Origin of the sequence: Streptomyces axinellae (assembly GCF_039532135.1) — a bacterium.
GTDB classification, from domain to species: Bacteria; Actinomycetota; Actinomycetes; order Streptomycetales; family Streptomycetaceae; genus Streptomyces; species Streptomyces axinellae.
Window position 1 is genome coordinate 86503 of sequence record NZ_BAAARJ010000022.1, and the last position, 43089, is coordinate 129591.

General features: G+C 70.5%; 58 protein-coding genes and 2 pseudogenes (1 of these 60 only partly in view). 6 read left to right on the forward strand and 54 right to left on the reverse strand.

What is annotated here, in order from left to right; translation table 11 throughout:
* Positions 1-769 carry the beginning of a chaperonin GroEL gene (groL, locus tag ABD339_RS28055; RefSeq protein WP_344569913.1) on the reverse strand. The gene continues 857 nt to the left of window position 1, outside the view, so only the first 769 of its 1626 coding nucleotides appear in the window; it begins with the start codon at positions 767-769; its stop codon lies off the left edge, out of view.
* 128 nt (positions 770-897) lie between these two features.
* Complete coding sequence (groES, locus tag ABD339_RS28060; protein WP_019354894.1) at positions 898-1206, reverse strand: co-chaperone GroES; 309 nt, start codon at positions 1204-1206, stop codon at positions 898-900.
* Positions 1207-1752: 546 nt separating this feature from the next.
* Here groES and ABD339_RS28065 point away from each other — a divergent pair.
* On the forward strand, positions 1753-3000 hold the full coding sequence (locus ABD339_RS28065; protein ID WP_344569915.1) for a class I SAM-dependent methyltransferase: 1248 nt from the start codon (positions 1753-1755) through the stop codon (positions 2998-3000).
* A 48-nt stretch (positions 3001-3048) separates the two neighbouring features.
* Here ABD339_RS28065 and ABD339_RS28070 read toward each other — a convergent pair whose 3' ends face one another.
* The 5 genes from ABD339_RS28070 to ABD339_RS28090 all read right to left on the reverse strand — a co-directional run bounded on the left by ABD339_RS28070 (position 3049) and on the right by ABD339_RS28090 (position 7382).
* Positions 3049-3300, reverse strand: a complete 252-nt coding sequence (locus ABD339_RS28070) for a hypothetical protein (RefSeq protein WP_344569916.1) — start codon at positions 3298-3300, stop codon at positions 3049-3051.
* Positions 3300-4445, reverse strand: a complete 1146-nt coding sequence (gene tsaD, locus ABD339_RS28075; protein ID WP_344569917.1) for a tRNA (adenosine(37)-N6)-threonylcarbamoyltransferase complex transferase subunit TsaD — start codon at positions 4443-4445, stop codon at positions 3300-3302. Before tsaD ends, ABD339_RS28070 begins: the two co-directional genes overlap by 1 nt.
* Complete coding sequence (gene rimI, locus ABD339_RS28080) at positions 4438-4983, reverse strand: ribosomal protein S18-alanine N-acetyltransferase (protein ID WP_344569987.1); 546 nt, start codon at positions 4981-4983, stop codon at positions 4438-4440. The genes tsaD and rimI overlap by 8 nt, the downstream gene beginning before the upstream one ends.
* A gap of 146 nt (positions 4984-5129) precedes the next feature.
* Complete coding sequence (gene tsaB / locus ABD339_RS28085) at positions 5130-5891, reverse strand: tRNA (adenosine(37)-N6)-threonylcarbamoyltransferase complex dimerization subunit type 1 TsaB (RefSeq protein WP_344569918.1); 762 nt, start codon at positions 5889-5891, stop codon at positions 5130-5132.
* 78 nt (positions 5892-5969) lie between these two features.
* Positions 5970-7382, reverse strand: coding sequence for an LmeA family phospholipid-binding protein (locus ABD339_RS28090; RefSeq protein WP_344569920.1), 1413 nt, complete (start codon positions 7380-7382; stop codon positions 5970-5972).
* A 261-nt stretch (positions 7383-7643) separates the two neighbouring features.
* On the opposite strand from ABD339_RS28090, the gene ABD339_RS28095 reads away from it, so the two are divergent.
* Positions 7644-8225, forward strand: a complete 582-nt coding sequence (locus tag ABD339_RS28095; RefSeq protein ID WP_344569922.1) for a hypothetical protein — start codon at positions 7644-7646, stop codon at positions 8223-8225.
* Positions 8226-8288: 63 nt separating this feature from the next.
* Here the strand turns inward: ABD339_RS28095 and ABD339_RS28100 are convergent, their stop codons facing one another.
* The 5 genes from ABD339_RS28100 to ABD339_RS28120 all read right to left on the reverse strand — a co-directional run bounded on the left by ABD339_RS28100 (position 8289) and on the right by ABD339_RS28120 (position 12792).
* The gene (locus ABD339_RS28100) at positions 8289-8519 is read right to left on the reverse strand and encodes a hypothetical protein (RefSeq protein ID WP_344569926.1); all 231 of its coding nucleotides are present in this window, start codon (positions 8517-8519) and stop codon (positions 8289-8291) included.
* Positions 8520-8723: 204 nt separating this feature from the next.
* On the reverse strand, positions 8724-9212 hold the full coding sequence (gene tsaE, locus ABD339_RS28105; protein WP_344569928.1) for a tRNA (adenosine(37)-N6)-threonylcarbamoyltransferase complex ATPase subunit type 1 TsaE: 489 nt from the start codon (positions 9210-9212) through the stop codon (positions 8724-8726).
* A gap of 4 nt (positions 9213-9216) precedes the next feature.
* On the reverse strand, positions 9217-10698 hold the full coding sequence (locus ABD339_RS28110) for an alpha/beta fold hydrolase (protein WP_344569988.1): 1482 nt from the start codon (positions 10696-10698) through the stop codon (positions 9217-9219).
* A 210-nt stretch (positions 10699-10908) separates the two neighbouring features.
* Positions 10909-12060, reverse strand: coding sequence for an alanine racemase (alr, locus tag ABD339_RS28115; protein WP_344569930.1), 1152 nt, complete (start codon positions 12058-12060; stop codon positions 10909-10911).
* 159 nt (positions 12061-12219) lie between these two features.
* Entirely contained in the window at positions 12220-12792 is a 573-nt protein-coding gene (locus ABD339_RS28120) for a DinB family protein (RefSeq protein ID WP_344569932.1), read from the reverse strand.
* 129 nt (positions 12793-12921) lie between these two features.
* Here ABD339_RS28120 and ABD339_RS28125 point away from each other — a divergent pair, with 129 nt between their 5' ends.
* Complete coding sequence (locus ABD339_RS28125) at positions 12922-13455, forward strand: GNAT family N-acetyltransferase (RefSeq protein ID WP_344569934.1); 534 nt, start codon at positions 12922-12924, stop codon at positions 13453-13455.
* On the opposite strand, the gene ABD339_RS28130 is transcribed toward ABD339_RS28125, so the two are convergent.
* The 4 genes and pseudogenes from ABD339_RS28130 to ABD339_RS28145 form a co-directional block, all read right to left on the reverse strand.
* A complete protein-coding gene (locus ABD339_RS28130; RefSeq protein WP_344569935.1) occupies positions 13445-14914 on the reverse strand; it encodes an NAD(P)H-hydrate dehydratase in 1470 nt (489 codons plus the stop codon). The genes ABD339_RS28125 and ABD339_RS28130 overlap by 11 nt on opposite strands.
* Positions 14915-15080: 166 nt before the next feature.
* The gene (locus tag ABD339_RS28135; protein ID WP_344569936.1) at positions 15081-15449 is read right to left on the reverse strand and encodes a holo-ACP synthase; all 369 of its coding nucleotides are present in this window, start codon (positions 15447-15449) and stop codon (positions 15081-15083) included.
* An 82-nt stretch (positions 15450-15531) separates the two neighbouring features.
* A pseudogene (locus tag ABD339_RS28140) lies at positions 15532-16320 on the reverse strand (hypothetical protein); the annotation flags it as partial.
* A 145-nt stretch (positions 16321-16465) separates the two neighbouring features.
* On the reverse strand, positions 16466-16702 hold the full coding sequence (locus ABD339_RS28145; RefSeq protein ID WP_344569938.1) for a hypothetical protein: 237 nt from the start codon (positions 16700-16702) through the stop codon (positions 16466-16468).
* Positions 16703-16820: 118 nt separating this feature from the next.
* Between ABD339_RS28145 and coaA the strand changes: the two genes are divergently transcribed.
* A complete protein-coding gene (gene coaA / locus ABD339_RS28150) occupies positions 16821-17939 on the forward strand; it encodes a type I pantothenate kinase (protein ID WP_425576121.1) in 1119 nt (372 codons plus the stop codon).
* Between the two features lie 134 nt (positions 17940-18073).
* Here the strand turns inward: coaA and glmM are convergent, their stop codons facing one another.
* The 4 genes and pseudogenes from glmM to ABD339_RS28170 all read right to left on the reverse strand — a co-directional run.
* Positions 18074-19435 (reverse strand): phosphoglucosamine mutase, encoded by a 1362-nt coding sequence (gene glmM, locus ABD339_RS28155; protein WP_344569941.1) that lies wholly within the window; start codon positions 19433-19435, stop codon positions 18074-18076.
* Positions 19436-19685: 250 nt separating this feature from the next.
* Entirely contained in the window at positions 19686-20189 is a 504-nt protein-coding gene (gene rpsI, locus ABD339_RS28160; RefSeq protein ID WP_344569943.1) for a 30S ribosomal protein S9, read from the reverse strand.
* A gap of 42 nt (positions 20190-20231) precedes the next feature.
* Positions 20232-20675 carry a 50S ribosomal protein L13 gene (gene rplM / locus ABD339_RS28165; RefSeq protein WP_344569945.1) on the reverse strand — a complete coding sequence of 148 codons (444 nt, stop codon included), beginning with the start codon at positions 20673-20675 and terminating at the stop codon, positions 20232-20234.
* Positions 20676-20889: 214 nt separating this feature from the next.
* A pseudogene (locus ABD339_RS28170) lies at positions 20890-21108 on the reverse strand (ABC transporter ATP-binding protein); the annotation flags it as partial.
* A 243-nt stretch (positions 21109-21351) separates the two neighbouring features.
* Here ABD339_RS28170 and ABD339_RS28175 point away from each other — a divergent pair.
* On the forward strand, positions 21352-22221 hold the full coding sequence (locus ABD339_RS28175; protein WP_344569947.1) for a hypothetical protein: 870 nt from the start codon (positions 21352-21354) through the stop codon (positions 22219-22221).
* Between the two features lie 33 nt (positions 22222-22254).
* On the opposite strand, the gene ABD339_RS28180 is transcribed toward ABD339_RS28175, so the two are convergent.
* The 34 genes from ABD339_RS28180 to rpsJ form a co-directional block, all read right to left on the reverse strand.
* Positions 22255-22923 carry an SDR family NAD(P)-dependent oxidoreductase gene (locus ABD339_RS28180; RefSeq protein WP_344569949.1) on the reverse strand — a complete coding sequence of 223 codons (669 nt, stop codon included), beginning with the start codon at positions 22921-22923 and terminating at the stop codon, positions 22255-22257.
* A gap of 216 nt (positions 22924-23139) precedes the next feature.
* Positions 23140-23652 carry a MarR family winged helix-turn-helix transcriptional regulator gene (locus ABD339_RS28185; RefSeq protein ID WP_344569951.1) on the reverse strand — a complete coding sequence of 171 codons (513 nt, stop codon included), beginning with the start codon at positions 23650-23652 and terminating at the stop codon, positions 23140-23142.
* 71 nt (positions 23653-23723) lie between these two features.
* Positions 23724-24605, reverse strand: coding sequence for a tRNA pseudouridine(38-40) synthase TruA (truA, locus tag ABD339_RS28190; protein ID WP_344569952.1), 882 nt, complete (start codon positions 24603-24605; stop codon positions 23724-23726).
* 151 nt (positions 24606-24756) lie between these two features.
* Positions 24757-25263 (reverse strand): 50S ribosomal protein L17, encoded by a 507-nt coding sequence (gene rplQ, locus ABD339_RS28195; RefSeq protein ID WP_344569954.1) that lies wholly within the window; start codon positions 25261-25263, stop codon positions 24757-24759.
* A 228-nt stretch (positions 25264-25491) separates the two neighbouring features.
* Positions 25492-26514, reverse strand: a complete 1023-nt coding sequence (locus tag ABD339_RS28200) for a DNA-directed RNA polymerase subunit alpha (protein WP_344569956.1) — start codon at positions 26512-26514, stop codon at positions 25492-25494.
* Between the two features lie 396 nt (positions 26515-26910).
* The gene (rpsD, locus tag ABD339_RS28205; RefSeq protein WP_344569958.1) at positions 26911-27537 is read right to left on the reverse strand and encodes a 30S ribosomal protein S4; all 627 of its coding nucleotides are present in this window, start codon (positions 27535-27537) and stop codon (positions 26911-26913) included.
* Between the two features lie 27 nt (positions 27538-27564).
* Positions 27565-27969 carry a 30S ribosomal protein S11 gene (rpsK, locus tag ABD339_RS28210; RefSeq protein ID WP_165296566.1) on the reverse strand — a complete coding sequence of 135 codons (405 nt, stop codon included), beginning with the start codon at positions 27967-27969 and terminating at the stop codon, positions 27565-27567.
* Between the two features lie 66 nt (positions 27970-28035).
* Positions 28036-28416, reverse strand: a complete 381-nt coding sequence (rpsM, locus tag ABD339_RS28215; protein WP_344569962.1) for a 30S ribosomal protein S13 — start codon at positions 28414-28416, stop codon at positions 28036-28038.
* A 176-nt stretch (positions 28417-28592) separates the two neighbouring features.
* The gene (gene rpmJ / locus ABD339_RS28220; protein ID WP_009740505.1) at positions 28593-28706 is read right to left on the reverse strand and encodes a 50S ribosomal protein L36; all 114 of its coding nucleotides are present in this window, start codon (positions 28704-28706) and stop codon (positions 28593-28595) included.
* 63 nt (positions 28707-28769) lie between these two features.
* Positions 28770-28991: a translation initiation factor IF-1 gene (gene infA, locus ABD339_RS28225; RefSeq protein WP_003948620.1), complete on the reverse strand. Its 222-nt coding sequence runs from the start codon at positions 28989-28991 to the stop codon at positions 28770-28772.
* 350 nt (positions 28992-29341) lie between these two features.
* Positions 29342-30178 (reverse strand): type I methionyl aminopeptidase, encoded by an 837-nt coding sequence (map, locus tag ABD339_RS28230; protein ID WP_344569963.1) that lies wholly within the window; start codon positions 30176-30178, stop codon positions 29342-29344.
* A 257-nt stretch (positions 30179-30435) separates the two neighbouring features.
* Entirely contained in the window at positions 30436-31086 is a 651-nt protein-coding gene (locus ABD339_RS28235) for an adenylate kinase (RefSeq protein WP_344569964.1), read from the reverse strand.
* The gene (gene secY, locus ABD339_RS28240) at positions 31086-32399 is read right to left on the reverse strand and encodes a preprotein translocase subunit SecY (RefSeq protein WP_344569965.1); all 1314 of its coding nucleotides are present in this window, start codon (positions 32397-32399) and stop codon (positions 31086-31088) included. Before secY ends, ABD339_RS28235 begins: the two co-directional genes overlap by 1 nt.
* 184 nt (positions 32400-32583) lie before the next feature.
* Complete coding sequence (gene rplO, locus ABD339_RS28245; RefSeq protein WP_344569966.1) at positions 32584-33048, reverse strand: 50S ribosomal protein L15; 465 nt, start codon at positions 33046-33048, stop codon at positions 32584-32586.
* A 1-nt stretch (position 33049) separates the two neighbouring features.
* The gene (gene rpmD / locus ABD339_RS28250; protein WP_344569967.1) at positions 33050-33232 is read right to left on the reverse strand and encodes a 50S ribosomal protein L30; all 183 of its coding nucleotides are present in this window, start codon (positions 33230-33232) and stop codon (positions 33050-33052) included.
* Positions 33232-33834, reverse strand: a complete 603-nt coding sequence (gene rpsE, locus ABD339_RS28255; RefSeq protein WP_344528130.1) for a 30S ribosomal protein S5 — start codon at positions 33832-33834, stop codon at positions 33232-33234. The genes rpmD and rpsE overlap by 1 nt, the downstream gene beginning before the upstream one ends.
* A 44-nt stretch (positions 33835-33878) precedes the next feature.
* Positions 33879-34262, reverse strand: a complete 384-nt coding sequence (gene rplR / locus ABD339_RS28260; RefSeq protein WP_344569968.1) for a 50S ribosomal protein L18 — start codon at positions 34260-34262, stop codon at positions 33879-33881.
* A gap of 3 nt (positions 34263-34265) precedes the next feature.
* Positions 34266-34811: a 50S ribosomal protein L6 gene (gene rplF / locus ABD339_RS28265; RefSeq protein ID WP_344569969.1), complete on the reverse strand. Its 546-nt coding sequence runs from the start codon at positions 34809-34811 to the stop codon at positions 34266-34268.
* Positions 34812-34832: 21 nt separating this feature from the next.
* A complete protein-coding gene (gene rpsH / locus ABD339_RS28270) occupies positions 34833-35231 on the reverse strand; it encodes a 30S ribosomal protein S8 (RefSeq protein ID WP_326688569.1) in 399 nt (132 codons plus the stop codon).
* 170 nt (positions 35232-35401) lie between these two features.
* The gene (locus ABD339_RS28275) at positions 35402-35587 is read right to left on the reverse strand and encodes a type Z 30S ribosomal protein S14 (RefSeq protein ID WP_326688570.1); all 186 of its coding nucleotides are present in this window, start codon (positions 35585-35587) and stop codon (positions 35402-35404) included.
* A gap of 2 nt (positions 35588-35589) precedes the next feature.
* The gene (rplE, locus tag ABD339_RS28280; RefSeq protein WP_344569970.1) at positions 35590-36150 is read right to left on the reverse strand and encodes a 50S ribosomal protein L5; all 561 of its coding nucleotides are present in this window, start codon (positions 36148-36150) and stop codon (positions 35590-35592) included.
* Positions 36150-36473, reverse strand: a complete 324-nt coding sequence (gene rplX / locus ABD339_RS28285; RefSeq protein ID WP_344569971.1) for a 50S ribosomal protein L24 — start codon at positions 36471-36473, stop codon at positions 36150-36152. Before rplX ends, rplE begins: the two co-directional genes overlap by 1 nt.
* Before the next feature lie 2 nt (positions 36474-36475).
* Positions 36476-36844 carry a 50S ribosomal protein L14 gene (gene rplN, locus ABD339_RS28290; protein ID WP_016473418.1) on the reverse strand — a complete coding sequence of 123 codons (369 nt, stop codon included), beginning with the start codon at positions 36842-36844 and terminating at the stop codon, positions 36476-36478.
* A 127-nt stretch (positions 36845-36971) separates the two neighbouring features.
* Positions 36972-37271, reverse strand: coding sequence for a 30S ribosomal protein S17 (gene rpsQ / locus ABD339_RS28295; protein WP_344569972.1), 300 nt, complete (start codon positions 37269-37271; stop codon positions 36972-36974).
* Positions 37271-37495 (reverse strand): 50S ribosomal protein L29, encoded by a 225-nt coding sequence (rpmC, locus tag ABD339_RS28300; RefSeq protein ID WP_344569973.1) that lies wholly within the window; start codon positions 37493-37495, stop codon positions 37271-37273. The genes rpsQ and rpmC overlap by 1 nt, the downstream gene beginning before the upstream one ends.
* On the reverse strand, positions 37495-37914 hold the full coding sequence (gene rplP, locus ABD339_RS28305) for a 50S ribosomal protein L16 (protein ID WP_344569974.1): 420 nt from the start codon (positions 37912-37914) through the stop codon (positions 37495-37497). The genes rpmC and rplP overlap by 1 nt, the downstream gene beginning before the upstream one ends.
* Positions 37915-37917: 3 nt before the next feature.
* Positions 37918-38748, reverse strand: a complete 831-nt coding sequence (rpsC, locus tag ABD339_RS28310) for a 30S ribosomal protein S3 (RefSeq protein ID WP_344569975.1) — start codon at positions 38746-38748, stop codon at positions 37918-37920.
* On the reverse strand, positions 38748-39095 hold the full coding sequence (rplV, locus tag ABD339_RS28315; protein ID WP_344569989.1) for a 50S ribosomal protein L22: 348 nt from the start codon (positions 39093-39095) through the stop codon (positions 38748-38750). Before rplV ends, rpsC begins: the two co-directional genes overlap by 1 nt.
* 42 nt (positions 39096-39137) lie before the next feature.
* Positions 39138-39419, reverse strand: a complete 282-nt coding sequence (gene rpsS / locus ABD339_RS28320; RefSeq protein WP_344569976.1) for a 30S ribosomal protein S19 — start codon at positions 39417-39419, stop codon at positions 39138-39140.
* A 15-nt stretch (positions 39420-39434) separates the two neighbouring features.
* Positions 39435-40271, reverse strand: a complete 837-nt coding sequence (gene rplB, locus ABD339_RS28325) for a 50S ribosomal protein L2 (protein ID WP_344569977.1) — start codon at positions 40269-40271, stop codon at positions 39435-39437.
* A gap of 47 nt (positions 40272-40318) precedes the next feature.
* Positions 40319-40741, reverse strand: coding sequence for a 50S ribosomal protein L23 (gene rplW / locus ABD339_RS28330; protein ID WP_326688578.1), 423 nt, complete (start codon positions 40739-40741; stop codon positions 40319-40321).
* Positions 40741-41388, reverse strand: a complete 648-nt coding sequence (gene rplD, locus ABD339_RS28335; RefSeq protein WP_344569978.1) for a 50S ribosomal protein L4 — start codon at positions 41386-41388, stop codon at positions 40741-40743. Before rplD ends, rplW begins: the two co-directional genes overlap by 1 nt.
* A gap of 7 nt (positions 41389-41395) precedes the next feature.
* Positions 41396-42040 (reverse strand): 50S ribosomal protein L3, encoded by a 645-nt coding sequence (gene rplC, locus ABD339_RS28340; protein WP_344569979.1) that lies wholly within the window; start codon positions 42038-42040, stop codon positions 41396-41398.
* Between the two features lie 15 nt (positions 42041-42055).
* Complete coding sequence (gene rpsJ / locus ABD339_RS28345; RefSeq protein WP_016909683.1) at positions 42056-42364, reverse strand: 30S ribosomal protein S10; 309 nt, start codon at positions 42362-42364, stop codon at positions 42056-42058.
* Positions 42365-42905: 541 nt separating this feature from the next.
* On the opposite strand from rpsJ, the gene ABD339_RS28350 reads away from it, so the two are divergent.
* Positions 42906-43089 (forward strand): putative T7SS-secreted protein (locus ABD339_RS28350; protein WP_344569980.1); only part of this gene is annotated, 184 nt, incomplete at its 3' end.

Below are 43089 nucleotides of genomic sequence, written 5' to 3' on the forward strand. Positions count from 1 at the left end.
CGCCCTCCACGTCCTCGGCGATGATCAGCAGGGGCTTGGAGCCGCCGGCCTGCATGATCTTCTCCAGCAGCGGCAGCAGGTCCTGGATGGAGCTGATCTTGCCCTGGTGGATCAGGATGTACGGGTCGTCGAGGACGGCCTCCATACGCTCCTGGTCGGTGACGAAGTACGGCGAGAGGTAGCCCTTGTCGAAGGCCATGCCCTCGGTGAAGTCCAGCTCCAGGCCGAAGGTCTGCGACTCCTCGACGGTGATGACACCGTCCTTGCCGACCTTGTCCATCGCCTCGGCGATCAGCTCGCCGACCTGCTTGTCCTGCGCGGACAGCGCGGCGACGGAAGCGATGTCCTCCTTGGAGTCGATCGGGCGGGCCGTGGAGACCAGCTCGTCGGAGACGGCGGCGACGGCCGCGTCGATGCCCTTCTTCAGGGCGGCCGGGGAGGCGCCGGCGGCAACGTTGCGCAGGCCCTCGCGGACCAGCGCCTGGGCCAGCACCGTGGCGGTGGTGGTGCCGTCACCCGCGATGTCGTTGGTCTTGGTCGCCACCTCCTTCAGGAGCTGGGCGCCGAGGTTCTCGTAAGGGTCCTCGACCTCGACCTCGCGCGCGATGGTCACGCCGTCGTTGGTGATGGTCGGGGCGCCGAACTTCTTGTCGATGACGACGTTCCGGCCGCGCGGGCCGATGGTCACCTTCACGGTGTCCGCGAGGCTGTTGACGCCCCGCTCAAGGGCGCGACGGGCGTCCTCGTCGAACTTCAGGATCTTCGCCATGGGAGCTGCTGTGTCCTCTCACACGTCTCGCACGAGCCGCGCCCTGGCCCCTGCTACCTCATCGGGAGCGGGCACCAGGGCGCGGTTCACCTGCAAACTGCTGAGTCCGGATTACTGCTGGGTCCGGATTACTTCTCGACGATCGCGAGAACGTCGCGGGCCGAGAGGACGAGGTAGTCCTCGCCGCTGTACTTCACCTCGGTGCCGCCGTACTTGCTGTAGAGCACGATGTCGCCGACGGACACGTCGAGCGGCAGGCGGTTACCGTCCTCGAAGCGGCCCGGGCCCACGGCCAGGACGGTGCCCTCCTGGGGCTTCTCCTTGGCGGTGTCCGGAATGACCAGGCCCGAGGCCGTGGTCTCTTCAGCGTCGAGCGGCTGGACCACAATGCGGTCCTCAAGCGGCTTGATGGCAACCTTGGAACTGGCGGTCGTCACGATCCGACCTCCCCCTTCGGAGATCTCATCACGGGGTCATATGTCTGGGGTGGCGACCTGGTAGATCCGTCGTCGCGGGTGCCGGATCTGCCCGTCGCTACTGTTGGCACTCCCACGGGGAGAGTGCCAAGGTCGAGATTATGCCGGGCTTAGCACTCGGTCAAGCGGAGTGCTAGCCGCACCGGCTTGTGGGGGGTCGAAGGGTGACCCCTCGCGACCCTTTCGTGCCCTTGGCAGGGGGCTGTGTCCTTGGCAAGGGGCCGTCCTTGGCAGGAGGCCGCCCTTGGCAGGAGGCCGATTTCGGCTTCCCCACCGTGGGGGTTATCGCTCGCGCTCGTCCTCAATCGCCGGACGGGCTTGAATTTCGCGGCGTCGATCGCACTCGCCCCCAAGCTCCCCCGGCCTCCGGCCAGGAGGCGGTTGGCCCCTGGCAGGCTCAGATGGCCCCCCGGCCTCGACAACCGGGCCCTCGGGCGGGAGGGGGCCTCGAAGCGGCTGCGGTTGTCCCCGGCCGGGGGCCGGGGTGAGGCGGGGGAGGATGGTGGGGTGGAGACGGATGTGTTCGAGCGGCTGCTCGGTGTGGAGGGGCAGGCGCTCCTGCGTGAGGTGCGGGATGTGGAGCCGGCGCGGGAGCTGGAGGCGGCCACCAAGTTGCGGCGCTCGCACGACGCCTCTCTCGTGTCGGCCGCGCTCGCGCAGGCGCGGTTCCGGCAGCGGGCGGTGGCCAAGTTCGGGGCGGCCGACGCCGCGCGGATGTACTTCACGCCGAACGGGCTGGAACAGGCCACCCGGGCGCCGGTCGCGGAGCACCGGGCCCGCCGGTTCGCGGAACTGGGCGCCCGCCGGGTCCTGGACCTGTGCTGCGGCGCCGGGGGTGATGCGCTCGCGCTGGCGCGGGCCGGGATCCAGGTGCTGGCTGTGGACCGCGATCCGCTGACCTGCGCGGTCGCCCGCGCCAACGCCGAGGCGCTGGGGTTGGCCGACCGGATGGAGGTCCGTTGCGCCGATGTCACCGAGGTCGCCACGGACGGCTGGGACGCGGTGTTCGCCGACCCCGCGCGCCGTACGGGACGGGGCCGGGTGTTCGACCCGGAGGCGTACTCCCCGCCGCTGAGCTGGGCCGTGGAGACGGCGCGTCGCGCGCCGCTGGCGGCGCTGAAGGTGGCGCCGGGCATCCCGCACGAGGCGGTGCCGCCGGAGGCCGGGGCCGAGTGGGTCTCGGACGGCGGGGAGGTGAAGGAGGCCGTGCTCTGGTTCGAACAGGGCCGGGCCCGGACCCGGGCCCAGGGCGGGTCCGGTGGAACCAGTGGGCCCGGTGGGCCCGGTGGGGTTCGGGCGACGCTGCTGCCCGCCGGGCGGACGCTGACCGGGCGCGGGCTGCCCGATCCGGAGACCGGGCCGGTGGGCCGGTATCTGTTCGAGCCGGACGGTGCGGTGATCCGCGCGCACCTGGTCGCCGAGGTGGCGGCCCAGGTGGCGGGGCGGCTGATCGACCCGACGATCGCCTATGTGACGGCGGACGCGCCGCACCGTACGCCGTATGCCGCCGGGTACGAGATCACGGACGTCCTGCCGTTCAACGTCAAGAAGCTGCGCGCGCTGCTGCGCGAGCGCGGGGTCGGCGTGGTCACCGTGAAGAAGCGCGGCTCGGCGGTCGAACCGGAGGAGTTGCGCCGCAAGCTGAAACTGGACGCGAAGGCGCACCGCGGGGCGTGCACGGTGTTCCTCACGCGGGTCGCGGGCGCCCCGAGCATGCTGCTGGGGCACCCGTTGGGCGGGTCCGAGGCGCCCTGAGCCTCGCGGCCTGCCCGCCGCTCCCGGAGCCGTCCGCGCCGCGCCCGCTCACACCTGTACGAAGCGCCAGCGGTGCACCGGCCTGGCGGTCATGTCCGGTGCCGGGTCGGGGAGTTCGGGCACGTCGGCGTCGTAGTCGCCCTCCCACCAGGTGATGACGAGCACGCGTTCGCCGGGTGCGGTGTAGTGCTCGCGGCGTCCGGGTGCGGCGGGCAGTTCCTGGGCTCGGGCCCACTCCAGCAGTTCGGCGGCGCGGCCGGGGGCGGCCTTGGCCTCCCACATGAGGGCTACGGTCGGCATCAGGCGTAGAGGTTCTTCCTGCTCAGCTCGTGCACGTGGTCGTGGTCGTGCGCGTGGCCGTGGGCATGCGCGTGGCCGGGGCCCTCGCTGTCGCCGCTTCCCGCGCCCGGCACATGCGGCTCCGTCACCGGCAAGGAGGAGTCGGCCGGCAGGTCCCAGTCCGAGACCGGGCGGTTGCGGGCGACCATCTCGGCGCCGAGCGCGGCGACCATCGCACCGTTGTCGGTGCACAGCTTCGGGCGCGGCACCCGCAAGGTGATGCCCGCGTCGGCGCACCGCTCCTCGGCCATGGCGCGCAGCCGTGAGTTCGCGGCGACGCCGCCGCCGATCATCAGGTGATCGACGCCCTCGTCCTTGCAGGCCCGGATCGCCTTGCGGGTCAGCACGTCCGTCACGGCCTCCTGGAAGGAGGCGGAGACGTCCGCGACGGGCACCTCCTCGCCCGCGTTCCGCTTCGCCTCGATCCAGCGGGCGACGGCCGTCTTGAGCCCGGAGAAGGAGAAGTCGTACGGCGCGTCGCGGGGCCCGGTCAGCCCGCGCGGGAAGGCGATGGCGGCCGGGTCGCCCTCCTTGGCGTACTTGTCGATCACCGGGCCGCCGGGGAAGCCGAGGTGCAGCACCCGGGCGACCTTGTCGAACGCCTCGCCCGCCGCGTCGTCGATCGTCGAGCCGAGCGGCCGTACGTCCGAGGTGATGTCGGGGGCGAGCAGCAGCGAGGAGTGCCCGCCGCTGACCAGGAGCGCCATCGTCGGCTCGGGCAGCGCGCCGTGTTCGAGCTGATCGACGCAGATGTGCGAGGCGAGGTGGTTGACGCCGTAGAGCGGCTTGCCCAGCGCGTAGGCGTACGCCTTGGCCGCCGATACGCCGACGAGGAGCGCGCCCGCGAGCCCGGGTCCGGCCGTGACGGCGATGCCGTCGAGGTCGGAGGCGGCGACTCCGGCGTCCTTCAGCGCGCGCCGGATCGTCGGGACCATGGCCTCCAGGTGGGCCCGGCTGGCGATCTCGGGCACGACACCGCCGAAGCGCGCGTGCGTGTCCACGCTGGAGGCGACCGCGTCGGCGAGCAGGGTGTGCCCGCGGACGATGCCGACGCCGGTCTCGTCGCAGGAGGTCTCGATGCCGAGAACGAGCGGTTCGTCAGCCATGGCTCTCTGTTCCTTGGGGTGTACGGGGGCTGGTGCTGGAGCTGGTACCGGAGCTGAGGTGTGCGGGGGCGGGGGGCAGGGAGGCGGCAGGCACTCCCGGATCGGTGAGGCGCATGACCAGGGCATCGACGCCGGCCGGCTGGTAGTAGCCGCGGCGGATGCCGATGGGGGCGAAGCCGAAGCGTTCGTAGAGGCGCTGGGCCGGGAGGTTGTCCACACGGACCTCCAGCAGGACCTCCGCGCACTCGAAGTCCGTGGCGGCGCCCAGCAGGGCGCGCAGGAGGCGGGAGCCCAGGCCGGTGCCGCGGTAGGCGGGCAGGACGCCGATGGTCTGTATGTCGCCCGTGCCGCTGACCGCCGCGAGGCCCCCGTACCCGACGAGCCCGCCCTCGGGGTCGGCGGCGACCAGGTAGCGGCGGGTCGCCGCCGGGCCGCGCGCGAGCGCCAGCTCGGACCAGAACATGCCCTCGGACCACGCGTCCTCGGGAAACAGCTCGCCCTCCAGCGCCAGGACGGGGCCGATGTCCCACCAGCGCATCTCCCGCAGCGTGACCTCGGGCGCCCCGTCCTCAAGGGCCGCCGCGCCCGAGCCCTCGCCCAAGCCCTTGCCCGATCCCGCGCCTTCGCTCTCGCCCGGCACCGGAGCTGGTTCCGGTTCCGGGTCCGGGCCGGCATCGCGTCCGCTCACCGTGGCGTGACCACCTTGTAGTTCGCGGGCACCTGGGCGTCGGGGCGGCGCAGATACAGCGGCTGGGGCGGCAGCAGTTCCTCGCCACGGGCCAGCCGCTCGGCCGCGAGCCGGGCCAGCGCGGGGGCGGACAGTTCGGCGGGCAGATCGTGGCGGACCCCGCGGAAGACGTCCTCGTACAGCACGGCTCCGGCGCCCACGGCGGGCAGCCCGGCGACCCCGGCCTCGAAACCGGCCCCGAGCCCGGCCGCCTCGGCCCCGCTCTCATCGGCCTCACCGGCCGCACCGGCCCCGTGCAGCTCTCCCGGGCCGCCGCGCGCCGCGAGGTCCGCCGGCCGGTCCACGGCCGGTTCGCCGACGCGGGTGCGCGCGTCGGCGTAGCGGGCCCAGTAGACCTCCTTGCGGCGGGCGTCGGTGGCCACCAGGAAGGGCTCCTCCAGGCCGGTGGCGTACGCGATGCCATCCAGCGTGCACACACCGTGCACCCGCGGCCCGAGCGCGGCGCCGAACGCCTCGGCCGTCGCCAGGCCGACCCGCAGGCCCGTGTAGGGGCCGGGTCCGACGCCGACGACAACGTCCGTCACGTCGGCCAGTTTCCGCCCGGCCTCGCTCAGCACCCGGTCGATCGAGGGCAGCAGCAGCTCACCGTGGCGGCGGGCATCGACCTGGTGGGCGGCGGCGAGCGTACGGTCGGCGTCGGCGTCGTGGAGGGCGACGGTGACGGCGGGTGTGGCGGTATCCAGCGCGAGCATCAACACCCGTCCAGCCTACGGCGCCCGCGCCGCGGGCTCCCGGCCCTCCGGCGCCCCGGTGCCCGGTCGCGGGCCGCCGCGTGCTCAGCGGTGCGCTGCCGCTGCCTCCTTTTCGGCGGCCTTGCCGAAGGGCACATCGGTGCCCGTCAGGTCGGCGTGGATACCGTCCTTGGCGACGGAAATCCCGCGGAGCCGCACGTCACCGGGCATCTTGGGCAGCTTGAGGTCGAGGGCGAGCTTGTCGGCGAGCTTCGGTTCCTCGATCTGCTTGAGGCCCTCGACGAGCGCCGGGTCGATGCCGAACTTCTTCAGCATTTCGGGGTGTGCCATGGCGGCGTCGAGCATGTTGACGCGCATCACCTTGTCCACGAAGCGCGGCTTCCCGGTCACTTTGTGCAGCTCGCTCTCGCTGTGCCGGATGCGCTGCACGCGCTTGTCGGACAGCCCGAAGCGGTGGGCGATGGAGCGCACCTCGAAGAGCGCCCTGGCCTTGGCCGCGTCGCGTTGGACGCGCTCGGCCAGCGGGCGGGACAGCCGCAGGCCCTCGTTCTTCCCGGTGCCGGGGACGTAGCTGAAGAGCCCGGGGACATCGAGCCGCATGTCCCCCACAGTGGTGCCCACGGCGTGGTCGCCCGTGCGCTGGAGGTGGGCGCGGGCCCGCACCTTGACCTCGGTACCGGCGACGGGCAGCTTGCCGTCGGCCAGCACGGTGCTGGGGCCGCCCTCGGTGAACTTGACCTGCGAGGTGCCCAGTTCACGGTCGAGGTCGTCGAAGGCGATCAGGACATCGCCCTTCATCCGGCCGAGCACCGCGCCCTGGATCGAGGACGGGGCGTCGCCGACGATCTTCACGTCGTTCACGGTGCCGTTGACCTGCGCGACCGAGACGCGGCCCGCCGGCACATCGGGGATCGTCACCTCGACGTGGTCGAGCCGGTCGCTCGCCAGCTGGGTCAGAAAGGGGAACCCCTTGATGTGGACCTCCGGACGCGCGTGCAGGTGCAGCGACTTCTGCACCTTTTCGGCGGCCTTGCCCTCCGCGTAGAGCGCGGCCCAGCGGTCGCCGACGCCGAGGAAGGCCAGCAGCGCGAGGCAGGCGATGCCGAGCTTGACGGTCATCCGGAAGCGGGACCTGCGCCGCCTGCGCACGGCGCGCAGGTAGGGCATGCGGTCCTCGTACTCCGGCTCGTCGTAGTCCGAGCGGAGGCTGAAGCCCAGCGGGCCCTCACCGGCGGGGTCGTGGGGATTGTCATACGGGTTGTCCCCGGGGGCCGGGTCCGCCGAGAGCGCGTCGTACGGGTTCGGCCGGGGGGCGGCGGACTCTCCTGCCGCTCCGGGCGGCGCGAGGGCGGCCAGTTCGTCGTAGGGGTTGGCCGACGAGGATCCCGCTGACCGCCGGTTCTGCTGGCTCTGGTCGTGCTGGGCCGGCTGGTCCTGCGGGGCCGGGACTTCCGGTATGGGGGTTGTGGAGCTTGGCGATGATCCGTGGGGGGACATCGCCATATGCGAACACAAGGCCAGGCGTTACTCCAAGTCTCCACTTGCAGCCACCGGCCGGTCACCCGCAGGCCACCGCGGGCCGCTACCGCCCGCTACCGCCGCCACCGGTTCCGTCCTGGGCCGTACGGCCCTGCTGCTACCGTCAACTCCAGCGCGCAGGGGGGCGCGGGGGCGCGCGTACGGACGGCGTACGGGACCCGCCCACGGGAGCGGGACGATCCCGCCCACAGGAGCGGGCACGAGAGGTGGCGGCGCACGGTGGCACGCAGCAGCGGCAGCGGCGCGGGAGTTGTGGTGACCGGGCTGACGGCGGCGGCTCTCGCGGTGATCGGCTTCTTCGCCTTCCAAGCCTCCGCCGCCCAGGACCGCGCCGAGAAGCACGCGCCCGCCAAGGCCGCCTCCCCCTCCCCCGGCGCCTCCGATGCCGGGAAGAAGAACCAGCAGTCCCGGAAGAAGGCCACGGCGCTGCCCGCCCGCTCCGGCAGCGGTTTCCGCGTCGTCTACGCGCTCGAACGCCGACGCGTGTGGCTGGTCGGCAAGGACGGCAAGGTCACCGACACCTTCACGGTGCACCCCAGCACGGTCAGCCCGGCGCCGGGCACCTACAAGGTCAGCTCGCGCTCGTCGCACGTCACCGGCTCGGACGGGGTGCCGATCGAGAACGTGGTGCGCTTCGCCGACGTCAAGGGCGTCAGCGTCGGCTTCAGCGCCGCACTGGACGGCTCGACACCGAATGCGGACCCCTCGCGCAAGACGGGCGGCGTCCGCGAGAAGCGCGAGGACGGCGAGGCGATGTGGCTGCACGCCACGATCGGCACCCGGGTCGTCGTCATCCCCTGAGCGGCGGGCCGCCGTCATCCCCTGGCCGGCCGATGACCTGGCCGGATATGACCCGGCCGAACCCTACGCCGCGCCCTTGTCCGGGACGTTCACGGGCAGTTGCGGCAGCGCGGTGGGCTCGATCGCGCCCTCGGCCTCACCGGCCGCTTCGTCCGCCGACGGCTCGGACGGCGGCCGGGAGACGGCGGCAGCCGCGGCACAGGACGCGAGCAGTTCGCTCATCGGCGGCGTGGGCCGGACCTGCCGCGCCGCGTGAACCCGCGTCGGCCGCTGCTCGGGCTTTCGTGCCGTCATGGCTCCCTCCGGGGGCTCCAGGCGCCTGGTCACTGCGCCGTCAGGCATACTTAGGCATACCTAACCGCGCTCTGGCTCCCATGGGACCACGCGGCACACCGCCCGCGCAACATCTTGCCGACACCATGTCGGAACGTGCGACCCCGCGTCACGGTCCGAAACGGCCACGTCAGCGGGGCGTCCGGACGCTCAGGCGCCGGACACTCAGGCGCCCGGGTCAGCGCGCAGCGCCGCGAGATCCTCCTCCGCCCAGCGTGCGCCGAGGCCGGTGACGGTCACGGTCCGCACTCCCCCGGCGTCCCCCTCCCCGTCCTCGGAGGCGCCGTCCGCCGAGCCGAGCGAGCGGGAGATGACCACCTGGAGGCGGTCCTCGGTCAGCTCCTCGACCTTGCCCTCGCCCCACTCCACGACGACCACGGACTCGGGCAGCGAGACATCCAGGTCCAGGTCCTCCATCTCCTCCAGACCGCCGCCCAGCCGGTAGGCATCGACGTGGACCAGCGCCGGGCCGCCGGTCAGCGACGGGTGGACGCGGGCGATGACGAACGTGGGCGAGGTCACCGCGCCCCGCACCCCCAGCCGTTCCCCGAGGCCACGCGTCAACGTCGTCTTTCCCGCGCCCAGTTCACCCGTGAGCATGACCAGGTCCCCGGCGCGCAGCAGCTCCGCGAGCCGGCCGCCCAGCTCCCGCATTTCGTCACCGGTCCGAACGGTGACGGTGACGCTGGCGTCCCCGCTCCCGCTCCCCTCCTGACGACGAAGAGCCCGCGGACTCGGGGCCTCCGGATTGTGGGCCGGACGGGGGGCGGGGTGCTGGTCGTGCGGTGTTTCCATGCGTCCGGATGGTACGCGCCAGCAGCGCGGCCACATGCTCGTTCACCCTCTCGGGGCGCTCCAGCATCAGCAGGTGCCCCGTGGCCTCCAGGATCACGAACGCCGCGTCCGGCAGCGCGCCCGCGATCCGCTCGCTGTGCTCGCTCGGAGTCAGCAGATCCCGGTCTCCCGCCAGCACCAGCGCGGGCAGTTCGCCGAAGGCGGCCAGGGCCCCGGTCTTCTCGTGCTCGGCGAACGCCGGGTAGAACTGCGCGACGACATCGACCGGCACCGACTCGATCAGCCGCTCGGCGAACCGCGCCACCCCCGGGTCCACCTCGCCGACGCTGCCGAAGGAGTACCTCTTGACGACCCCGGCGAACAGATCGGCCGTCGCGCGCCGCCCCCGCTCCACCAGTTCGGACTGCGAGCCCAGCGCCCTGAGCACCCCCGGCACCAGCCGCCGCACGGCCCGCACCCCGGCGGCCGGCAGCCCGTAGGTGACCTCGGCGAGCCCGCCCGCGCTGGTGCCGAGGAAGCCCACGCCCGCCACCCGCTCGGCCACGTACTCCGGGTACTGCTCGGCCAGCGCCATCACCGTCATACCGCCCATCGAGTGCCCCACCAGCACCACAGGCCCCTCGGGCACCGCCGCATCGAGGACGGCCTTCAGGTCGCGGCCGAGCAGGTCGATGGAGACCGGCTCCCCGGCGGGTGCGCGGGCGGAGCGGCCGTGACTGCGCTGGTCCCAGTAGACGGCGCGCACCGCACCGCGCAGCGCGGCCCGCTGGAAGTGCCACACATCCTGGTTCAGGCAGTAGCCGTGCGAGAAGACCACGGTCACCGGCTGCTCCCCGGCCCCTGACCCCGACCCGCGCTCGGACCCGGCCCCGGACCCGTCGCCCTCCCCGGTGGACGGCGTACGGCGCAGCAGCCGCAGCAGCCGGTCCCGGTAGCCCCCGGGAACGGCCGCGCCGTCGTACTCCCCGCCGTCGTCCAGATGTACGGGCTCCACCTCGGGGCCGCCCGCGCCGTCGCCGGAGGCCGCCGCCCCGGCGGTGGGGTCGGCGAAGTCGGCAGGCTCATCGACCTCGAAGTGCAGCGCGGTGCCGTCCTCCGCGTACACCGTGCCGGGGGTGCCCCGCAGCGAGCCGTACGGCCCCGAGGCATCCAGCGCGAGGCGCGCCTTGCGGCGCACGGCGCGGTGGACGGTGAGCCGCTCCAGCGCGACCCCGGCGGCCACGACGCCGATGGCGGCACCGGCCAGGCCCGCCTTGCGCGTCCAGCCGCCCCCGGCGCCCGCCGCCGGGACCGCGGAGGCCAGCGCGCCGTCGGCGCCGCGCGCCACCCCGGTCAGCTGTCCCATCTCGACGGCGCCTGCGGTGCGCCAGGCCCGGCGGGCCTCGTCGGCGGCGCTCAGCGCCGAGAGAGCACCGGCCGCCGCCCCGGCGGCACCATCGGCCCCCGCCCTGTCGTTTCCGCTCATGCCCTGGCCACCGTCCGTCCCCCGTCGCCGTACCGTTCAGCACGTGTGCGTCAGCCGCACGCGCACCCGTCACCCGTCACCCGTCACCCGTCACCCGTTCACATATACCCGTGGCACCCGAGGGCTGATCCGGGTGACGATCTCGTACGAGATGGTGCCCGCCGCCCGCGCCCAGTCCTCGGCGGTGGGCTCGCCCTGCCGGCCCTCGCCGAAGAGCACCGCGCGCTCGCCCTCGGCCACCTGGTCGCCGCCCAGGTCGATCACGAACTGGTCCATCGCCACCCGGCCCGCCACCGTGCGCCACTTCCCGGCCACCAGCACCGGACCGGACCCCGAGGCGTGCCGGGGGATGCCGTCGCCGTAGCCCAGCGGCACCAGGGCCAAGGACGTGTCGCCCGAGGTGCGGTAGTGATGCCCGTAGCTGACGCCGTGACCGCCGGGCACCTGCTTGACCAGGGCGATCGAGGCGCTGAGCGTCATCGCGGGCCGCAGCCCGAGCCCCTCGGCCGTGCCGACCTCGGGGGACGGGGAGAGCCCGTAGACCGAGACGCCGGTCCGGACGAGATCGAAGTGCGACTCGGGCAGGGTCAGCGTCGCCGGGGAGTTGGCCAGGTGGCGCGTTTCGGGGTCGAGCCCGGCCCGCTCGGCCACGGCCAGTGCCGCGCGGAACGCCTCCAGTTGCGCCGCGTTGGCCGGATGGCCGGGCTCGTCGGCACAGGCGAAGTGCGACCAGATGCCGGTGACCTTGAGCGCGCCCTCCGCCTCGGCGGCCCGCGCGGCGGCGACCAGATCCGGCCAGGCCCCGGGCGGGCAGCCGCCCCGGCCCAGCCCCGTGTCGGCCTTCAGATGGACGCGCGCGGGGCGGCCCGCCTCGCGGGCGGCGGCCACGATCTCCCGCAGCGCCCAGCGCGCGCCCGCCGAGACGTCGATGTCCTGCTCGATCGCCTGCTGCCAGGGGCTGCCCGGCGTCCACAGCCAGCACATGATCCGGCCCTGGTCCCCGGCGGCGCGCAGCGCGAGCGCCTCCTCGGGGGTGGCGGTGCCCAGCCACCCGGCGCCCGCCTGGCGGGCCGCGCGGGCGCAGGGGATCGCACCGTGTCCGTAGCCGTCGGACTTCATCACGGCCATCAACTCGGCGCGCGGCGCGCGCTCGCGGAGCGTACGGACATTGGCGCGCACGGCGCCGAGGTCGATCTCGGCGCGGGCACGCTGGGCGCCGGCCGTCTGCTGCTGGTCGTTCACCTCCTCAGTCTCTCAGGCGGCGTCTCGGGCAGCCGTGGCCCACAGCATCCCGGGCAGCCGTTGCCCGACCACGTGGTCAGCGCCCGTCCCACCGCCCGTCCACATGCTCGTCTCGGCGCCCGCCTCGGTGCCCGTCCAGGTGCCGTCCCAGTGCCTGCCTCAATGCCCGGTGGCCCCGTCCACGCGCTCACGCAGCAGATCGGCGTGGCCGCAGTGCTGGGCGTACTCGGCGATCATCGCGACGAGCACCCGCCGCACGGAGACCGGGGCGCCGGTGCGCTTGTGGATGCCGGTGGCGTCCAGATCCATGACAGCGACGATCTCGCGGGAACGCTCGCACTCCCGCCGCCAGACGGCCAGCGCCTCCGCCGGGTCCCCGTCCAGCCGGTCGAAGTCCTGCTCCGGGTCCTCGTCCGAGTAGTAGAGCAACGGGACCTTCTCGCCTGCCAGTTGGACGCGGAACCACCAGCGCTCCGCACCCGCCAGGTGCCGCAGCAGTCCGTGCAGGCTCATGCCCGACGGCGGCACGGAGCACGTCGAAAGCTCCTCGGGGGTGAGGCCCGAGCACTTGAGCACCAGCGTGTCGCGGTACCAGTCCAGAAAGCGGGTCAATATCTCCCGCTCGCCCCCCACCAGCGGAAGCGGCTCCCGGTCGTCGTCCGTCCACGTGGGGGAGAAGTGCTGCGGCATGGTCTGTTCCGGCCCGGCGCCCGTGGCGCTCTGCTCACTCATGCCCGGAGTCTGACACCGCCCACTGACAACACCGGGGCACCTGTGGACAACTGCCGTGGCCAACCGCCATGGACGGCCGCCGTGCGAGGGCGGGAAAACCCTTTGCGGCGGCGCCGCGCCTCCCGGTCAATGGTCGGCGTGAACTGGACCATCAGCCCAGCCCCCATCGCGGGACCGGAGGCCCTCGCCACCGTGCGGGCCTACCTCGACGACATCATCAGCCGCTACTACGGCCGCCCCGCCACGGCCGAGGAGATCGACCAGACCCTGGCCGAGGAGCGCGACGACGAACTCGCCCCGCCCACCGGCCGGTTCCTGCTGGCCCGCGCCGAGGACGAGGGCGCCGTCGCGGGCTGCGCCGGAGTGCGCATGCTGGATGAGAAGACCGCCGAGCTGCGCCGCGTCTGGGTCGTGCCGCAGGCGCGCGGGAACGGCCTCGGCACCCGGCTGGTCGCCGCCGCCGAGCACGCGGCCGTCGAACTGGGCGCGGCGGCCATCCGCCTGGATACCCGCAGCGACCTGGTGGAGGCCCGGCGGCTGTACGCGCGGCGCGGGTACGAGGACATCCCCGCGTACAACGACTCGCCGTACGCGGGGCACTGGCTGGAGAAACGGCTCGCCGGCGCTCCCGCGTCCCGTCCGGCCACGGCTCTCAGGAGGTGACGTCCTGCCATGCCCTGGCGAGGGCTTCGGCGACGTCGGTGGCCGAGGGCGGGTCGGGGGCGAGGCGCCCGGCCAGCCCGTGGAGGTAGGCGCCCGCCGAGGCGGCGTCGTGCGCGTCGAGGCCCGTGGCCAGCAGCCCGCCCACCAGCCCGCTCAGCACATCCCCGCTGCCGGCGGTGGCGAGCCACCCCGTCCCCGTGGCGTTCACCCTTACGGGTACGTCACCGGGCCCGGCGATCAGCGTCGTCGAGCCCTTGAGCAGCACGGTGGCCCCCGTACGCTCCGCCAGGTCCCGTACGGCCGCCAGCCGTCCGGCCTCCACCTCCTCGCGGGCCACCCCGAGCAGCGCCGACGCCTCCCCGGCGTGCGGGGTCAGCACGGTGGGCGCGGTACGGGCCCGTACCGCCGCCAGGTCCATCAGCCGCAGTCCGTCGGCGTCCACCAGGACCGGTACGTCCGAGCCGATCACCTCGGCCACCGCCTGCCGCGCCTCCGGTTCGTCACCCAGGCCCGGCCCGGCCGCCCACGCCTGTACCCGGCCCGCGTGCCGGGGCGGCCCGGCGGAGACCAGCGCCTCGGGGAAGCGCGCGATGACCGCGTCCGAGCCGGGCCCCGCGTACCGCACAGCGCCCGCCCCGCTGCGCAGCGCGCCCGAGACGGCCAGTACGGCGGCGCCGGGGTAGCGCGCCGAGCCCGCGACGACGCCGACGACCCCGCGCCGGTATTTGTCGCTCTCGGCGGACGGCCTGGGCAGCAGCCGGGCCACATCGGCGTGCTGGAGCGCCTCGACGCGCGCCCCGTCCGGCGGCAGATGGGGGCCGAGGCCGATGTCCACGAGCCGTACGGCGCCCGCGTACTCCCGCGCGGGGTCGATCAGCAGCCCGGGCTTGTACGCGCCGAAGGTCACCGTCGCCGCGGCCCGCACCGCGGCGCCGTTCACCTCGCCGGTGCCGGCGTCCACCCCGCTGGGCAGGTCAACGGCGACGACGGGCACGCCCGCCTCCTGTACAAGATCGGCCAACTCCACGGCGGCGGGCCGCAGTCCGCCCTTCCCGCCGATGCCGACGATCCCGTCCAGCACCAGGTCCGCCCGCCGGATGAGGCCGCCGACCGGCTCGACCGCCCCCTCGACGACCGCGCCGGGCGCCACGACGGACCGCCCGCCCGCCGCGCGCAGCGCCGCGAGCCCGCCCTCGTGCACGCGCTCGGGCGAGAGCAGCACCGCGGTCACGCCCGCGCCGCGCCGCGCCAGCCGGGCCCCGGCATAGAGCGCGTCCCCGCCGTTGTCGCCGCTGCCGACGAGCAGCACCACCCGTGCCCCGTACGTCCGCCCCAGCAACCCGGTGCACGCGGCGGCGAGCCCCGCCGCCGCGCGCCGCATCAGTGCCCCGTCCGGCAGCCGCGCCATCAGCTGCCGCTCGCCGGCCCGTACCGCCTCCACGCCGTAACCAGTCCTCATCCCCCCAGTGTGGCGCCGCCCCCGCGAGGCCGCGCCCCGGCCGGGGAACGACCCGGGGGGACCGAACCGGGCGGGCCGCAGAGCGCCGAAGCCGACCGCTCGGCGGAGCAGCCCGGCCCCGTCCGCGCGAGCGGTCCGCGCGGACCGGCCCGCTCGGAGCGCCGGGTCAGCCCTCCGCGACCACCACCGCCGAGGCCACCCCCGCGTCGTGCGAGAGGGACACATGCCAGCTGCGTACCCCCAGCTCGGCAGCGCGTTCGGCGACGGTGCCGCGCACCGTCAAGAAGGGCTGGCCCGAGTCGGCGGTGCGGACCTCGGCGTCCGTCCAGCGCAGGCCCCTCGGCGCGCCCAGGGATTTCGCGAGGGCTTCCTTGGCCGCGAAACGGGCGGCCAGCGAGGCCACTCCGCGCCGCTCTCCGCTGGGCAGCCACAGTTCACCGGCCACGAACAGCCGTTGGGCCATCGCGGGCGTGCGCTCCAGCGACGCGGCGAAGCGGTCGATCTCCGCGACGTCGATCCCCACCCCGATGATCACCGCTGCCTCACCTGGCCCGCCCTCGATTTCCTCGACTGCTTCGATTACGTCGACTACTTCGACCCCGGCGAGGTTACGCGCCCACCCCGGCCGCCGCGCCCTCGAAGTCCGTGACGGTCATCCCGCCCGCCCTGCGCAGCTCGACCACCAGTTCCCGCCCCGGCCGCCCCGCCCTCCCCAGCTCCACCACCTCGCGCACCCCGCACAATGCGCCCACCCCGTCCTCGAACACCGCCGCGTCGGAGGCCAGCACGAACTCGCCGTCGCCGTCACCGTCGCCCCACCCGGCCACCAGCGGCGCGGCACGGCACGCGCCGACCATCGCGTCCGGGTCGTCGGCGTGCACGGCGACGAGCGTGAAGGAGCCCGCCGTACGGCGGCAGACCTGCCGTACCGCCTCGGCCAGGTCGCCGCAGGAGGAGAACGCCTCGGCGAGCAGCTGTGCGACAGCCCCGGTATCGGTATCGGTCCCGACCGCGTGCCCGCGTCCGCGTCGGCTTCCCCGTCCACGTTCCCCCAGCTCCGCCCGCAACGCTGAACGGCTGTCGAGCGTGCCGCCCTGGACGACGGCGACCCGTCCCGCGCTGTCCAGGTGCGGGTGCGCGTCGGCCGTGTCGGATACGCGCCCCTGTCCGGCCCGGCGGAAGTGGCCGATCGCCGTCCCCGCCGACGGCAGCGGCCTGCGGGCCAGTTCCTCGTGGAGGCCGGGGAGCGCCCCCGCGCACTTCGCCGCCGCCAACTGCCCGTCGGCGAGGACGGCGACGCCCGCGGACGAGCAGCCGACGGCGGCCTCCTGCGCCAGCCGCTGGAGACCCACGAGGACGACATCGAGCGCCGACTGGCCACCCAGATAGCCGACGATTCCGCACATGGATACCCCTTCCAGCCCTGTGACCTGGTATGTCTACCGCACAGGCGGGGCTGGAACACCCCTGGCCACTCCCGGGCCCCTGATCGCTCCCGGGCCCCTGGCCGCTCCCGGGCCCCTGGCCGCCCTGGCCCCCTCGGCCGCGCGCTCACTCCCCGAGCGCCATCCGGTCTATCGCCTCCCCCACCAGTTCCAGGTACTCCGACTCCTCGCAGCGGGGTTTGCTGCCCATCACGTACATGTCCAGCGATTCCGTCAGGTCTTCTAACAGGTCCTCGTCGGGGAGGCCATCGGTCAAGTCGCTGTAGACGTGCCCCGCGAAGCCGTCGAGGGACCGGTCGAGACGGTTACGTTTGAGGCGCTTGAGGCGCAAGATGTGCGGCATGGGCGGAATATAGCGATAGTCACATCTCTCGTACACCTTTAGTTCACTCGGAACTTCAGACGCCGCTATCCCGCTGAAAGATACCCAGTTCACCGGGGAACGGGAATCGAAAGTCGCTATGTGGCCGGGATCGTTCCCTGCCCCCGGAAGCGAGCACCGCGCACCGGCCGCGCAGAATGGCCGGGTGCCGACAAAGCCCTACCTCGACATCAGCCGCACGGAGTGGAGCGCCCTGCGCGCCCGGACGCCGCTGCCGCTCACCGCCGCCGAGGTCGAGGACCTCCGCGGCCTGGGCGACGTCATCGACCTGGACGAGGTACGGGACATCTACCTGCCGCTCTCCCGGCTCCTCAACCTCCACGTGGAGGCGACGCACCGCCTGCGCGGCGCACGCAACGCGTTCCTCGGCGACAAGGGCCAAGGCGGCGCGACGCCGTTCGTGATCGGCGTCGCGGGCAGTGTCGCCGTCGGCAAGTCCACGGTCGCCCGCCTGCTCCAGGCATTGCTGTCCCTCCCCCGGCACCCCGGCGGCACAGACGCCGAAGCCACCACCAACACCGGGGGCGGCGCGAACACCGGGGGCGGCGCGAGCGGCGCACCGCTGCCCGGACATCCGCGAGTCGAACTGGTCACCACGGACGGCTTCCTACTGCCCAAGGCCGAACTGGAGCGGCGCGGTCTGATGTCCCGCAAGGGGTTCCCCGAGTCCTACGACCGCCGCGCCCTCACCCGCTTCGTCGCCGACGTCAAGGCGGGCAAGCCCGAGGTGACGGCGCCGGTCTACTCGCACCTGATCTACGACATCGTGCCGGACGAGACGCTGACCGTACGCCGTCCCGACATCCTGATCGTCGAGGGCCTCAACGTCCTCCAGCCCGCGCTCCCCGGTGGCGGTACCTCCCGGCCGGATTCCGTCGGAGGCCGCGCCGGTCTCGCCGTCGCGGACTACTTCGACTTCTCGCTGTACGTGGACGCGCGCACATCCGACATCGAGCGCTGGTATCTCGGCCGCTTCCGCAAGCTGCGCGAGACCGCGTTCCAGAACCCGCGCTCGTACTTCCACACGTACACGGCCGTCTCCGAGGAAGAGGCCCTGGACTACGCCCGCAACGCCTGGCGCACCATCAACGAGCCCAACCTCCGCCAGAACATAGCCCCCACGCGCGGCCGGGCGACCCTCCAACTCCACAAAGGCCCCGAGCACAAGGTGGAACGCCTCTCCTTGCGCAAGCTGTGACCCGGAAGCGGTACCCCTTGCGGGAGTTGTGAGGGCACCGCGCGACCATGGCCGAGGGCACCGCGCGACCGTGGCCGAGGGCAGGTGCTTTCGTGGCCGGTCGCGCAGTCCCCGCGCCCCTGAAAGGGCGTCCGTCAGCCCAGCGCGCTCTTGACCACGTCGGCGAGGGTTCCCGCGACCGCGCGCGCGTGCTCGATGTCCGCGGCCTCGACCATCACGCGCACCAGGGGCTCCGTCCCGGAGGAGCGCAGCAGCACCCGCCCGGTCTCCCCCAGCTCCCGCTCGGCCTCCGCGACGGCGGAGACCACCTCGGGGGCGGTAGAGACCCGCGACTTGTCCACGTCCCGCACGTTCACCAGGACCTGCGGCAGCCGCTCCATGACGCCCACCAGCTCCGCCAGCGGCTTGCCCGTCGCCGCGACGCGAGCGGCCAGCATCAGGCCGGTCAGCGTGCCGTCCCCGGTGGTGGCGTGGTCGAGCACGATCACATGCCCGGACTGCTCGCCGCCCAGCGAGTACCCGCCGCGCTTCATCTCCTCCAGGACGTAGCGGTCGCCGACCGCGGTCTGGAGCAGCGCCAGGCCCTCCCGCTCCAGCGCGAGTTTGAAGCCGAGGTTGGACATGACCGTGGCGACGACGGTGTCCTTGCGCAGCTGACCCGCGTCCTTCATGGCGAGCGCGAGGACGGCGAGGATCTGGTCCCCGTCGATCTCCTCGCCCGCCGCGTCCACGGCCAGGCACCGGTCGGCGTCCCCGTCGTGGGCGACGCCCAGGTCGGCTCCGTGGTGGACGACGGCGGCGCGCAGCCCGTCCAGGTGGGTGGAGCCGCACTCGTCGTTGATGTTGAGCCCGTCGGGATCGGTGCCGATCGTCACCACATCGGCCCCGGCCCGCGCGAACGCCTCCGGGGAGACACGGGCCGCCGCGCCGTGCGCCCCGTCGATGACGACCTTGAGCCCGTCGAGCCGGTTGGGCAGGACGCCGACGAGGTGGGCGACGTAGTTGTCGAAGCCCTCGTCGTACTCTTTGACCCGTCCCACGCCCGCGCCGGTGGGCCGCGCCCACGCCTCCCCGGACGCGTGCTCGCGGTAGAGCGCCTCGATCCGGTCCTCCAGCTCGTCCGCGAGCTTGTGGCCGCCGCGCGCGAAGAACTTCACGCCGTTGTCGGGCATCGGATTGTGGCTGGCGGAGAGCATCACGCCCAGGTCGGCGCCGAGCGCCCCGGTCAGATAGGCGACGGCAGGCGTCGGCAGCACCCCGACCCGCAGCACATCGACCCCGGCGCTGGCCAGGCCCGCCACCACGGCGGCCTCCAGAAACTCCCCGGAGGCGCGGGGATCGCGGCCGACCACGGCCGTCGGCCGACTGTCGTCGCCCCTCACGCTGGCCTCGGTCAGCACATGGGCCGCCGCGACCGACAGCCCGAGCGCCAGCTCGGCCGTCAGCCCCTCATTGGCGACGCCACGTACACCGTCCGTACCGAAGAGTCGTGCCACAGTCGTTCCTCCAAGTTCTGCGGACGCGTTCGCCGAACGGGCCCTCCGCGGCCCGTCACAACAGGTATACGCCCCGTATTCCCCTCAGCGGTGCGGGGCTGCCGCCACCAAAAGACGGATGCCCCGCCGGCACCGAGGTGCGGACGGGGCATCCAGGCCGAAGCCTTCGCCGGGCTGAAGCCTTCGCGGCCGACAGCCACAGCCGGCAGCCGGACACAGCCGGTGCCGACAGCCTCCAGCCGGCGCCGGGTCAGCGCTTGCTGTACTGCGTACCCTTACGGGCCTTCTTGAGGCCGGCCTTCTTGCGCTCGACGGCACGCGCGTCACGCGTGAGGAACCCGGCCTTCTTGAGCGGGCCGCGGTTGTTGTCGACGTCCGCCTCGTTCAGCGCGCGGGCCACGCCCAGGCGCAGGGCGCCGGCCTGACCCGAGATGCCGCCGCCGGAGATACGGGCGACCACGTCGTAGCGGTCGTCCAGCTCCAGGACCTTGAACGGCTCGTTGACTTCCTGCTGGTGCACCTTGTTGGGGAAGTAGCCCTCAAGGGTGCGACCGTTGATCTTCCACTTGCCGCTGCCCGGAATGATCCGGACGCGGGCGATGGCGTTCTTGCGACGCCCGGTGCCGGCGGCCGGCTGCGGGTCGCCGAAGCGGGACGCGAGGGACTCGGAGGTGTACTCCTCCGGGGCCTCGGGGGTCTCGGTGGTGTACTCCTCGACGCCCTCGACGGGGGTCTCAGCGGTGGTCTCGGCCACGATGATCCTCAGCTTCTCTTCAGTCTTAGGGGGTGGCCGGACTTACTGCGCGACCTGGCTGATCTCGAACGGCACGGGCTGCTGAGCACCGTGCGGGTGCTGGTCGCCCGAGTAGACCTTCAGCTTCGAGAGCATCTGACGGCCCAGAGTGTTCTTCGGGAGCATGCCCTTGACGGCCTTCTCGACGGCCTTCTCGGGGTTCTTCGCCAGCAGCTCGTCGTAGCGGACGGAACGCAGACCGCCCGGGTATCCGGAGTGGCGGTAGGCCATCTTCTGGATCCGCTTGTTGCCGGAGAGGTGCACCTTGTCGGCGTTGACGATGATGACGAAGTCACCGGTGTCGACGTGGGGCGCGTACACCGGCTTGTGCTTGCCCCTCAGGAGAGTGGCGGCCTGAGAGGCCAGACGGCCCAGAACCACGTCCTGGGCGTCGATGATGTGCCACTGGCGCTGGACGTCGCCGGGCTTGGGGCTGTACGTACGCACGGTCGTAGCCTTCGCTTCTTCAGTGAATTGGGTCCTGACAAGGCCACCAACAGATCACCCCGGACAGGCCCGCATACGGTGACGCAACCGCACACGACCGCCAGACGTCAGCCGGTGAGCCGGTGTAAAGACCCCCCACGTGAGAACAGGCAAGCCAATACACACAACGATCCGCCAGAATACCGACCCTCCCCCGCAAGGGTCAAAACCGGGGTCACCGCCCCCGCGCGACCCGCCCCCCGTCCCACACCGGACCGGCCGCCTCCCGCACCCGGCCGTCCGCGCCGAACACCAGGAAGCGGTCGAAGGAGCGGGCGAACCGGCGGTCGTGCGTGACCGCCGGCACCGTCCCCTCGAACGACTCCAGCCCCTCCTGCAACGCCTCGGCCGACTCCAGGTCCAGGTCGTCCGTCGGCTCGTCCAGCAGCACCTCGTCGGTGCCGCGCAGCAGCGACTCCAGCCCGCGCCTCCCCCAGCCTCCGGCCGGGAGGTGCCCCCAGCCCCACCAGCGCCACCGAGGCGCCCTCGCCGGCCCGCGGGGACGCGTCGTCGAAGCGCGGCCTCCCGTCGGGCAGGAAGAACTCCGGATGCGCCACCTCGACATGTCCCGTGCGCGCGATTGTCGCGGTAGCCGCACCCCTGAACCAGGCGGATATCGAGCGCATAAGATGCGCCCATGAGCTTTGGGCAGGGGGGACCCCCGTGGGGTTCCGGAGGTGCCGGGGGCCCCGGGGGGCCCGGGGGCGGCAGCACGCCGGACTGGGCCGCGCTCGCCGAGCAGGCCGAGCGCCAGCGCGGCAAGCGGCGCCGCTGGCTGATGGCGGGCGGCGGCGCGCTGGCGACCGCCGCCGTGGCGGGCATCGTCGCGGTGGCCGTCGTCAACGAGGGCGACGGGGACAACGCCTCCGACAAGCCCTCCAACTCGCTCCCCGCGCCCGAGGACCTGCCCTCCAGCGGCGGCGGGCAGCCCACCTTCAAGGACGAGCCGCCGCCCCCGCCGCCGCCCAGGTACTTCATCGCCGACGCCGAGCACGACAAGGCACCCCTGAGCGCGGCCACGCTCTTCCCGGCCAAGCGCGTCACGGTCAACGGCCACCCCTACAAGCTGGCCTCCACCAGCACCAGCAAGAGTTGCGCCGAGGCGGCACACGCGGGCCTCGGCCCGGTGCTGACCCGCAACGACTGCACCGCGCTCTACCGCGCCACCTTCACCAGCAAAGGGCTGGCCGTGACGGTCGGCATCGCCGTCTTCGAGGACTCGAAGGCCGCCGCGCAGGTCAAGAAGAACTACCAGCCCAACCTGGTGGCCCTTCCCGGCAACGGCGTCCCCGACTTCTGCCGCACCGTCACCTGCCGTACGACGGCCAACAACCTGGGCCGCTACGCCTACTTCACCATCGCGGGCCGCACCAACGGCACCGAGTCCGGCCCCTCCGACACCCAGGCCCAGCGCGTCGCCCTCGACGGCTCCAACTACGCCTACGGCCGGGTCCTCCAGCGCGGCCGGGCCCAGTCCTCCGAGGCCGCCAAGGAGCCCGCCTCCTGACCACCACGGGCCGACCCGGGACTGCCCCTGGGCCTACCCGGTCACGAGCGGCACCAGCCCGAGAAAATCCGCGGTCCTGGTGTAGACGGTGCGGGCGAGGGAGTCGTCCGAGGCCGGGCGGGAGACGGCAGCCGGCTGGGAGTCGCTGAAGAAGCCGCCGCTGGGACGCGGTGCGGGTGAGGCGGTGGCGAGCCGGAGGGGGGTCCGCAGGCCCTCCTGCGCGGTGACGGCGAACGGGCGGAACAGCGGCGCGGTCAGGCGCATCAGCCCGCCGACGTTGCTGTGGAACGCGGTGCCTTTGACCATGCCCGGATCGGCGCTGTAGACGCTCATGCCCTCGGGCAGGCGGCGGGCGAGTTCCCGCGCCGCCAGCAGACTGACGAGTTTGCTGGTCGCGTAGACGTTGATCTGGTGGTAGAAGCGGCTGCCCCACGAGGTCCCTACGACATCCGGATCGGCGGCATCGAGCTTGCCCCGCACTGCCACGTACGAGGACATGTTGATGATCCGCGCCCGGGAGGTGAGCGCTCCTTCGGCCAGCAGCGCGTGGGTGAGCAGGAACGGCGCGTGGTGGTTCAGCGCGTAGGTGCGTTCCGCGCCGTCCGGCGTCCGCTCGTACCGGGGGAAGGCCGCTCCCGCGTTGTTGAGGAGCACGTCCACGGGAACGCCGTCGGCCGCCGGCTGCGCGGCCAGCGCCCGCACCTGCGTCCTTTGCCCGAAGTCCGCGGTGTACACGCGCGGCGGGGCCGGGTCCGCGTCCGCCGGGGGCGAGGCCGCGCAGACTCTCCGCGGCGGCGCGGGTACGTGGTGCGTCCCGGCCGACGAGGACGACGCTGTGCCCGGCCGCGGCCAAGGAGCGCGCCATCACCAGCCCCAGGCCCGAAGCGCCGCCCGTGATGACCGTGGTGGACGTGCCGCTCACCGCTGCCCCTCTTCCAGAGCGCCGGCCTCTCCCACCGAGCCCGCCTCCTCCGGAGCGCCCGCCGCCTCGGCGCCCTCGTCGTCCCCCGGACGACCGGCCCCGACCGCTTCCTGAAGCAGCGCGTGCAGGCGCAGCCTGTCCTCAAGGCCGAGGCGGGCGAAGGGGGAGCGCTCGGCGGTGTGCCGGACGATGCGGTCGCGCATCGCGCATCCCTCGGGTGTGAGCCGGATGACCTTGACGCGGCGGTCGGTGGGGTGGGCCTCGCGGCGGACCAGACCGCGCCGCTCCAGCCGGTCGATCATCGACGTCGCGGTGGAGGCGTCGCACTGGAGGCTTTCGGCCAGCCGACGTGCGGTCATCTCCGGCCCGCGGCTCAGTCTCCACAGGGCATCGGTCTGGGTGTCGGTCAGCCCTGACTGCCGGGCCAGTTCCTTCAGCTCGCCGTGCACCTGGGTGCGCACCGCGAACAGACAGTCGTGAAGCTCCTCGTTCAGCGTCTGTTCGTCCATGACGGAACAATGCATGGAAATTCCAATCATTGGTCTTTCCATGTATTTACTGGCTGTAGGTACGAACCGGATCAGCAGCAGCCGAAATCGTCGAGCAGACCGCCGCTGCCGAGACCGCCGGCGCCGCCGCCCGGGGCCAGCGTCCGCTTGTTCCGCGACGCCAGGTTGCGCGCGGCCAGCTCCTCCTCCGCCGGATAGCCGACCTCCTCCAGCGTCAGCCCGTGCGGCCTCACCACGTGGACGGCCGAGTCCCGCACCCCGGCGGCCAGCACCTTCGCCGGCCACTCCGGGGGGCGGTGCCCGTCGCCGACGAACAGCATCGCGCCCACCAGCGAGCGCACCATGTTGTGGCAGAACGCGTCCGCCTTGACCGTGGCCTCCAGCACACCGTCCGCGCGCCGCACCCACTCCAGCCGCTGGAGCGTACGGATCGTCGTCGCGCCCTCGCGCTTCTTGCAGTACGCGGCGAAGTCGTGCTCCCCCAGCAGGCCGCGCGCCGCCTCGTTCATGGCGTCGAGGTCCAGCGGCCAGTTGTGCCACAGCACGTGGCCGCGCTGGAGCGGATCGGCACCGCCGGGATGGTCGGTGACCCGGTACGCGTAACGGCGCCAGATCGCCGAGAACCGCGCGTCGAAATGTGCGGGCGCCTCGCTCACCCCGAAGACCCGCACGTCCATGGGCAGCCGCCCGGCCAGACGGCGCAGCAGCCCCTCGCCGTGCTCGGCCCACACCTCCACGGGCAGGTCCACGTGGGCGACCTGCCCCCGCGCGTGCACCCCCGCGTCCGTACGCCCCGCCACGGTCAGCTCCGGCGTCCCGGGCAGCCGCAGGACGACCCGCAGCGCGTCCTCGATCTCCTCCTGCACCGTACGGCGGTCCCGCTGCCGGGCCCACCCGGAGAACTCCCGCCCGTCGTACGCCAGATCCAGCCGCACCCGCACCACGTCACTCACGGTCCGATCCTCTCACCTCGCACGATGCCCCTCCCCGAGGCCGGCGCCCTACGAACCGGAGACCGGGGCCATACGCCCCCGAGGCCGGTGCCGTACGAAAGCGGGCCCGCCCCCGAAGGGACGGGCCCGCTCACACACCTCGGCGGACGGTTCAGGCGTCCTTGGACTCGCCCTCGGCGGACTCGCCCTCGGCCTCGGCCGCGTCCTTCTTCAGGTCGGCCACGGCCTCGTCACCAGCGGCGTCCTTCGCGGAGCGCTTGGTCGCCGCCTCGGCCTCACCGACAGCGGTCTGCTGCACGGTCAGGGCCTCGACCAGCTCGATGACCGCCATCGGGGCGTTGTCGCCACGACGCGGGCCGATCTTGGTGATGCGGGTGTAGCCACCGGGACGGTTCTCGTACCGCGGGCCGATCTCGGTGAAGAGCGTGTGCACGACACTCTTGTCCAGGACCGTGCGCATGACCTGACGGCGGTTGTGAAGGTCACCCTTCTTCGCCTTGGTGATCAGACGCTCGGCGACCGGACGCAGGCGGCGTGCCTTCGCCTCGGTCGTCGTGATGCGGCCGTGCTCGAACAGAGCGGTGGCCAGATTGCCCAGCATCGCCTTCTGGTGCGCGGCACTGCCGCCCAGACGGGGACCCTTGGTGGGCTTCGGCATGATCCTTCTCCTTACGTTGTCCCTGCACCGGCCGTACGAGGCACCGGCGGCAGTCCCGGCCGTATGAGGTACCGGGGTTACGGCCCCGCGCCCGAAAGGGACGAGGGGGGTTGCGCCCCCGAAAGAGGCGCGGGGAACTGCGCGACCAGCCACAGCGGACCCGCAGCTCCCCGACAACAGTACGGGGCAGACGCTGAGGTCTCAGCACACAGACCCAGCGTCAGCGACTCAGTACTGCTCGGTCTCCACGAACCCGGCGTCCGCGTCGTCATCGGCGCCGAAGGCGTCAGCGGCGGCGGTCGGGTCGAATCCGGGCGGGCTGTCCTTGAGGGCCAGACCCATGCCGGCCAGCTTCGCCTTGACCTCGTCGATCGACTTCGCACCGAAGTTGCGGATGTCGAGCAGGTCCGCCTCGGAGCGGGCCACCAGCTCGCCCACCGAGTGGATGCCCTCGCGCTTGAGGCAGTTGTACGACCGAACGGTGAGCTCCAGCTCCTCGATCGGCAGCGCCAGGTCCGCCGCGAGCGCGGCGTCCGTCGGCGACGGGCCCATGTCGATGCCCTCGGCATCGACGTTCAGCTCGCGCGCCAGGCCGAACAGCTCGACCAGCGTCTTGCCCGCGGACGCCATGGCGTCACGGGGCCGCATGGCCTGCTTGGTCTCGACATCGACGATCAGCTTGTCGAAGTCGGTGCGCTGCTCGACACGGGTCGCCTCGACCTTGTAGGTGACCTTGAGGACCGGCGAGTAGATGGAGTCGACCGGGATACGGCCGATCTCCTGGCCCAGCTGCTTGTTCTGGACGGCGGAGACGTAGCCGCGACCGCGCTCGACGGTCAGCTCCATCTCCAGCTTGCCCTTGCCGTTCAGCGTGGCCAGGACCAGCTCCGGGTTGTGCACCTCGACACCGGCCGGCGGCGCGATGTCCGCGGCGGTGACCAGGCCCGGACCCTGCTTGCGCAGGTACATCACGACGGGCTCGTCGTGCTCCGAGGAGACGACCAGCGACTTGATGTTGAGGATGAGGTCGGTGACGTCCTCCTTGACGCCCGGCACGGTCGAGAACTCGTGCAGGACACCGTCGATCCGGATGCTGGTGACAGCGGCACCGGGAATCGAGGAGAGGAGCGTACGACGCAGAGAGTTACCGAGGGTGTAGCCGAAGCCCGGCTCCAGCGGCTCGATCACGAACCGTGAGCGGAATTCGTCGACGACCTCTTCGGTCAGAGAGGGGCGCTGAGCGATCAGCATGTGATGTGTGCCTCCAGTTATCGGCAACCGCTATTTGATGCCGTCACTGCAAGGGTACGGGCGGCAGGCCCGAAACAGACCTGCCACCCGTGCCCTGCGAAGCCGACCCGAATTACTTCGAGTACAGCTCGACGATCAGCTGCTCCTGCACCTGGGTGTCGATGCTGCAACCCCCCGGGGAGTAATCCCCGAACCCCAAGCCGCACACACAGCGCGACCCGAAGCCAGGCGCCGGAGCCATGAGCCGACCCGAATTACTTCGAGTACAGCTCGACGATCAGCTGCTCCTGCACCTGGGTGTCGACACTGCAACCCCCCGGGGAATAATCCCCGAACCCCAAGCCGCACACACAGCGCGACCCGAAGCCAGGCGCCGGAGCCATCAGCCGACCCGAATTACTTCGAGTACAGCTCGACGATCAACTGCTCCTGCACCTGGGTGTCGATCACCTGGCGCTCGGGCAGCGAGTGCACGAGAATCCGCATCTTCGACGGAATGGACTCCAGCCACGCCGGAACCGTCTTCTCGCCGGCCTCCGCGGCGGCCACCTGGAAGGGGGTCAGCTCGCGGGAGGAGGGACGGACCTCGATGATGTCGTTCACGGACACCCGCGCCGAGGGGATGTCGGTCTTGCGACCGTTCAGCGCGATGTGGCCGTGCTTGACCAACTGACGTGCGTGGTCGCGGGACTTGGCAAAGCCAGCCCGGTAGACCACGTTGTCCAGACGGGTTTCGAGGATCCGCAGCAGGTTCTCGCCTGTCTTGCCCTGCTGGCGGTTGGCCTCGGTGAAATACCCGCGGAACTGCTTCTCCAGGACGCCGTAGATACGAGCGGCCTTCTGCTTCTCACGCTTCTGCAGCAGGTACTCGGAGTCCTTGGTGCGCCCGCGACCGTGCTCACCCGGGGGGTAAGGACGGATCTCGATCGGGCACTTCGCGCTCTCGCACTTGCTCCCCTTGAGGAAGAGCTTCTGCTTTTCCCGACGGCAACGCTTGCAGTCGGCCCCGGTGTAACGCGCCATTGTCGTTGATCTCCTACTTCAGTTGTCTCAGACTCGGCGACGCTTCGGCGGGCGGCAGCCGTTGTGCGGGGTCGGGGTGACGTCCTGGATGGAGCCGACCTCCAGGCCGGTGGCCTGGAGCGAGCGGATCGCGGTCTCACGGCCGGAGCCGGGACCCTTCACAAAGACATCGACCTTGCGCATGCCGTGCTCCTGGGCGCGGCGCGCGGCGTTCTCCGCGGCCATCTGCGCCGCGAACGGCGTCGACTTGCGCGAGCCCTTGAAGCCGACGTGGCCGGCGGAGGCCCAGGAGATCACGTTGCCGGTGGGGTCGGTGATCGAGACGATGGTGTTGTTGAACGTGCTCTTGATGTGAGCGTGCCCGTGGGCGACGTTCTTCTTCTCCTTGCGGCGCACCTTCTTGGCGCCGGCCGTACGGCTCTTCGGAGGCATATAGAGATAACTCCCGTGAGGTGGTCGGTCCTACTCGCGGACCGCTTGCAGCGTGTCCGGAGTGGACTACTTCTTGCCCGGCTTCTTCTTGCCGGCGATGGCGCGACGCGGGCCCTTACGGGTGCGGGCGTTGGTCTTCGTGCGCTGTCCGTGGACCGGGAGACCGCGCCGGTGACGCAGACCCTCGTAGCAGCCGATCTCCACCTTGCGGCGGATGTCGGCCTGGATCTCACGGCGGAGGTCACCCTCTACCTGGAGGTTGTTGTCCACGTATTCGCGGAGCTTGACCATCTCCTCCTCGGCCAGGTCCCGCACGCGGGTGTCGGGGCTGACCCCGGTCTCGCGCAGGGTCTGCTGGGCAAGGGTGCGGCCAATGCCGAAGACGTAGGTGAGGGCGACCTCGACGCGCTTCTCGCGCGGGAGGTCGACGCCAGCGAGGCGTGCCATGAATGTGGCTCCTGTTGATTTCGTCGGAGGTCTGCAGCAGCGCCGATCCGGTCCGTAAACGGAACGGTCCCCGGCCTCCGACCGGGGGTGTCGACACCGTCAGCGGCGTCGGGCCCTGCTTATGTGACTGTTGCTCGCGTCGCGCGAAGGAACTGCGAAAGGCAGGTCGTCGTACGTCAGCCCTGGCGCTGCTTGTGGCGCAGGTTCTCGCAAATGACCATGACCCGCCCGTGACGGCGGATCACCTTGCACTTGTCGCAGATCTTCTTGACGCTCGGCTTGACCTTCATGGTGTGAGGTTCTCCGGGTCTGGCCGTCCTCCCGGGAGCGGGAAGGCAGCACGATCTGTCGATCTACTTGTAGCGGTAGACGATCCGTCCGCGCGTCAGATCGTAGGGAGACAACTCCACCACGACCCGGTCGTCGGGAAGGATACGGATGTAGTGCATCCGCATCTTGCCGCTGATATGCGCGAGGACCTGGTGCCCGTTCTGGAGCTCCACCTTGAACATCGCGTTCGGGAGAGACTCGACGACGGTGCCCTCGATCTCGATGGCCCCTTGTTTTTTGGCCATGCTTGAGCGCTTCACCTTCCGGGATCGGCTACCTGGGGTGACCCATGCCTTCCCGTGCATACGGGTGTAGCTGGGCCGACGAGCCAGTCTACGCGACACTCCCGGGAAAGACGAATCCGGGCAGTCTCCCCACTCCCGGAGATCTTCAACCACTGGGCCCGGCTCTTCGGTCCCCGGACCGGATGACGCGATCACCGGGACCGGACGGCGGACAACCCGTTCGGATGATGTCCCCCCGGCCCTTGCCGGATCGGGCGGCCGAGCACCGAGGAACCGGGCGGGACGGGGGCGGACGACGTGTACGCCGGGGCTCCGGGCCGAGCCCGGAGGTGGTGCGGCGGGGCCGGTCGCTACGCCAGCGGGTCCGGCGCGGCCTCGATCCCCAGCTCCGCGAGCTTGGCGCGGCCACCGTCCGGCGCGGTCAGCACCAGCGGGCCCTGCTCCGTCAGCGCGACGGAGTGCTCCCAGTGCGAGGACCAGGTGCCGTCGTTCGTCTTGACCGTCCACTCGTCCGACAGGACATGGGTGCGAGGTGTGCCGAGGGTCACCATCGGCTCGATGGCCAGGCACATGCCGGGCACCAGCTTGGGGCCACGGCCGCGCCGCCGGTCCACGTAGTTGAGCAGGTGGGGATCCATGTGCATCTGGGAGCCGATGCCGTGGCCGCCGTAGTCCTCGACGATGCCGTACTTGCCGGAGGAGGGGCGCGGCTGGCGGCGGATGTAGCCCTCGATGGCCTTGGAGATGTCCACCAGCCGGTTGCCCTTGCGCACCGCGGCGAGCCCGGCCCACATCGACTCCTCCGTGACCCGGCTCAGCTCGCGCAGCTCGGCGGAGTGCCCGTCGCCGACGAAGACGGTCAGCGCGGCGTCCCCGTGCCAGCCGTCGATGATCGCCCCGGCGTCGATGGAGAGCAGGTCACCGGCCTTGAGGACGGTCTCCCGGTCCGGGATGCCGTGCACCACGACGTCGTTGACGGAGGTGCAGATGTTGCCGGGGAAGCCGCCGTAGCCCAGGAAATTCGGCTTGGCGCCGTGGTCGGCGAGCACCTTGGCCGCGACCTCGTCCAGGTCCTTCGTCGTGGCGCCCGGCACGGCGGCCTCGGCGCACGCCTTGTGCATAGCGGCGACGACCAGCCCGGCCTCGCGCATCTTCGCGATCTGCTCCGGGGTCTTGATCTCCACCATGACGGCTGCCGCCTTCCCTGACCGGCCGGTGTCCGGCCCGGCCGAATCCTGTTTCTGCCTCATCAAGTCTGCCAGTCCCGCGACGGCGGCCGGGCCGCGTGCCGGGCCTCCGAGCACCTGGGCCCCGGCACGCGGTCCGGACACAGGTGTGGGGGCCGGGCAGTACCCGGCCCCCACACCTGAACGGCCGTCACGGCGCGCTGCCCGGGATTCACGGAGCCCGGCCGCATCAGCCGGCGCCGCGCCCCCGGCTCCGCTCACTCCGGCCGCAGAGCGGCCATCGCGCGCGCCGTCACCTCGCCGACCTCGCCGATCGCGGAGATCGTCGTCACGAGGCCCTGCGCCTTGTAGTGGTCGATGATCGGCTCGGTCTCGCTGTGGTAGACCGCGAGCCGCTTGCGCACGGTCTCCTCGCGGTCGTCGTCCCGCTGGTACAGCTCGCCGCCGCACACGTCGCAGACGCCGTCCTTCTTGGGGGCGCTGTACTCGACGTGGAAGACGTGGCTGCTCTGGCTGCGGCAGATGCGCCGTCCGGCGATCCGCTTGACGACCTCGTCCTCGGGGACCTCCAGGTCGAGCACGGCGTCCAGCCTCTGATTCTTGTCCGTCAGGAAGCTGTCCAGCGCCTGTGCCTGCGCGATGTTCCGCGGGAAGCCGTCGAGCAGGAATCCGCCCGCCGCGTCCGGCTCCTCCATACGGTCCTTCGCCATCCCGATGGTGACCTCGTCGGGCACCAGCTGGCCGGCCCTCATGTACTCCTGTGCCTTCTGGCCGAGGGGTGTGCCCTGGCTGATGTTGGCACGGAAGAGGTCGCCCGTGGAGATGTGCGGGATGGACAGGTTCTCGGCGAGGAATGCCGCCTGCGTTCCCTTGCCCGCACCAGGCGGCCCGACGAGGACAATACGCATCAGCGGAGGAACCCTTCGTAATGGCGCTGCTGAAGCTGGCTCTCGATCTGCTTCACGGTCTCAAGCCCCACACCCACGATGATCAGGATGCTCGTCCCGCCGAACGGGAAGTTCTGATTGGCGTTGAACAAGATCAGCGCGACGGTCGGCACCAGGGCGATCAGTCCCAGATACAGCGAGCCCGGCCACGTGATGCGGTTCAGCACGTAACTCAGGTACTCAGCGGTGGGACGACCGGCCCGGATGCCCGGGATGAAGCCACCATACTTCTTCATGTTGTCGGCAACCTCTTCGGGGTTGAAGGAGATCGCGACATAGAAGAAGGCGAAGAAGACAATCAGCAGGAAGTAGGTGGCGATGTAGATGGGGTGATCGCCCTTGACGAAGTGCGCGTTGATCCACTGTGCCCAGCCCGACTGCGACTTGCTGAACTGCACGATCAGCGCCGGAATGTAGAGCAGCGACGACGCGAAGATGACAGGGATCACACCGGCCTGATTGACCTTCAGCGGAATGTAGGTCGAGGTTCCGCCGTAACTCCGGCGGCCGACCATGCGCTTCGCGTACTGCACGGGAATACGGCGCTGGGCCTGCTCGACGAAGACGACGAGGGCCACCATCGCCAGACCGCAGAGGATGACGGCGCCGAATTCGATCCAGCCGTCGGCCAGCTTGCCCTGCTTCTTGATCGCCCACAGCGCGCCGGGGAAACCGGCGGCGATGGAGACGAACATCAGGATCGACATGCCGTTGCCGATGCCCTTGTCGGTGATCAGCTCGCCGAGCCACATGATCAGACACGTACCGGCCGTCATCGTGATCACCATCACGATGGTGGCGAAGATGCTCTGGTCCGGAATGATCTGGCTGGCGACGCTGCAGTTCTGGAACAGCGAGCCGCTGCGCGCGGTGGCCACCAGGCCGGTGGCCTGCAAGATGGCGAGCGCGACGGTCAGATAGCGCGTGTACTGCGTGATCTTCGCCTGGCCGGCCTGCCCCTCCTTCTTCAGGGCCTCCAGCCGCGGAATCACTACGACCAGCAGCTGGAGGATGATGCTCGCCGTGATGTACGGCATGATCCCCAACGCGAAGATGGTGATCTGGAGGAGGGCGCCGCCGCTGAACATGTTGACCAGGCCGAAGAGGCCCTGGGCGCCCTTGGCCTCGTCCATGCATGCCTGGACGTTCTCGTAACTGACGCCCGGCACCGGAACGTGCGCTCCGATACGGAAGAGCACCATGATGCCGAGCGTGAAGAGCAGCTTCTTGCGCAGGTCGGGCGTCTGGAACGCTCGGGCGAACGCGGTGAGCACGGTGCCTCCTGCGCCCCCCGCGGTAGTGGCGCGAGAGGTGACGGTCTTGAGGATCGACAGAAATCAACAGTGCACGCCACCTTACCGGCGACGGCACCACCTAGAAACGACTGGCCGCACAAACGACCAGCCGGGGATGCCCCGTTGGGGCATCCCCGGCCTGTCGTTCACCTGGACAACGAACTCAGATGAGTTCGGTGACGGTGCCGCCCGCGGCGGTGATCTTCTCCTTGGCGGAGCCGGAGACCTTGTCGACGGTCACCGTCAGCGCCACCGAGAGGTCACCGGAGCCCAGCACCTTGACCAGCTCGTTCTTGCGCACAGCGCCCTTGGCGACCAGGTCGGCCACCGTGACCTCGCCACCCTGCGGGTACAGGTCGGCCAGCTTCTCCAGGTTCACCACCTGGAACTGCTTGTGGGCGGGGTTCTTGAAGCCCTTGAGCTTGGGCAGCCGCATGTGCAGCGGCATCTGCCCACCCTCGAAGCGCTCCGGCACCTGGTAGCGGGCCTTGGTGCCCTTGGTGCCACGGCCGGCCGTCTTGCCCTTGGACGCCTCACCACGACCCACACGGGTCTTGGCGGTCTTGGCGCCCGGGGCGGGACGGAGGTTGTGGACCTTCAGCGGGTTGTCTGCTGAGGACTTGGCCATCTCAGTCGACCTCCTCGACCGTCACGAGGTGGCGCACGGTGTGCACCTGCCCGCGAACGACGTCGCTGGCCTCGCGGACGGTCACATCGTTGACGCGCTTGAGACCGAGGGTCCGCAGCGTGTCACGGTGGTTCTGCTTGGTCCCGATAACGGAACGCGTCTGCGTGATCTTCAGGCGAGCCATTACGCGCTCACCCCTGCACGCGCCCGCAGCAGAGCGGCGGGTGCTACGTCCTCAAGCGGCAGACCGCGACGGGCGGCGATCTCCTCCGGGCGCTGAAGCCCGCGGAGCGCACCCACCGTGGCGTGCACGATGTTGATCGGGTTCGACGAGCCGAGCGACTTGCTCAGCACGTCGTGGATGCCCGCGCACTCCAGCACGGCACGCACCGGGCCACCGGCGATCACACCGGTACCGGGCGAAGCCGGCTTGAGCAGCACGACACCCGCTGCCTCCTCACCCGTGATCGGGTGAGGAATGGTGCCCTGGATACGCGGGACCTTGAAGAAGTGCTTCTTGGCCTCCTCAACGCCCTTGGCGATGGCGGCCGGCACCTCCTTGGCCTTGCCGTATCCGACACCCACGGTGCCGTCACCGTCGCCCACCACGACCAGCGCGGTGAAGCTGAAGCGACGACCACCCTTCACTACCTTGGCGACGCGGTTGATCGCGACAACGCGCTCAACGTACGCGGTCTTCTCAGCGGCAGCGCCGCCGTCCCGGCCCTTACGGTCCCGCCGCTCGCCGCCACCGGCGCCGCCACCGCGGCGCTGGGGTCCAGCCATTGGAATTACCTCTCTCTTTGTCCGCTAGCTCACGGAACCAGGGCTCAGAACTTGAGCCCGGCCTCGCGGGCGGCGTCAGCCAGAGCGGCAATCCGCCCTGCGTATTTGTTGCCACCGCGGTCGAACACGACGGCCTCGACGCCCGCGGCCTTCGCACGCTCGGCGACCAGTGCGCCGACCTGCTGGGCTTGCGCGCTCTTGTCACCCTCGCCACCGCGGACGGAGCCGTCCAGGTGCGACGCCGAGGCCAGAGTGTGGCCCGCGATGTCGTCGATCACCTGTGCGGTGATACCACGGTTGGTGCGCGTCACCACAAGACGGGGGCGCTCAGGCGTACCCGAGACCTTCTTGCGGATCCGGATGTGACGGCGCTTGGCAGCGGCACGCTTGTAGGCGTCACCCTTGGCGATCTTCACGCCGTATGCCATGGCTTACTTACCAGCCTTTCCGACCTTGCGGCGGATGACCTCGCCCGCGTACTTCACGCCCTTGGCCTTGTAGGGGTCGGGCTTCCGCAGCTTGCGGATTTTCGCGGCGACCTCACCGACCTGCTGCTTGTCGATGCCCTCGACGGTGAACTTGGTCGGCGACTCGACCTTGAAGGAGATGCCCTCGGGCGCCTTCACCAAGATCGGGTGGCTGTAGCCCAGCGAGAACTCCAGGTCGGAGCCCTTCGCCTGGACGCGGTAACCGACACCGCTGATTTCGAGGTCCTTGCTGAATCCCGCGGTCACGCCAGTGATCATGTTCGCCACCAGCGTGCGGGACAGACCGTGCAGGGCCCTGTTCCGGCTCTCGTCGTTCGGACGGGTGACGACGATCGTGCCGCCGCCTCCTTCGTCCTCAGCGACCTCGATGGGCATCACAACGGTGTGCGAGAGGGAGCCCTTGGGCCCCTTCACCGCGACCGTCTGGCCATCGATGGTGACGTCCACACCGGCGGGAACCTGGATGGGGAGCTTGCCGATTCGCGACATTGCTTCTTCCTCCGTTCCCGACTACCAGACGTAGGCGAGGACTTCCCCGCCCACACCCTTCTTGCTGGCCTGCTTGTCGGTGAGGAGACCGTGCGACGTGGAGATAACCGCCACGCCCAGGCCGCCGAGCACCTTCGGCAGATTGGTGGACTTTGCGTAGACCCGCAGACCCGGCTTGGAGATCCGCTTGATGCCTGCGATCGAACGCTCGCGGTTCGGGCCGAACTTCAGCTCGAGGACGAGGCTCTTGCCGACCTTGGCCTCCTCGACCTTCCAGCCGGTGATGTAGCCCTCCTGCTGGAGGATTTCCGCGATGTGCGACTTGATCTTGCTGTGCGGCATCTCGACGGTGTCGTGGTACGCCGAGTTCGCGTTCCGCAGACGCGTGAGCATGTCTGCGATTGGATCGGTCATGGTCATGTGATGGCCTTCGGCCTCTCTCGCCGGGGTTTCCCTATGTGCGTCGTCCTTCTCCCCGTCCGCCGGCCTTGCGGCCGACGACGAGACGGGTGCGTCGCGGGGGACCTACGGCGTAGTAAGCGACTTTTCAGCTTACCGAGAGTCCTGGTCCAGACCCAAACGGGCCCGGGTTACCAGGAGCTCTTGGTCACGCCCGGCAGCTCGCCGCGGTGGGCCATCTCACGAAGGCACACACGGCACAGGCCGAACTTGCGGTAGACGGAGTGGGGACGGCCACAGCGCTGGCAGCGCGTGTAGGCACGCACCGCGAACTTGGGCTTGCGGCCGGCCTTGGAGATCAGGGCCTTCTTCGCCATGGTCAGTTCTCCTTGAACGGGAAGCCGAGGTGACGAAGCAGGGCGCGGCCCTCGTCGTCGGTGGTCGCCGTGGTCACCACGGTGATGTCCATGCCCCGGACCCGGTCGATCTTGTCCTGGTCGATCTCGTGGAACATGACCTGCTCCGTGAGACCGAAGGTGTAGTTGCCCCTGCCGTCGAACTGCTTCGGCGACAGACCGCGGAAGTCGCGGATGCGCGGCAGCGCGAGCGACAGCAGCCGGTCCAGGAACTCCCACATCCGGTCGCCGCGCAGCGTCACGTGCGCGCCGATCGGCTGACCCTCGCGCAGCTTGAACTGCGCGATGGACTTGCGGGCCTTGGTCACGGCGGGCTTCTGCCCGGTGATCGTGGCGAGGTCCTTGATGGCACCCTCGATCAGCTTGGAGTCGCGGGCGGCGTCGCCCACACCCATGTTGACCACGATCTTGGTGAGACCGGGGATCCGCATGACGTTGTCGTAGGAGAACTCGTCCTGCAGCTTGCCCTGGATCTCGGCGCGGTAGCGCTGCTTCAGGCGCGGGGCCTCAGTGGTGGCAGTCATCAGATGTCCTCACCGGTCCGCTTGGCAACGCGGATCTTGTTGCCGTCGTCATCGAAGCGGTACCCGACGCGGGTCACGACCTTCTTGCCGTCCTTCTCCACGACGAGCTGAACGTTGCTCACGTGGACCGGCGCTTCGGTCGTGACGATGCCGCCGGTCTGCGACCCGCGGGCCGTCTGGCCGGCCTTGGTGTGCTTCTTGACCCGGTTGACACCCTCGACCAGGACACGGTTCTCGCGGGGGTAGGCCACGATGACCTTGCCCTGCTTGCCCCTGTCCTTGCCGGTGATGACCTGGACCAGGTCGCCCTTCTTGATCTTCATGGTCACAGCACCTCCGGCGCGAGAGAGATGATCTTCATGAACTTCTTCTCGCGCAGCTCACGGCCCACGGGACCGAAGATGCGGGTGCCGCGGGGGTCACCGTCGTTCTTGAGGATGACGGCGGCGTTTTCGTCGAAACGGATGTACGAGCCGTCCGGGCGGCGGCGCTCCTTGACGGTGCGCACGATGACGGCCTTGACGATGTCGCCCTTCTTCACGTTCCCACCGGGGATCGCGTCCTTGACGGTAGCGACAATGACGTCACCGATGCCCGCGTAGCGCCGGCCCGAGCCGCCGAGCACACGGATGGTGAGAATTTCCTTCGCACCCGTGTTGTCGGCGACGCGCAGCCGGGACTCCTGCTGGATCACGTCTATCTCCTGTATGTCTGCCGGTTCCCGGCAGGGATCTCACGATCCCTGCCGAGCCTGGCGGAACTGACCCGGGGCCGGATACGGCCCCAGGCTGTATCGATGCGCTCCCCTGCCGGGGAACCGCCTACTTTGCCTTCTCGAGGATCTCGACGATGCGCCAGCGCTTGGTGGCGGACAGCGGCCGGGTCTCCATCAGGAGGACGCGGTCGCCGACACCGGCAGCGTTCTGCTCGTCGTGCGCCTTGAGCTTGTTGGTACGGCGGATGACCTTGCCGTACAGCGCGTGCTTCACGCGGTCCTCGACGGCGACGACGACGGTCTTGTCCATCTTGTCGCTGACCACGAGACCCTCGCGGGTCTTGCGGAAGCCGCGCGCCTGCTCGCCGCTCTTGTCTGCTGTCTCAGTCACATTCGTCTCGCTCATCAGGCGCTCTCCACCGTCTCGATGCCCAGCTCGCGCTCACGCATCAGGGTGTAGATCCGGGCGATGTCCTTGCGCACGGCCTTGAGCCGGCCGTGGTTTTCGAGTTGCCCGGTCGCCGCCTGGAAGCGGAGGTTGAACAGCTCTTCCTTGGCCTCGCGGAGCTTGGCAACAAGCTCCTCGTTGCCCAGCTCGCGCAGCTCGGACGCCTTGGTTCCGGCCGCCATCACGCGTCACCTGCCTCGCGCCGCACAATGCGGCACTTCATCGGAAGCTTGTGAGCAGCGCGGGTGAGCGCCTCACGAGCAATCTTCTCGTTCGGGTACGACAGCTCGAACATCACACGTCCGGGCTTCACGTTCGCGACCCACCACTCGGGCGAACCCTTACCGGAACCCATGCGGGTCTCGGCGGGCTTCTTGGTCAGCGGACGGTCCGGGTAGATGTTGATCCACACCTTGCCGCCACGCTTGATGTGACGGGTCATGGAGATACGAGCTGCCTCGATCTGCCGGTTCGTCACGTAGGCGGCGGTCACCGCCTGGATGCCGTACTCACCGAATGCGACCTCGGTACCGCCCTTGGCCATACCCGTGCGCTTGGGGTGGTGCTGCTTGCGGTGCTTGACCCTGCGAGGGATCAGCATGGGTCAGCTCTCCTTTCCGGCAGCGCTCGGCTCGGCAGCAGCGGCGGCGGGCTCGACCGACTCCGGCTTCGGAGCGTCGGCCGCCTGCTGCGGCTTGCGGCCACGGCGCTCGCCACCGCGACGGGGGCGGTCGTTGCCACCGCCGCCGCCACCGCGCGACGGGCGGTTGCCCGCGCGGGCCGCGGCGTTCTCGGCACGCACCTCGGCGATGTTCTTGACGTCGCCCTTGTAGATCCAGACCTTCACGCCGATGCGGCCGAAGGTCGTCTTGGCCTCGAAGAAGCCGTAGTCGACGTTCGCACGGAGCGTGTGCAGGGGCACACGGCCCTCGCGGTAGAACTCCGAGCGGGACATCTCGGCGCCGCCGAGACGGCCACCGCACTGGACCTTGATGCCCTTGGCGCCGGCCTTCATCGACGTCTGCATGCTCTTGCGCATGGCACGGCGGAAGGAGACCCGGGAGGAGAGCTGCTCGGCGACCGCCTGGGCCACGAGCTGCGCGTCCGTCTCGGGGTTCTTGACCTCAAGGATGTTGAACTGGATCTGCTTGCCGGTGAGCTTCTCCAGGTTGCCCCGGAGACGGTCCGCCTCGGCGCCGCGGCGACCGATGACGATGCCCGGGCGCGCCGTGTGGACGTCCACGCGGACGCGGTCACGGGTGCGCTCGATCTCGACCTTGGAGATGCCGGCCCGCTCCATGCCCTGCGTGAGCAGCTTGCGGATCGCGACGTCTTCCTTGACGTAGTCCTTGTAAAGCTTGTCGGCGTACCACCGCGACTTGAAGTCGGTGGTGATGCCGAGCCGGAACCCGTGCGGGTTTACCTTCTGGCCCATTACCGGGTTCCTTCCTTGCTGCTCACGACCACGGTGATGTGGCTCGTCCGCTTACGGATCCGGTAGGCGCGGCCCTGGGCGCGCGGCCGGAACCGCTTCAGAGTCGGGCCCTCGTCGACGTATGCCTCGGAGATGACGAGGCTGTCGGCGTCGGTGTGGTCGTAGTTGTGCGCGGCGTTGGCGATGGCGCTGTCGAGCACCTTGCCCACCGGCACGCTCGCGGCCTGCGGGGCGAAACGCAGGACCGCCTGAGCCTCCGTGGCACTCATGCCACGAACAAGGTCCACCACCCGGCGGGCCTTCATGGGCGTGACGCGCACATAGCGCGCTGAGGCCCTGGCTTCCATGGTTGTCCCTTCGGTGTCAGTCATGATCTACACACCCGCCCGTCAGCGACGACGCGACTTGCGGTCGTCCTTGACGTGGCCGCGGAAGGTGCGGGTCGGCGCGAACTCGCCGAGCTTGTGGCCGACCATCGACTCGGTGATGAACACCGGGACGTGCTTGCGGCCGTCGTGCACCGCGATCGTGTGGCCCAGCATGGCCGGGACGATCATCGAGCGGCGAGACCAGGTCTTGATGACGTGTTTGGTGCCTGCTTCGTTCTGCGCGTCCACCTTCTTCATCAGGTGGGCATCTACGAAGGGCCCCTTCTTGAGACTGCGCGGCATCGAAAACCCCGCCTCCTAGCGCTTCTTGTTCGTCTTGCGGCGGCGGACGATGTACTTGTTGCTGGCCTTCTTCGGCGAGCGCGTACGGCCCTCCTTCTGGCCCCACGGCGAAACCGGGTGGCGGCCACCGGAGGTACGACCCTCACCACCACCGTGCGGGTGGTCGATCGGGTTCATGACCACACCGCGGACGGTCGGGCGGCGGCCCTTCCAGCGCATACGGCCGGCCTTGCCCCAGTTGATGTTCGACTGCTCGGCGTTGCCGACCTCGCCGACAGTGGCGCGGCAGCGGACATCGACCAGCCGGATCTCACCGGACGGCATGCGGAGGTGGGCCATGCGGCCCTCCTTCGCGAGCAGCTGCACCGAGGCACCGGCGGAGCGGGCGAACTTGGCGCCGCCGCCGGGCTTCAGCTCGATGGCGTGGATCGTCGTACCGACCGGGATGTAGCGCAGGGGCAGGTTGTTGCCCGGCTTGATGTCGGCGCCCTGGCCGTTCTCGATCCGGTCGCCCTGCTGGATGCCGCGCGGCGCGAGGATGTAGCGCTTCTCGCCGTCGGCGTAGTGCAGCAGCGCGATGCGCGCGGTGCGGTTCGGGTCGTACTCGATGTGCGCGACCTTGGCAGGCACGCCGTCCTTGTCGTGCCGACGGAAGTCGATCACGCGGTAGGCGCGCTTGTGGCCACCACCCTGGTGACGGGCGGTCACACGACCGGCGTTGTTACGGCCGCCCTTGCTGTGCAGCGGGCGGACCAGCGACTTCTCCGGCGTGGACCGCGTGATCTCGACGAAGTCGGCGACACTGGCGCCACGACGGCCCGGAGTCGTCGGCTTGTACTTGCGGATACCCATTTCTCAGTCCTCGGAAGATTCAGGACTTCTGAACGACCCCACCTCCGTCAGGAGGTCGGGCCGCCGAAGATGTCGATTCGGTCGCCCTCGGCAAGGGTCACGATCGCGCGCTTGGTGTCGGCGCGCTTGCCGTAGCCAGTGCGGGTGCGCTTGCGCTTGCCCTGGCGGTTGATCGTGTTGACCCCGGTGACCTTGACCGAGAAGACCGTCTCGACGGCCTGCTTGATCTGGGTCTTGTTCGCGCCCGGCGCGACGATGAACGTGTACTTGCCCTCGTCGAGGAGCGCGTAGCTCTTCTCCGAGACAACCGGCTTGATCAGCAGGTCGCGCGGGTCGGAGAACGTCTTGCTCGGGTCGGCCGGCGCGAGCGGGCCCGGTCCCTCGGCCGCACGGCGGGCGGCCTTGGCGACGCGGGCGGCCTTCGCGGCCTTCGCTGCCTTGGAGGCGATGCTCGGGTGTCGCGTAGCCATCAGGCGTCGCTCCCTTCGGTGTGGGCCTTGGGGCCAGACACGAAGGACTCCAGCGCGGTCTTGGTGAAGACCACGTCGTCGGAGACGAGCACGTCGTACGTGTTGAGCTGGCCCGGCTCCAGGATGTGGACCTGGGGCAGGTTGCGGGCGGACAGCCACGCGGCCTCGTCGCCGCGCTCGGCGACGAGCAGCACGTTCTTGCGCTCGCTGACCTTGCCGAGCAGCGTCTTGGCGGCCTTGGTGGAGACCTCGCCCTCGACCACGCCGCTGACGACGTGGACACGGTCGTGGCGGGCCCGGTCGGAGAGGGCACCGCGCAGGGCGGCGGCCTTCATCTTCTTCGGGGTCCGCTGCGAGTAGTCGCGCGGCACGGGGCCGTGAACGACGCCACCGCCGGCGAACTGCGGCGCGCGGGTCGAGCCCTGACGGGCACGGCCTGTGCCCTTCTGGCGGTACGGCTTCTTGCCGCCGCCGCGGACCTCGCCGCGCGTCTTGGTCTTGTGCGTGCCCTGACGGGCAGCGGCCAGCTGGGCGACGACGACCTGGTGGATCAGCGGAACGCTGACCTGCGCGTCGAAGATCTCCGCGGGGAGCTCGACGGTCCCGGTCTTCTCGCCGGCCGGCGAAAGGATGTCAATGGTGCTCATCGGTTCCTCAAGCCCCCTTGGCCGCGGTACGGACCAGGACGAGGCCGCCGTTCGGACCGGGGACCGCGCCCTTGATGAGCAGCAGACCCTTCTCCGCGTCAACGGCGTGGACGGTCAGATTCTGGGTGGTGACCCGCTCGTTGCCCATCCGGCCGGCCATGCGGGTGCCCTTGAAGACCCGGCCCGGGGTGGCGCAGCCACCGATGGCGCCCGGCTTGCGGTGCACGCGGTGGGCACCGTGCGAAGCCTTGCCGCCGTGGAAGCCGTGGCGCTTCATGCCACCGGCGAAGCCCTTGCCCTTGGACTTGCCGGTCACATCGACCTTGACGCCGGACTCGAACGTGTCGGCGTTCAGCTCCTGGCCGAGCGTGTACTCGGCGGCGTCGGAGGTGCGCAGCTCCACGAGGTGGCGGCGCGGGGTGACGTCGGCCTTGGCGAAGTGGCCCTTGAGGGGCTTGTTCACCTTGCGCGGGTCGATCTCGCCGAAGGCGATCTGGACGGCTTCGTAGCCGTCCCTGTCTGCGGTGCGGACCTGGGTCACGACGTTCGGACCGGCCTTGACCACGGTCACCGGGACAACGCGGTTGTTGTCGTCCCAGACCTGGGTCATGCCGAGCTTCTCGCCCAGGACGCCCTTGATCTGCTTAGCCATCTTCTACGACACCCCTCAGAGCTTGATCTCGATGTCGACGCCGGCCGGAAGGTCCAGGCGCATCAGCGAGTCAACGGTCTTGGGCGTCGGGTCGAGGATGTCGATCAGACGCTTGTGGGTGCGCATCTCGAAGTGCTCGCGCGCGTCCTTGTACTTGTGCGGCGACTTGATGACGCAGTACACGTTCTTCTCTGTGGGCAGCGGCACCGGGCCTGCGACCGACGCGCCAGTACGCGTCACCGTCTCGACGATCTTCTTCGCCGAGTTGTCGATGACCTCGTGGTCGTAGGCCTTGAGCCGGATGCGGATCTTCTGTCCCGCCATGGCTACTTCGTAGTCCTGTCTCTCGTAACGCTCTGGTACCCCGTCGTGACTCCCGCTCGCCCCTCGTCCGACCCACGCGGTCGGGCGTGTCGTAGCCCTTCCCGTAATTCTCCACAGGAGAATTTCCTTGCGAGGAAGATTGGGGGGAGGAGACCCACCGGGTGCCTGGCTGGAAGCCCCTCCTGCGCTTCCCGGAAGATTCCCGTACTTCCGCCCCTGATGAGAGGCGACGAATACGTGGGACTCGCTTCCAGTCCCCCCGGCGGGAGGCGCGCAGCATCGGCACTCAACCGAGCAACCTGGACAGTGTGCCACACGGGGTTTAGGCACCGCCAATCGGTCCAGTACCACACCACACGGCCCGACCGTGACCCGACCGGCCCGCCGCCGGACTCCCCGCCACCTGGCGGCAGAAGCCCCTGGGCCCGTTCACCCCCGACCATTACGCTGGGTCAACAACCGTGTACGTGTGTGCGGGCGTCGTCTGCATCAAGGAACGCGCCACCCGGCGGGGGTGGGCCAGGTGAGGGGGCGAGGGCTGATGGGGTGGCGGGATTTTGTTCCGGATGAGGTGGAGGACAAGGCGGAGGACCTCACGGAGGCGGTGGGGGATGGTGTTGAGGGGTTCGGTAATTGGTCGGCGGACCGGCTGGATGATGTGGGGTGGGAGAGCGGGGCGGACTGGACGCGGGACAAGTCGCGTTCGGCGGCGAATTATCTGGGTG

Bases quoted from the DNA above. Each gene is read 5' to 3' on its own strand.
- coaA (WP_425576121.1), top strand. From the start codon at position 16,821: ATGTGGCCGGGATCGTTCCCTGCCCCCGGAAGCGAGCACCGCGCACCG.
- rplP (WP_344569974.1), bottom strand. From the start codon at position 37,914: ATGCTGATCCCTCGCAGGGTCAAGCACCGCAAGCAGCACCACCCCAAG.
- rpsQ (WP_344569972.1), bottom strand. From the start codon at position 37,271: ATGAGCGAGACGAATGTGACTGAGACAGCAGACAAGAGCGGCGAGCAG.
- rplX (WP_344569971.1), bottom strand. From the start codon at position 36,473: ATGAAGATCAAGAAGGGCGACCTGGTCCAGGTCATCACCGGCAAGGAC.
- rpsK (WP_165296566.1), bottom strand. From the start codon at position 27,969: ATGCCTCCGAAGAGCCGTACGGCCGGCGCCAAGAAGGTGCGCCGCAAG.
- rplR (WP_344569968.1), bottom strand. From the start codon at position 34,262: ATGGCATACGGCGTGAAGATCGCCAAGGGTGACGCCTACAAGCGTGCC.
- rpsC (WP_344569975.1), bottom strand. From the start codon at position 38,748: ATGGGCCAGAAGGTAAACCCGCACGGGTTCCGGCTCGGCATCACCACC.
- ABD339_RS28130 (WP_344569935.1), bottom strand. From the start codon at position 14,914: ATGAGGACTGGTTACGGCGTGGAGGCGGTACGGGCCGGCGAGCGGCAG.
- rplV (WP_344569989.1), bottom strand. From the start codon at position 39,095: ATGGAAGCCAGGGCCTCAGCGCGCTATGTGCGCGTCACGCCCATGAAG.
- rplQ (WP_344569954.1), bottom strand. From the start codon at position 25,263: ATGCCGAAGCCCACCAAGGGTCCCCGTCTGGGCGGCAGTGCCGCGCAC.
- rplF (WP_344569969.1), bottom strand. From the start codon at position 34,811: ATGTCGCGAATCGGCAAGCTCCCCATCCAGGTTCCCGCCGGTGTGGAC.
- ABD339_RS28275 (WP_326688570.1), bottom strand. From the start codon at position 35,587: ATGGCGAAGAAGGCCCTGATCTCCAAGGCCGGCCGCAAGCCCAAGTTC.
- rpmC (WP_344569973.1), bottom strand. From the start codon at position 37,495: ATGGCGGCCGGAACCAAGGCGTCCGAGCTGCGCGAGCTGGGCAACGAG.
- ABD339_RS28090 (WP_344569920.1), bottom strand. From the start codon at position 7,382: ATGTCCCCCCACGGATCATCGCCAAGCTCCACAACCCCCATACCGGAA.
- rplC (WP_344569979.1), bottom strand. From the start codon at position 42,040: ATGGCTAAGCAGATCAAGGGCGTCCTGGGCGAGAAGCTCGGCATGACC.
- rpsM (WP_344569962.1), bottom strand. From the start codon at position 28,416: ATGGCACGCCTCGCTGGCGTCGACCTCCCGCGCGAGAAGCGCGTCGAG.
- tsaE (WP_344569928.1), bottom strand. From the start codon at position 9,212: ATGCGGGAGCTGGGCGGCCGGCTCGCGGAGCTGCTGCGCGCCGGGGAC.
- ABD339_RS28235 (WP_344569964.1), bottom strand. From the start codon at position 31,086: ATGCGTATTGTCCTCGTCGGGCCGCCTGGTGCGGGCAAGGGAACGCAG.
- ABD339_RS28110 (WP_344569988.1), bottom strand. From the start codon at position 10,698: ATGGGACAGCTGACCGGGGTGGCGCGCGGCGCCGACGGCGCGCTGGCC.
- ABD339_RS28125 (WP_344569934.1), top strand. From the start codon at position 12,922: ATGGTCGGCGTGAACTGGACCATCAGCCCAGCCCCCATCGCGGGACCG.
- rpsS (WP_344569976.1), bottom strand. From the start codon at position 39,419: ATGCCGCGCAGTCTCAAGAAGGGGCCCTTCGTAGATGCCCACCTGATG.
- rplO (WP_344569966.1), bottom strand. From the start codon at position 33,048: ATGGCCAAGTCCTCAGCAGACAACCCGCTGAAGGTCCACAACCTCCGT.
- map (WP_344569963.1), bottom strand. From the start codon at position 30,178: ATGGTGGAGATCAAGACCCCGGAGCAGATCGCGAAGATGCGCGAGGCC.
- ABD339_RS28145 (WP_344569938.1), bottom strand. From the start codon at position 16,702: ATGCCGCACATCTTGCGCCTCAAGCGCCTCAAACGTAACCGTCTCGAC.
- rpmJ (WP_009740505.1), bottom strand. From the start codon at position 28,706: ATGAAGGTCAAGCCGAGCGTCAAGAAGATCTGCGACAAGTGCAAGGTG.
- rplB (WP_344569977.1), bottom strand. From the start codon at position 40,271: ATGGGTATCCGCAAGTACAAGCCGACGACTCCGGGCCGTCGTGGCGCC.
- rpsD (WP_344569958.1), bottom strand. From the start codon at position 27,537: ATGGCGCGTTACACCGGGGCCGACTGCAAGCGTTGCCGTCGGGAAAAG.
- rpsJ (WP_016909683.1), bottom strand. From the start codon at position 42,364: ATGGCGGGACAGAAGATCCGCATCCGGCTCAAGGCCTACGACCACGAG.
- ABD339_RS28185 (WP_344569951.1), bottom strand. From the start codon at position 23,652: ATGGACGAACAGACGCTGAACGAGGAGCTTCACGACTGTCTGTTCGCG.
- ABD339_RS28200 (WP_344569956.1), bottom strand. From the start codon at position 26,514: ATGCTGATCGCTCAGCGCCCCTCTCTGACCGAAGAGGTCGTCGACGAA.
- rimI (WP_344569987.1), bottom strand. From the start codon at position 4,983: ATGCGCTGGTGGGACATCGGCCCCGTCCTGGCGCTGGAGGGCGAGCTG.
- rplE (WP_344569970.1), bottom strand. From the start codon at position 36,150: ATGACTGCCACCACTGAGGCCCCGCGCCTGAAGCAGCGCTACCGCGCC.
- ABD339_RS28120 (WP_344569932.1), bottom strand. From the start codon at position 12,792: ATGAGTGAGCAGAGCGCCACGGGCGCCGGGCCGGAACAGACCATGCCG.
- ABD339_RS28100 (WP_344569926.1), bottom strand. From the start codon at position 8,519: ATGACGGCACGAAAGCCCGAGCAGCGGCCGACGCGGGTTCACGCGGCG.
- rplW (WP_326688578.1), bottom strand. From the start codon at position 40,741: ATGGCTACGCGACACCCGAGCATCGCCTCCAAGGCAGCGAAGGCCGCG.
- tsaD (WP_344569917.1), bottom strand. From the start codon at position 4,445: ATGGCTGACGAACCGCTCGTTCTCGGCATCGAGACCTCCTGCGACGAG.
- rpmD (WP_344569967.1), bottom strand. From the start codon at position 33,232: ATGGCTCGCCTGAAGATCACGCAGACGCGTTCCGTTATCGGGACCAAG.
- rpsH (WP_326688569.1), bottom strand. From the start codon at position 35,231: ATGACCATGACCGATCCAATCGCAGACATGCTCACGCGTCTGCGGAAC.
- ABD339_RS28175 (WP_344569947.1), top strand. From the start codon at position 21,352: ATGAGCTTTGGGCAGGGGGGACCCCCGTGGGGTTCCGGAGGTGCCGGG.
- ABD339_RS28070 (WP_344569916.1), bottom strand. From the start codon at position 3,300: ATGCCGACCGTAGCCCTCATGTGGGAGGCCAAGGCCGCCCCCGGCCGC.
- infA (WP_003948620.1), bottom strand. From the start codon at position 28,991: ATGGCCAAAAAACAAGGGGCCATCGAGATCGAGGGCACCGTCGTCGAG.
- rplD (WP_344569978.1), bottom strand. From the start codon at position 41,388: ATGAGCACCATTGACATCCTTTCGCCGGCCGGCGAGAAGACCGGGACC.
- rpsE (WP_344528130.1), bottom strand. From the start codon at position 33,834: ATGGCTGGACCCCAGCGCCGCGGTGGCGGCGCCGGTGGCGGCGAGCGG.